Genomic DNA, 55412 nt, shown 5'->3' on the forward strand with positions numbered 1-55412 from the left:
ATCCGCGACCTGGACCTGCTGCGGCCGATCTACGCCCAGACCGCCGCGTACGGCCACTTCGGCCGCGAGCTGCCGGACTTCACCTGGGAGCGCACCGACCGCGTCGAGGCGCTGAAGGCGGCCGTCGCGGGCTGAGCCCACTGCTGCGCTCGGAGCCGCTCGTCGGGGAGTTCCTCCCCGGCGGGCGGCTCCGTCGTGTCGGCGGCGTTGTCGGCGGGTTCCGCTAGGTTGGGGGCGTGAGCAGCGCGGACGGCACCGGGGAGCAGTTGGCGTTCATCCGGGAGACGGTGCGCCGGGCGAAGCCGCGGGCCGCGCGCGGGGTGGTGCTCGCCGAGCGGCTGCCGGTGGCCCGGGTGCTGGTCGACAAGGGCGTGCTGAGCCTCGACCAGTACTTCGACTACGCGGTGCCCGAGGCGATGTCCGAGGAGGCCCAGCCGGGCGTCCGGGTCCGGGTGCGCTTCGGCGGCCGGGTCGGCGCGCACGGACGGCGCGAGGGCGGGGCGCTGCACGACGGGTTCGTGGTCGAGCGGCGCGAGGACTCCGACTACCCGGGGCCGCTGGCGCCGCTGGCCCGCGTCCTGTCGCCCGAGCGGGTGCTGACGCCGAAGCTGCTGCGGCTGTGCCGGGCCGTCGCCGACCGCTACGCCGGGACGCTCGCCGACGTGCTGCAGCTGGCCGTCCCGCCGCGGCACGCCGGGGCGGAGGCCGAGCCCTCGCCGCGCCCGCTGCCGCCGCCGTCGGCCCCGGCGCCGGGCAGCTGGGAGCGGTACGCGTACGGGCCCGAGTTCCTGGCCTCGCTGGCGGGCGGGCACGCGCCGCGCGCGGTGTGGACGGCGCTGCCCGGCCCCGAGTGGCCCGCCGAGGTCGCCCGGGCCGTCGCGGCGACGCTGGCGGGCGGGCGCGGCGCGCTGGTGGTGCTGCCGGACGGGCGGGCCGTCGCCCGGGTCGACGCGGCGCTGCGCGGCCTGCTCGGGGAGGGGCGGCACGCGGTGCTGGCCGCCGACGCGGGCCCGCAGGAGCGCTACCGGCGCTGGCTGTCGGTCAGCCGCGGCTCGGTGCGCGCCGCGGTCGGGACGCGGGCGGCGGTGTTCGCGCCGGTGCGCGACCTCGGGCTGGTGGTCGTCTGGTCGGACGGCGACAGCAGCCACAGCGACCCGAACGCGCCCTACCCGCACGTGCGGGAGGTGGCGCTGCTGCGGGCCGCCGAGGAGGGCACGGCGGTGCTGATCGGCGGCGTCTCGATGACCGTCGAGGCCGCGCAGCTGCTGCGCTCCGGCTGGGCGCGCCCGCTGGCCGCCCCGCGGGAGACGGTCCGTCAGGTCGCGCCCCGGGTGCGCACCGTCCTGGAGACCGACCAGGCGCGGGACGAGGCGGCCCGGGCGGCCCGGCTGCCGTCGGTGGCCTGGGAGACCGCCCGGGAGGCGCTGACCCGGGGGCCGGTGCTGGTGCAGGTCCCGCGGCGGGGCTACGTGCCCCGGCTGGTGTGCGGGCGCTGCCGGGAGGCGGCCCGCTGCCGGGCCTGCGGCGGGCCGCTGGAGTCCCCGGGGGCGGACGCGGCGCCGGTGTGCGCCTGGTGCGGCGCGCAGGAGCAGGACTGGCACTGCGTCGAGTGCGGGTCGTTCCGGCTGCGGGCCGCGGTGGTGGGCGTGCGGCGCACGGCGGAGGAGCTCGGCAAGGCGTTCCCGCGGGTGCCGGTGCGGACCTCCGGGCGGGACGCGGTGCTCGCGACCGTGCCGGGCACGCCCGCGCTGGTGCTGGCCACGCCGGGGGCCGAGCCGGTCGCCGAGGGCCCCGGGTACGCGGCGGCGCTGCTGCTGGACGGCTGGGCCCTGCTCAACCGGCCCGACCTGCGGGCCGGGGAGGAGGCGGTGCGGCGCTGGCTGACGGCCGCGTCGCTGGTCCGCCCGGCGGGCGAGGGCGGGACGGTCGTGGTCGTCGCGGAGGCGGGGGCGCGGGCGGTGCAGGCCCTGGTGCGGTGGGACCCGGCCGGGCACGCGGGGGTCGAGCTCGACGAGCGGGAGGAGCTGCGGTTCCCGCCGGTCTCGCGGATGGCCTCGGTGACGGGGCCGGCGCGGGGGGTGGCGGACCTGTTGGGGCTGCTGCGCCTGCCCGCGGGGGCGGACGTGCTGGGGCCGGTGCCGGTCTTCGGGGGCGCGGGCGGGAGTTCGGCCGGGAGCGGGAGTGGTGCGGGGGGAGCGCGGGAGGAGGGGGTGGAGCGTGCGCTGGTGCGGGTCGCGCCGGGGCAGGGGGCGGCGCTGGCGGCGGCGCTGAAGGCGGCGCAGATCGCGCGGCTGGCGTTGCGGGGGGCGGAGACGGTGCGGATCCGGGTGGACCCGACGGACATCGGGTAGTGCGAGCGGGGTGGTGCAGAGCCGGGGGCGCGAGGAACTGCGCGCCCGGCCACGTGAACGGCAGCAAGATCGCGAAATAGTGCAGGGCGCCGTCCTGCGTCGCGATCTGGCTGTGGGTGTTCGGTCGGCCGCGCAGTTCCTCGCGCCCCTGGTTTCGCCTCGGTGCAGCGGTTCCGTCCGCGCCCCCGGGGTGCAGGTGTCAGCGGGTGCGCTGGGGCATCAGCGGGCTGGCCTGGCGGGCCTGGGGGATCGGGGGGCGGGCGGCCGTGCCGGTGGGGGCGGGGACGGGCGGGGGTTGGGGGGCGGGGGAGTCGGTGTCGCGGGGGGAGGGGAGGAGTTCGCCGGTGGGGCGGCGCATGCCGTAGCGGCGGTGGACGGCCTGCTTGGTGACGCCGAGCGCGGAGCCGACGGAGTCCCAGGAGAAGCCGAGGGCGCGGTCGAACTCGACGGCGGCGGCGACCAGGGTCTCGACGCTCTCGCGCAGTTCCTGGGCGAGGCGGACGGTCGGGGCGGGGGCGCGGCCGTAGACCACGAAGCCGGCGGAGGTGCTGGGGCGGCGGGGGCGGTAGACGTTGCCCAGTTGGGCGGTGAGCGTGCGCAGGGCGTCGACCTGGCGGCGGACCCGCTCGATGTCCCGCACCAGCAGGTGCAGGGACGCCCGGGCCCGGGCGTCGTGGTTGATCTGCTCGGCCATGGCCTCGTTGCCACCTCTCGGTCGGGTCGCGTGCTCGGGGCGCTCGCGCGTCCCGGTCAATTCGCATTGACCAACGCACGTCGGGTCGTTGGGTAACGCGTCGAGCACGACTCGGGATATGCCAGTGGCCGCTCCGAACCGGCGGCGGGGATTGCATAGACTTCCCGGAGGCCGTCGTTTCCGGCGGTCGTGTCGGTGCAGAGGGAGTCGCAGTCTTGGCAGTTCAGCCGATCCGGATCTTCGGCGACCCGGTGCTGCGGGCGACCGCGAAGCCGGTGACCGTCTTCGACAAGGAGCTGCGCAGGCTGGTGAAGGACCTGACCGACACCATGCTGGAGGCTCCCGGTGCGGGGCTGGCGGCGCCGCAACTGGGCGTCTCGCTGCGGGTGTTCACGTACAACGTGGACGGGGTGGTGGGCCACCTGATCAACCCGGACCTGTCGCTCAGCGAGGAGGAGCAGGACGGCCCGGAGGGCTGCCTGTCGCTGCCGGGCCTGCGCTTCGACACCAAGCGGGCGTACGGCGTGGTGGCCAGGGGCGTCGACATGCACGGGGAGCCGGTGACGGTGGAGGGCACCCAGCTGCTGGCGCGGTGCATCCAGCACGAGACGGACCACCTGGACGGGATCATCTTCGTCGACCGGCTGGACCGGGAGGCCCGGAAGGCCGCGATGAAGGCGATCCGGGAGACGGACTGGGGCGGCGGCCCGGCGCCGACGGTGCGGATCTCGCCGCATTCCACGTTCGGGCCGATCCGCTGACCGCAGCGGGCCGGGACGCCGCCCCAGTCCGTCTCCCGGCGTGAATCGGGAGAACCGATGATCGGCCGGGATGCTCGTCCGATGGTCATTTTCCGGCAATCCGATCTTCTGACCTTCTGAATCCAGTGAAAGGCCCCTGCCCGTGCGTCTCGTCTTCGCCGGCACCCCCGAGGTCGCCGTTCCCGCCCTGGACGCCCTGCTGGCCTCCCGGCACGAGGTGGTCGCCGTGGTGACCCGCCCCGACGCGCCCGCCGGGCGCGGGCGCAAGCTGGTGGCCAGCCCGGTCGCGCAGCGCGCCGAGGAGGCGGGCATCGAGGTGCTCAAGCCCGTCCGGCCGAGCGAACCGGAGTTCATGGCCCGGCTCGCCGAGATCGCCCCGGACTGCTGCCCCGTGGTGGCGTACGGCGCGCTGATCCGGCCCGGGGCGCTGGAGATCCCGGTGCACGGCTGGGTGAACCTGCACTTCTCGCTGCTGCCCGCCTGGCGCGGCGCCGCGCCCGTGCAGCACGCGGTGATGGCGGGCGACGAGGTCACCGGCGCGTCGACCTTCCGGATCGAGGAGGGCCTGGACTCCGGGCCGGTGTTCGGCGTCCTCACCGAGACCGTCAAGCCCACCGACACCAGCGGCGACCTGCTCGGCCGGCTCGCGCACGCGGGCGCCGACCTGCTTGTGCGCACCATGGACGCGATCGAGGACGGGCAGGCCCGGCCCGAGCCGCAGCCGCTCTCCGGGGTGTCGCTGGCGCCCAAGCTCACCGTCGAGGACGCCCGGATCGAGTGGACCCACCCCGCGCTGCGGGTCGACCGGGTGGTGCGCGGCTGCGCGCCCGCGCCCGGCGCCTGGACCACCTTCCGCGGCGAACGGCTCAAGGTCACCGGCCCGGTCCGCCTGCTGCCGGGCGAGACCGGCCTGGCGCCGGGCGAGTTGGCGGTCACCAAGAACAGCGTCCGGGTCGGCACCGGCAGCCACGAGGTGGAGCTCGGCGAGGTCCGCCCGCAGGGCAAGAAGGCGATGCCCGCCGCGGACTGGGCGCGCGGCGCCCGGATCGAGTCCGGGGAGCGCTTCGAGGGCTGAGGCCCGGCGGGGGCCCGTACCTGAGGCCCGGCGGGGGCGTGCCTGAGGCCCGGCGGGGGTCGTGCGGAACGGGTGGTGCGGCGGGTTCGGCCTAGACTTGGGGGAGACCCCTCGTCGGGTCGGACCTGATCCGCAGCACCTTTTGTTTCGAGGCACCCGTTTTGAGCACCCCCGCCGGCGCGAAGCGCGCCCCCCGCCCGCACCGCCGCCCCAAGAAGGACCCGGCCCGGATCGTCGCGTTCCGCGCGCTGCGGGCCGTCGACGAGCGCGACGCGTACGCCAACCTGATCCTGCCCTCGCTGCTGCGCGAGGCCGAGCGCAAGGGCATGGAGCGCCGCGACGCCGCGCTCGCCACCGAGCTGGTGTACGGCACGCTGCGCGGCCAGGGCACCTACGACGCGGTCATCGCCGCCTGCGTGGACCGCCCGCTGCGCGAGGTCGACCCGCCGGTGCTGGACGTCCTCTCGTTGGGCGCGCACCAGCTGCTCGGCACCCGCATCCCCAGCCACGCCGCGGTCTCCGCGACCGTCGAACTGGCCCGGGTGGTGCTCGGCGACGGCCGCGCCAAGTTCGTCAACGCCGTGCTGCGCAAGATCAGCGCCCAGGACCTGGACGGCTGGGTCGCCCAGGTCGCCCCGCCGTACGAGGACGACGCCGAGGACCACCTCGCCGTCGTCCACTCCCACCCGCGCTGGGTGGTCTCCTCGCTGTGGGACGCGCTGGGTCGCTGGCAGCCGGACGCGAGCGGGCGGCAGGCGATGGAGCGGCTGCTGGAGGCCGACAACGCCCGCCCCGAGGTGACGCTGGTGGCCCGCCCCGGCCGCTCCTCGGTCGCCGAACTGCGGGAGGCGCTGCCCGAGGTCGAGGACGGCCGCTGGTCGCCGTACGCGCTGCGGCTCACCGACGGCGGCGACCCGGCCGGGGTGGACGCGGTGCGGGAGAACCGGGCCGGGGTGCAGGACGAGGGCAGCCAGCTGGTCGCGCTCGCCCTCGCCCACGCCCCGCTGGAGGGCCCCGACCGGCTCTGGCTGGACGGCTGCGCGGGCCCCGGCGGCAAGGCCGCGCTGCTCGGCGCGGTCGCCGCGGAGCGCGGCGCGGCGCTGGTCGCCTCCGAGAAGCAGCCGCACCGCGCCCGGCTGGTCGCCCGCGCGCTGGACGGCAACCCCGGCCCGTACGCCGTCATCACCGCGGACGGCACGCGCGGCGCCTGGGAGCGCGGGGCGTTCGACCGGGTGCTGGTCGACGTGCCGTGCTCGGGCCTGGGCGCGCTGCGCCGCCGCCCCGAGGCGCGGTGGCGCCGCCGTCCCGAGGACATCGCCGGATTCGGGCCGCTGCAGCGGGAGTTGCTGCGGTCGGCGCTGGATGCGGCGCGGGTCGGCGGCGTGGTCGGCTACGCGACCTGCTCGCCGCACCTGGCGGAGACCCGGGCCGTGGTCGACGACGTGCTGCGCGGCCGGGAGGACGTGGAGTGGGTCGACGCCCGGCCGCTGCTGCCCGGCGTCCCGGACCTCGGCGAGGGGCCGGACGTCCAGCTGTGGCCGCACCTGCACGGGACGGACGCGATGTACCTGGCGCTGCTGCGGCGAACCGCCTGACGCCGCAGGGGGAGGGCCGGGCGGGGGGTGGTGGGGCCCGGCCCGCGCGGTGGTGAACTGACGGTGCGTCAGTTCGGCCGGTGGGCGCCGCGCCTGGCGCCGCCGTGGCGAACTACCCGGCGGTGCAGCGGGGTTGTGGTTGGGGTTCTGGTTGGGGCGGGGCCGGGACGGCGGTGGTGGGGTGCGCCCTGCCCGGCGTCGGTCCGACGGGGCGTCAGTCTGCTTGCAGGAGCGCGGTGATGAGGCGCTGCAGGCCGCGTTCGAAGGCGGCGTCCGGGTCGGGCGGGGCGGTGCCGGTGGCGAGGGTCTCGGCCAGATGGGGGTAGTCGCCGGTGGCGGTGGCGGCCTGCAGGTAGCGGACCAGGTCGGTCAGCCAGCGGGTGCCGGCGTTGCCGGAGCGCTGCTGCCATTCGGTGAACTGGCAGACGTAACCGGTGAGTTGGGAGAAGGCTTCCATCTTCGCGGTGCCGTCGAGCGGAGTGCCGGCCAGGGCGGCGAGGTGGAACTCGGTGACCCGCAGCCCGTTCGGGCCGAGGCCGGGGCGCCGGGTGATCAGCGTGGTGGCCCAGCCGTGCCGGGACAGGATCGCCCGCAACTGGTGCGCGAGCAGGGTGAGATCGGCCCGCGGGTCACCGCTGGGCCCGGCCGGGAGGTCGTACTCGGCGGCCAGCAGGTCGACCAGCAGGTCGAACAGGTGCTCCTTCTTCGGCACGTAGTTGTACAGCGACATCGTCCCGGCGCCGAGTTCGGCGGCGACCTTGCGCATGGTGACCGCGTCCAGCCCCTCGCGGTCGGCGAGCTCCAGGGCGGCCCGCGCGATCGAGGTGCGGCTGTGCGCCGGTCTCGGCCCGCGGCCGGAGTGCTCCGGGCGCAGCCAGATCAGCTCGGGTTCCTCGTCGGACGGCATTTCGCTTGATCACCTCGCGGTCCAGTTTAGGCGCCGTCCGGGGGCGGGCTTTTCTACGTACGGTGTACCCAGTAGGGTGGCAGTACTACGTACGATGTACTCAGAGAGGGCCTGCCATGAGCGACCCGGTCATTGCCGTCCGCGGCCTGTCCAAGCGCTTCGGTGCCACCGCGGCACTCGACGGACTCGAACTCGACGTCCCCGAAGGGGCGGTGTGCGGGCTGCTCGGCCCCAACGGGGCGGGGAAGAGCACCCTGGTGCGGATCCTCGCCACGCTGGTGCGCCCGGACCGGGGGACGGCGCGGGTCTGCGGGCACGACGTGGTGAAGGACGCGGCCGCGGTGCGGCGGCGGATCGGGCTGGCCGGGCAGTACGCCGCCGTGGAGGAGGGCATCACCGGGCGGGAGAACCTCGAACTGCTGGGCAGGCTGCACCACTTGGGCGCGACCGAGGCCCGGGCGCGGGCCGCGGGGCTGCTGGAGCGGTACCGGCTCACCGAGGCCGCCGACCGGCTGGTGCGCGGCTACTCCGGCGGCATGCGCCGCCGGCTCGACCTGGTGGCCAGCCTGATCGCCCGCCCCCGGGCGCTGTTCCTGGACGAGCCGACCACCGGGCTCGACCCCCGCAGCCGACGCGAGATCTGGTCCGCCGTGAAGGAGTTGGCGCAGCAGGGCACCACCGTGCTGCTCACCACCCAGTACCTCGACGAGGCCGACCGGCTGGCCGACCGGATCGTCCTGCTGGACCGGGGCCGGACCGTCGCCGACGACACCCCCGCCCGGCTGAAGGCCGCGATCGGCACCCTGGTCGAGGTCGTCCTCCCCGAGGGCGCCGACCTCGAACGGGCCCGCGCCGTGCTCGCCGCGCTCACCGGCGGCCACCCCGCCGTCGACCCCGGGCAGGGCCGGCTCAGCGCCGTCTCCGACCCGGCCCGGCCGCTCGCCCTGCCGCGCCTGGTGCGGGAGTTGGACGCGGCGGGCGTCACCGCCTCGGACGTCGCGCTGCGCACCCCGTCGCTGGACGACGTCTTCCTGGCGCTGACCGGCGCGGAGCGCGGCCGGTCGGGTGCGGTCGAGGACCTGGGGAGGGTCGCATGAGCGTGCTGACGATGCCCGTGGACGCCGCCGCCTCGGCCCGGCGGATCCTGCTGGTGTACCGGCACTCGCCCGGACTGCTGGCGGCCTCGCTGCTGGTGCCGGTCGCGATGGTCGGCGTGTTCGGGTACGTGTTCGGCAGCGCGATGAGCGTGCCGGGCGGCGGGGGCTACCGGGAGTTCCTGATGCCCGGGCTGTTCGCCCTGGTCGCACTGAACGCGGTGATGCCCGCGATGGTCGGCGGCGCCCGGGACGCCGGACAGGGCGTCACCGACCGGCTGCGGTCGATGTCGGTCTCCCGGCTGGGCCTGCTCACCGGGCAGGCCCTGGCCGACCTGCTGGTCGCCGCCGCCGTCCTGGTGTCGACCGCGCTGGTCGGCCTGGCCGCGGGCTGGCGGGTCCGGCACGGACTGGGCCCGGCGCTCGGCGCGTTCGGCCTGCTGCTGCTGTTCCGGTTCGCCTGCGGCTGGGTCGGCACCGCGCTCGGCCTGCTCCTCGGCAAGGAGGAGACGGCCGGTCAACTCGGCGCCCTGGTCATCCCGTTCGGCATGCTCACCAGCGCCTTCGTGCCCACCGGGGGGATGCCCGGCTGGCTGGCCGCGGTCGCCGAGTGGAACCCGGTCAGCGCCGTCGCGGAGGCCGGACGGCAGCTGTTCGGCAACCCGTCCGCGCCCGGCGGCGCCTGGCCCGCGCAGCACCCGGTGGCCGCCGCGCTCGGCTGGTGCGCCCTGCTGCTCGGGCTGGCCGTGCCGCTCGCGGTCCGGAGCTTCGCCCGCTCCGGGCGGTGAGCCGCTCCGGGGGGTGAGTCGCTCCGGGGGGCGGGCCGTTCTGTGCAGCGGGCCGTTCTGCGCGGTGAGTTGCTCCGGGCGGTGAGTTGCTCCAGGCGGTGGCGGGGGCCGGGCGGACCGGTGGCGCAGGTGGTACTGGACAAGCGGGCCGGGGCGGCAGAGGGTGGGGTCATGGAGTACACCCACCTCGGCCGCACCGGCCTGTCCGTCTCCCGGCTCTGCCTGGGCACCATGAACTTCGGCCCGCACACCGTGGAGGCCGACGCGCACCGGATCATGGACGCCGCGCACGGTCACGGCATCAACTTCTTCGACACGGCCAACGTCTACGGCTGGGGCGAGAACAAGGGCCTCACCGAGACCATCATCGGCAACTGGTTCGCCAAGGGCGGCGGGCGGCGCGAGAAGACCGTGATCGCCACCAAGCTGTACGGCGACATGGGCGAGTGGCCCAACGAGGGCAAGCTCTCCGCGCTCAACATCCGCCGCGCCGTGGACGCCAGCCTGCGCCGCCTGCAGACCGACCACATCGACCTCTACCAGATGCACCACGTCGACCGGGACACCCCCTGGGACGAGATCTGGCAGGCCATGGAGGTGCTCACCCTCCAGGGCAAGATCCTCTACGTGGGCTCCTCCAACTTCGCCGGGTGGCACCTCGCCCAGGCCCAGGAGACCGCGCGGGCCCGCAACTTCCTCGGTCTGACCAGCGAGCAGTCGCTGTACAACCTGATCGAGCGCAGCGTCGAGCTGGAGGTGGCGCCCGCCGCCCAGCACTACGGCCTGGGCCTGATCCCGTGGTCGCCGCTGCACGGCGGCCTGCTCGGCGGCGTCCTGCGCAAGGAGCGCGAGGGCGTCCGCCGCGCCTCCGGCCGCGCGCTGGACACCCTGAACGAGCGCCGCGAGCAGATCCAGGCGTACGAGGACCTGTGCGAGGAGCTCGGCCACGAGCCCGGCGACGTCGCGCTCGCCTGGCTGCGTACCCGTCCGGCCGTCACCGCCCCGATCATCGGCCCCCGCACCGAGGAGCAACTCGCCGCGGCGGTGCGCTCGTTGGACGTCGAGCTGGACGCCAAGACGCTGGAGCGGCTGGACGAGATCTTCCCCGGCTACCGGACCGCGCCGGAGCACTACGCCTGGTGAGACCGGGCCGTCGGCGGGCCGCCCGGGAGGAGCGGCGGCCCGCCGAGGGTCGGAAGCGGGCTAGAAGTAGACGGCGCAGCCGCGTCGTTCGAGGGCGTCGACCAGGGGCGGGGCGGGCGGGTGCGCCGTCCAGCGGAGGTCGAGCTTCTCCAGGGACGGGAGTTCGGCCAGCCAGGGCGGGGCCTCGGCCAACGGGTTGCCGCGCAGGTCGAGTTCGCGCAGCAGGGGGAGGGCGGCCAGGGTACGGGGCACCTGCTCCAGCCGGTTGTCGCGCAGTTCCAGGCAGCGCAGTTCGCGCAGGCCGGGCAGCGAATCGGGCAGCGCGGTCAGGGCGTTGCCGCGCAGCCGCAGTTCGCGCAGCGCGGTCAGGGCGCCGAGCCGGGGCGGTAGGGCGGTCAACCGGCAGTTCTGGGCCCGCAGTTCGAGCAGCCGGGTCAAGTCGCAAAGTTCGGGCGGCAGTTCGGTGAGCGGGTTGTCGCCGACGTTGAGGTAGCGGAGCCGGTGCAGGCGGCCGAGAGCGGGCGGCAGGGCGGTCAGCCGGTTGTCGTGGAGGTAGAGGAAGTCGGACAGTCCGGTCAGGTCGCCGATCCGGGCGGGGACGGCGGTGAGCGCGTTGTGGCCCAGGTCGAGGGTCCGGAGTGCGGTGAACCCGCCGATGGCGTCCGGGATTTCGGTGAGGCGGTTGTCGGCCAGGATCAGCACCTCGGCGTCCGTGCGGGACCACACCCCGTCCGGTACGGTGCTCAGGCCCGCCCGCCACAGGTTCACCACCGGCCCCGTCACAGCGCCTTCTCCAGCCAGTGCGCGGCGTACGGGTTGGTGTTGTACGGCGGGATGTCCGCGTAGCCGGTGGCCGTGTACAGGGCGCGGGCCTCGGCGAGTTCGGCCATGGTGTCCAGCCGCAGCCGGGCGTGCCCGAGGGCGCGGGCGGCGTCCTCGGCGGCGGCCAGCAGGAGTCGGCCCAGGCCGTGGCCGCGGGCGGACGGGCGGACGTACAGGCGCTTCAGCTCGCCGGTGGCGGTGGCGGTGGCGGCGGCGAGGGTGAAGCGGCGGACGCCCGCGCAGCCGACCGGGCGGCCGTCCAGCCGGGCGAGCAGGAACACGCCGTCCGGCGGGGCGAGTTCGAGGTCGGCCGGGGCCTCGGCGGGCAGCGGCTCGGCTGGCGGCGGCCCGCTCCAGCGGCGGCGCACCTCGGCCTGGTACTCCGTCAGCAGCAGCCGGGCGTCCGGGGAGTCGACGGGTTCGGGGCGGACGGTGGCCAAGACTGCTCCGATCACGGGGCGGGGGCGGAGGTGCGGGTTCGAGGACGGACGATACTGCGGAAACCCGTTGGCGGGCGAACGGCGGGGCGGGCGATGATCCACCGCATGGACGACGATCTGGACCTCGCGGTCCGCGCCGCGCTGGCCGGTGCCCGGGTCGGGCTGGAGCACTTCGCGCGGGTCGCGGCCCTGCCCGTCGAGGCGAAGGCGGACGGTTCGCCGGTCACCGAGGCCGACCTCGCCGTCGAACGCACCGTCCGCCGCGCCCTGTCGGCCGAACGCCCGGACGACGCCCACCTCGGCGAGGAGACCGGCGCGCTCGGCACCGGCCCGCGCCGCTGGCTGCTCGACGGCATCGACGGGACGCTGGTGTTCGTGCGCGGCGACGACCGCTGGCAGAGCCTGGTCGCGCTGGAGCAGGACGGCGAGGTGACGGTCGGCGTGGCCGTCGTCCCCGCCCGGCACCGGATCTGGTACGCGGCGAAGGGCCGGGGCGCGTACACCGCCGGGATCGGCCCCGACGGGCTCGCGGACGCCCGCCCGCTGCGGGTGCGCGGGCCGGGCCGGGGCCGCCCCCGGGTCGGTCTGCTGCCGCCCGTCGAGCTGCTGCCGGAGCACCGCCGGGACGAACTGCGGCCGGTCGCCGAGCGGTACGCGGTGGCCGACTGGTCCGTGCACGCCGCCCTGCTGGTGGCCGAGGGCGTCCTCGACGCGGCCGTCCAGCTCGGCGGCGCGCTCTGGGACCACGCCCCGCTCGGACTGATCCTCACCGAGGCGGGCGGCGCGTTCGCCGACCCGCGGGGGAAGGGGCACCCGGTGGTGGGAACGGCGGTGTACGCCAGGGACGAGGCACTGCGGGCGGAGCTGGGCGGGCTGCTGCTCGGGACGGGCCGGGCGGCGGAGGGGCCGGTGGGGGTGCCCGCGGGGCTCCGAGTTCCCGGTGTCGGGGACGGCGCTCCGGGGGATCGGGATGAAAGTACGTCAGGATGACCGGGTGAAGCCGATCAACCACCAGGTGCCCTACTACTCCCAGTGGGAGTCGCCCGAACTGGTGCCCGACATCCTCGACGGCACGCTGCGGGCCGCCGACGACCCGCTGTGGGAGCGTTCCGGTGCGGCCGACGAGGAGGAGTACGAGTACTGGTCGTGGCGGCTGTGCGGGATGGCCTGCCTGCGGATGGCGCTCGACCACTGGTGGGGCGTCGCCCCCGCGGCCGTCCGCCTGGCGGAGGAGTGCCAGCGGGCCGGGGCGTACGTCCGGCACCCCGACGGGCGGCTCGACGGGCTGATCCACGCCCCGTTCGCCGCGTACGTCCGCACCCGCTGGGGGTTGCAGGCGGAGGCCGTCGCCGAGCTGTCCGCCGAGCGGGTCGTCGCCGAACTCGCCGGGGGCGGGCTCCCGATGCTCTCCGTGCACCCCGGCATCCGGACCCTGGAGCCCGAGGTGCCGCGCACCGGCGGCCACCTGGTGCTGGCGGTGGGGGCGGACGACGGGGCGCTGCTGATCCACAACCCGTCCGGCTTCCCCGACGGCTCCCAGCGGGCCGCCCGCGTCCCCTGGGCGGACCTCGACCGGTTCCACTCGGGCCGCGGCATCGTGCTCGGCCCGCCCCCGTACTGACGGCGCATCCGCTTCCCGGGCGGGTGCCGGTCCGGTGGTGGGAGCGTCCGCAGGGACGGGGACGGGGACGGGGACGGGGGACGGGAGGCGGAGGGCGGAAGCGGGGTGGGAGGGGGAGCGCGGGCCGCGGGATCGTGCTCGGCCCGCCCCCGTACCGACGGCGTGCTGGTGGTGGGGACGGGCCGGTGGGTCAGGCCGCGTTGGGGAGGCCGATCGGGGTGGACGGGGGGAGGTCGGCGCGGCAGGCGGCGGAGATCGGGCGCAGGGCGGTGACGAGTTCGTCCAGCTCGGAGCGGTGGAAGTGGGTCCAGACCCGGGAGGCGGCGAGGTCGGTGGCGCCCTCCAGGGCGAGGTGGCGGCGGCGGCCCGCGAGGGTCAGCGTGCCGTCCGGGGCCAGCCACTCGCGCTCGATCAGGCGGGCGGTGGCCTCGTCCCACTCGGTGTCGCTCCAGCCGCGGTGCGGCTGGAGCGTCTCGCGGCGGGTGTCGAGGGCGCAGCGGACCACGAGGGCCTCGCAGCCGTCGAGGCCCTCGGCGACCAGGGCGGCGACGTGGCCGTCGCCCCGGTGCTCGCGCAGCACGGTGGTGGCCTGCCACAGGCGGGCCAGGCGCTCGTCGGGGCGGGGGAGGTCGGCGTTCGCGGCGGCCAGCACGCGCCCACAACAGTCCAGGCCGTCGACGGCGCGCTCCAGCAGTTCCACCGAACGGTCGATCAGGTCCGGCTTCACGTCGACCAGGACGCGCTGCAGCGCGCCCGTCGCCCCCGCGACCCGGGCCTCCAGCGCCTGCTCCGGGCTCGCCAGCGACCAGATCTCCGGCAGCGCCCGCTCGACCATCTGCGGCGCGAAGTTGAAGAACGCGGCCACCACCGGCGCCGCGTCCACGGCGCCCAGCGGGGCCGACCGGCCGCCGAAGTAGCCGCGCCAGTACCCGCGCAGCCCCGCCGCCTCGTACGCGGCCCGGGCCTCCGGGGAGAAGTAGGTGAGTGCGTGGACGGGTTCGAACAGCCACCACAGAGCGCGGGCGGGGTGGACGACCTGGGTCATCGGAACGCCTTTCGGTGAGGGTCGAGCAGCGCGGTTCCGCTTGCTCTGGGAGCCTGCCAGAGCGGGACGACACCGGGAAGGGAAAGTGTTTCGGGCGTGTGAACACTTCCGCCGGACGGGCCGGGGACGGGCTCCGGGGGCTTGCTGAGGGCATGCCAGGTGTGCTGCGCGGGGGAGGTGCGGAGGGGCCGGGGCCCGCGGGGGATGATGGTCACCAGCGGTCGCACCGGCCGCCCGCACCGAGTCGTGAAGGTACCCTCGCCATGGCGCAGATCAACCCCAGCATCCTGTCCGCTGACTTCGCCCGCCTCGCCGACGAGGCCGAGGCCGTGCGCGGCGCGGACTGGCTGCACGTCGACGTGATGGACAACCACTTCGTCCCCAACCTCACGCTGGGCGTCCCGGTCGTCGAGTCGCTGGCCCGCGCCACCGACACCCCCCTCGACTGCCACCTGATGATCGAACAGCCCGACCGCTGGGCCCCGCAGTACGTCGAGGCCGGGGCCGGGTCCGTCACCTTCCACGTCGAGGCCGCCGCCGCCCCCGTCCGCCTCGCCCGGGAGATCCGCGCCAAGGGCGCCCGCGCCGCGATGGCGCTGCGCCCCGCCACCCCGATCGAGCCGTACGAGGACCTGCTGCCCGAGCTCGACATGGTGCTGATCATGACGGTCGAACCCGGCTTCGGCGGTCAGGCGTTCCTCGACATCATGCTCCCCAAGATCCGCCGCACCCGGCAGCTGTTCGACAAGCACGGCCTCGACCTGTGGCTGCAGGTCGACGGCGGCGTCGCCGCCTCCACCATCGAGCTCTGCGCCGAGGCCGGGGCGGACGTGTTCGTGGCGGGCTCCGCGGTGTACGGCGCCGAGGACCCGGCGGAGGCCGTCCGTGCGCTGCGGGCCCGGGCGGAGGAGGCGAGCGCGGGCGCCTGGTGGGCCTGCAAGCACTGAGGACGGGGTGCGGGGCCGTGCCGTACGGACCGGAAACCGCGGCGGGCCGTGCGCCGGAAACCGCGGCGGGCCGTTCCGGCGTCCAGTGAGGGGTCCGGGCGTCCGTCCGGGCGCGAGGGCGGCGGGAGGGAACGAGGGTGCGGGCCGGTACGGGGACTGACGCGGCGTCGGGGGCGGCGGGGACTGCGGCGGAGGCGGCGGAGCGGGACGGGCGGCAGCCCGCGGAGCGGTCCGGCGTCGGGCGGCGGCGCCTGCTCGGCGCGCTGGCGGTGACCGCGCTCGGGGCGGTGGCGGTCGGCGGGGCGGTGGTCGAGGACGTGCTGCCCGGCGGCGTCCGGCTGCGGCGGCTGCTCGGGATGACCGGGCAGGACGGCACGGTGCCGCAGGTCGCGGCCGGTCCGGTCCGCACCGCGACGGTGCGCTCCGCCGCCCGGGGGCGCGACGTCCGCCTGGTGGTGTTCGACCCGCCCGGCGAGCACGGCGACGACCTGCCGGTCTGCCTGGCCCTGCACGGGCGCGACGGCGACGCGGCCACCTTCACCGGGCTCGGCACCGCCCAGTTCCTGGCCGTCGCCGTCGCCGCCGGCACCCCGCCGTTCCGGGTGGTCGCCGTCGACGGCGGCGCCGCCACGTACTGGCACGCCCGCACCCCCGGCGACGACCCGATGGCGATGCTCACCACCGAACTGCCCCGCTGGCTCGCCGAGCGTTCGATGCCCGAACCGACCCGGGCCCTGGGCATCTCGATGGGCGGCTCCGGCGCGCTCCAGTACGCCCGGGCCCGGTCGGGGAGGCTGTCCGCCCTCGCGCTGCTCAGCCCCGCGCTGTTCCGCAGCTGGGCCGACGCCCGCACCGTCGACGCCTACCGCGACGAGGCCGACTGGCGCGAGCACGAACCCCTGCTGCACCTCGACGCCGTCGCCGGGGTCGGCCGCACCGGACTCTGGTGCGGCACCGAGGACCCCTTCTGCCCCGCCGCCCGCCGCCTCGCCGCCGCGCCCGGCGTCCGGTCGTCCTTCCCGCGGGGCGAGCACACCGGCGGGTTCTGGCGGCGCGTCATGCCGGACGCGATGGCGCAGCTCGGCGCGCGGGCGTAGGGCCTCTCGGGAGGGGGCGGCGCGGCGCGCGTGCGGGCGTGGGGCCTCTCGCGGGGGAGGGCCGCAGGGCGGCGTGCGGACGCGGCGGGGGAGGGGCGGCGACGCGCGGGCCGTGGCAACCGGGGGCGGCGGGACGGGCGGCCGATACTGGCGGCCATGAGCAACCTCGACCGGAAACCCGTCCCGGCCGTCTGCGGACGCCAGGCCGCCACCGGCCCCGTCAAGGACCTGCTGACCGGGCGCCGCGTTCCGCTCGGCGAGTCCACCGTGGTCCGGCGGCTGCTGCCCAACCTCGGCCGTCGGATGGTCGGCGCCTGGTGCTTCGTCGACCACTACGGCCCCGACGACATCGCCGACGAACCCGGCATGCAGGTGCCGCCGCACCCCCACATGGGCCTGCAGACCGTCAGCTGGCTGCACGAGGGGAGCGTCCTGCACCGGGACAGCCTCGGCAGCCTGCAGACCGTCCGCCCCCGCGAGCTCGGCCTGATGACCTCCGGCCGGGCCATCGCGCACTCCGAGGAGTCCCCGCGCGAGCACGCGCCCCTGCTGCACGGCGCCCAGCTCTGGGTCGCCCTGCCCGACGCCCACCGGCACACCGCCCCCGCCTTCGAGCACCACCCCGAACTCCCCGCCGTCACCGCCGACGGCCTGCACGCCCACCTCATCCTCGGCACCCTCGACGGCGCCACCTCGCCCGGCACCACCCACACCGCCCTCACCGGCGCCGACCTCACCCTCCGCGAGGGCGCCGCCCACCGCCTGCCCCTGGACGCCGACTTCGAGTACGCCGTCCTCGCCATGAGCGGCGCCGTCGACGTCGACGGCGTCCCCGTCGAACCCGGCTCGCTGCTCTACCTCGGCTGCGGCCGCCGCGAACTGCCGCTCCGCGCCCGCACCGACGCGGCCCTGCTGCTCCTGGGCGGCGAGCCCTTCGAGGAGCGCATCGTCATGTGGTGGAACTTCATCGGCCGCTCGCACGAGGAGATCGCGCAGGCCCGGTCCGACTGGGAGGCGGGAGCCCGCTTCGGCGAGGTGCACGGCTACGACGGGGCCCGGCTGTCCGCCCCGCAGCTGCCCGCCACGCCGCTGAAACCGCGCGGGCGGGTGCGCTGAGCTGTGACGACAGCGGCCTGCCGTTGCTGCGACAGCGACCCCGACCGTTAGGAACCGCGCCGGTGCCGGAAGCCGACCCTCGCCTCCCGTCGCGGCGAGCCCGACGTCATCGACCTCGGCAGGCTCCGCCACGTCGTCGAGCGGACCTTCGCCCCGCTCCACCGGCTCGAACGCCCCGCCGTCCGGTGGGAGGGACGCCTCGGCCTCCGCGACGCCTTCGTCCCGCTCGCCCGCTCGCCCGCTCGCCCGCGCGCTCGTCCGTCGAAGTCGCCTCGACCGACGGGCACGGTGGTCGTGCTGCGGGTTCCACGTACCGTCGCGCAGCAGGATCCGGCCCCGACCGGCAACCCGGTGGACGGCGGTGCTTCTGCGGCCACACACTGTCCACCGGAGTCCCGGCCCCACCGGGCGGCCCGGTCGGGCAGCGGTCCGACTCCGGTCCGGAGCGGGGGGAAACACGGCATTTCCGCAGTGGCTGCGGTCCCGGCACTCCGCCACGCAGGAGGAAGTCACGGCGGCGCTGGAGTCGCTGGACCTGCCCGGCACCGTCCGGTCGATCGCGACGGCGATCGACTCGGCCCGGGGGCCCGAGGAGGTGGACCGCAGCGGTCCGACCTCGGTGCGCAGCGTCCGTAGGGGGCTGCGGTCCCTGGCGGGACGGGCCGTCCGGCTGACCGCCGAGCAGTGGTACGGCAGGGGCGTGCACGTGCGCACGCAGGTCGGCGGTTCCGGTCTGTGGTGGTCGACCGCCGTCTGGGAGCGGGAGCGCGAGCTCCGAAGGTCTCCACGAGTCGCCGGGTGACGCTGGGCGCGAACAGCATCTCCCCCTCCGCGATCATCCCGACGGCGGCGAGCAGCCGTTCGGGCGGGGTGTCCTTGAGCAGGAAGCCGCTGGCGCCGGCCTTCAACGCCGCGAAGACGTAGCTGTCCAGGTCGAAGACGGTCAGCATGACGACCTTGGGCTTGGGCTCGGCGGCCTCGGCGAGGATCCGTTCGAGCGCGGCGATGCCGCTGATGCCGGGCAGCCGGATGTCCATCAGCACCACGTCCGGGCGGTGGCGGGCGGCCAGTTCGACGGCCTCCTCGCCGGTGGCGGCCTCCCCGGCCACCTCCAGTCCCGGCGCGGCCCGCACCAGGGCCGCCAGCCCGGCCCGGATCAGCACCTGGTCGTCCACGATCAGAACGGTCGTCACCTGCGCCGCCTCCCCCGTCGGCGGAGCGGCCCTGCGCCGCCCCTACGCCTCGCCCGCCGGAAGGGGGAGCGAGAACGCCACCGCGAACCCCCCGTGCGGCCGGGGGCCGGCGTCCACCGACCCGCCGTAGAGCTTGACGCGTTCACGGATCCCGATCAAACCGAGCCCCCCGCCGGGCAGCGGGGCCCCCGGGCGGTCCCCCGCACCGTCGTCCCCGACCTCGGCGTCCAGCCGGTCCGCCCCGTAGCGCAGGGCGACGGTGACCCGAGCAGACGCACCGGCGTGCTTGAGCACGTTGGTCAGCGCCTCCTGGACGACCCGGTACGCGCACAGGTCCACGCCCGGCGCGAGCGGGCGCGGCCGTCCGGTGACGGCGACCCGCACGTCCAGCCCGGCGGCGCGGGAGCGGTCGACCAGCTCGTCCAGGCCGTCCAGGCCGGGGGTGGGCAGGTACGGCCCGTCCTCGTCCGCGTCGGGGGCGAGCCGCAGCACCTGGAGCAGGCTCCGCATCTCCTCCAGCGCCTCCCGGCTGGTCGCGCCGATCGAGGCCAGGGCGGCCTTCGCAGCCGGCGGGTCGGAGTCGAACACGTACCCGGCCAGGCCGGCCTGCACGGCCAGCGCGGAGAGGTGGTGGGCGACCACGTCGTGCAACTCGCGGGCGATCCGCACCCGTTCCTCGACGACGGCGTGCCGGGCGCGAAGTTCCTGTTCCTGCCTCAACCGCTCGGTCAGCTCGGCGAGCCGGGCGTTGCGCTCGGACAGGCTGCGCATGCCGGTGGCGAAGTACCACACCGTCCCGACGCAGATCGCCGACTGCGCCAGCGCCAGGAGGGGCTGGATGCCGGCCGCCGTCCCGCTCACCATCCAGATGCCGGTGGTCGCCGCGGCGGCGACGGTCGCTCGGGCCGGGCGGTGCACGATCACGGTGTAGCAGGCCAGCAGGGGTGCCCACGGGTTCACCGACGGCTGGTACCGGGCAGCGGTGTAGGCCAGCAGTCCCGCGCAGGCGACCAGGAACACGACCCACGGCGCACGGCGCCGCAGCACCAGCGGCAGGTGAACCAGCAGGGTCAGTCCGATCGCCCACGCGTCGAACGGGCGCCAGCCCTGCGCGCGGTACTGGGCCCCGTACGTCTGGAGCGCGTAGACGACGGTCACCCCGGCCAAGGTGACCGCGAGAACCGCGTCGACCACCATCGGATCGGCTCGAAGCCGCCGTCCGTCCCCACCCTCGCGCATCCCCGCACCCTAGGGGGCGGCCCGGGCACCGGTCGTCAACCCTGGGGTTGACGAGAGCACGCGTCCTGCCGGGTGGCTCGGGGGCGGCGCGCCGGGCGGTGCGCCGGGGGAGGAGCGCGGCGGGGCTCCTCCCCCGGCGGGTCGGTTCAGCGCTTGAGGCCGCCGCCACCGCCGGGGAGGGAGGCGGTCGACTGCATGACCTTGTCGATGAGGCCGTACTCCATCGCCTCCTGCGCGGTGAACCAGCGGTCGCGGTCGGAGTCCTTGGTGATCTTGTCGACGTCCTGACCGGAGTGCGCGGCGATCAGCTCGGCCATCTCCAGCTTGGTCCTCAGCAGCTGCTGGGCGTAGATGCGGATGTCGCTGGCCGATCCGGCCAGGCCCGCGGAGGGCTGGTGCATGAGGATCTTGGTGTGCGGCAGCGCGAAGCGCTTGCCCGCCGCGCCGGCGGTGAGGAGGAACTGGCCCATCGAGGCGCAGAAGCCCATGGCGATGGTGACCACGTCGTTCCTGATGTACTGCATGGTGTCGTAGACCGCCATGCCGGCCGTGATCGAACCGCCGGGGGAGTTGATGTAGAGGTAGATGTCCTCCTCGGACTCGGCGGCCAGCATCAGCAGTTGGGCCGTGAGCTTGTTCGCGATGTCGTCGTCGACGGCCTGGCCGAGGAAGACGATGCGGTCCCTCAGCAGTCGGCTGAACACCTGGTCGCCGACGCCCCAGGGGGCCGCGCCCGCGTCGGCCCGGGGGCCGTCCGCCGAGAAACGCTCTCCGGCATCCTGATGAACCATTGTTCCCCCAACCGGGTTAACGGGTGCTCGGCGGGCCGCTGGAAGTCCGGCCCGTTGAAATGAACGGCCACGGCGGCCCCCTTTCACCACAAAGACTTTCGGCCGACTGTAGCAGGCGGAATGTCGGGAAGTCGGAGGCCGGATTTCGCCCTTGGCAGACGAAAGGCGGGTTTGGGGTGTTGCGGGAACAGAACGTGCAAAGCTGTGGGTGTGCCGGTCCGCTCCTGGGCGTGCTCGGGGGCCTGTGGCCTGGTGGGCGCTCAGCTGTGGTGGCAGAAGTGCCAGTTGGTGGGGATTGACGGCATGGGAGGGCGTGCGGCGGGAGGAGGTCGTGCCGTCGGTGCCGGACCCGGGATCTCGACGGGAGGAATGTGTCGTACTTGCCGGGATTCCTCGGCGTTGCGCCGTTTTTCGGCCCCGGTGCTCACGGGTGGAATTGCCTCGGCGGTGCCTGCCCGGGAATGCGCGACCGAGTCGGAATTCACTTTCCGCGTCGATGGGAATTCCCCCCCGGCGGGAGGTGATTTCCGCGCGCTGCCCGCCGGAGGGGCGGCAGGGCCGCGGCCGCCGCGGTGCCGTACCCGGGCCGAGGGGGCGGCCCGGCACCCGGTCGGGCGTCAGCTGTCGAAGCCGAGGCCGAGCCGGTCCATGGCCTTGAGCCAGAGGTTGCGGCGGCCGGCGCGGGCGTCGGCGCGGTGCAGGGACCACTGGGTGAGGCCGATGCCGAGGGAGCGGACCGGCTCCGGCGGGAAGGGCAGCGGCTTGCGGCGGACCAGCTCCAGGGCGGTGCGTTCGGTGCGGGCCCCGGCGAGCAGGTCGAGCATCACCTCGGCGCCGAAGCGGGTCGCGCCGACGCCCAGGCCGGTGTAGCCCGCGGCGTAGGCGACCCGGCCGCGGTGGCTGAGGTCGAAGAAGACGGAGAAGCGGGTGCAGGTGTCGATGGCGCCGCCCCAGGCGTGGGTGAAGCGCACGCCCTCCAACTGCGGGAAGGTGCGGGCGAAGTGCCGGGCCAGGGTGGCGAAGGTCTCGGGACGCTGGTCGCGGTCGGCGCTGACCCGGCCGCGGTGGCGGTGGACGACGTCGTAGCCGCCGAACAGGATCCGGTCGTCGGCGGAGATCCGGACGTAGTGGAAGTGGTTGTCGCTGTCCGCCCAGCCCTGGCGGTGCTGCCAGCCGATCGCGGCGAGCCGTTCGGCGCCGAGCGGTTCGGTCATCAGCGCGTAGTCGTACACCGGCACGGTGTACGGGCGGTGGCGGCGCAGCAGGGAGGGGAAGGCGTTGGTGGCGAGGGCGACGCGTCCGGCGGTGATCCGGCCGTAGGGGGTGCGGGCGGTGACGCCGGTGGGGGTGGCGGCGAGGTCGGCGGCGGGGGTGTGCTCGTGGATGCGGACGCCGAGCTCCTCGCAGGCCCGCTTGAGGCCCCAGGCGAGGCGGGCCGGGTTGACCATGGCGACGCCGTGGCGGTCCCACAGGCCGCCGAGGAAGGTGGGGGAGTCGATCTCGGCGCGGACCTCGTCCCGGTCGAGGACGTCGTGGTGGCTGCCGTAGCGGGCGGCGAGGTCGGCGAACTCGCGCAGTTCGCCGACCTGGTGGGGCCGGGTGGCGACGGTGAGGGAGCCGGTGCGCTGCCAGTCGCAGTCGATGCCGTAGCGGTGGACGGCGTCCTGCACCGCGTCGAGGTTGGCGCGGCCGAGCCGTTCGAGTTCGGCGAGTTCGGCGGGCCAGCGCTGGTGGCCGTTGGCGAGACCGTGGGTGAGGCTGGACTCGCAGAAGCCGCCGTTGCGCCCGGAGGCGGCCCAGCCGCACTCGCGGGCCTCGACCAGCAGGACGTCGCGCCCGGGGTCGCGCTCCTTGGCGAGCAGGGCGGTCCACAGGCCGCTGTAGCCGCCGCCGACCACCAGCAGGTCGCAGCGGGTGTCGCCGGTCAGGGCGGGGCGGGCGGCGGGCCGGCCGGGGTCGTCGAGCCAGAAGGGGGTGGGCTGGGCGTCCCGGAGGGCGTGGACGGGATCGGCCATGGCGGGGCTCCTTCGGCGGTGCGCGGGCGTGTCCGGGCCCCGCGCGGAGAGGACGGGGCCCGGAAGCCGCCATGAGACCGTGCGGGCGCGTTCAAGGTCAATGGCGTTGACGTAAGGAGGGGTGCGGACAGGGCACGGGCAGAGGGCGGGGCCGGGGCGGGGCCTGGGCGGGGCGGTCAGGGGCCGGTGTGCGGGGCGCGGGCCGCTGCCGAGCCGTCGCGGACCAGTTCACCGGTCAGGTTGCCGTTGGCGCCCGAGCCGAGGAACACCACCAGCCGGGCGACGTCCTCCGCATCGGAGAGGCGGCGGGTGGGCGTTCCGGCGGCGAGCCGGTCGGTGAGGGCGGCGGGGAGCGGCGGGCGGCTGTCGGTGAGGGTGAACCCGGGGGCCACCACGTTGACCAGGACGCCGTCCCGTCCGGCCTCCCAGGCCAGGCTGCGGGCCAGGCCGTGCAGGCCCGACTTGGCGGTGCCGTAGGGGCCGGGGCCCGGCACGCCCTCCTCCGCGACGCTGGAGGAGACCAGCACGATCCGCCCCCAGCCGCGGGCGCGCATGCCCGGCAGGACGGCGCGGACCTGGGCGACGGCCCCGATCAGGTTCGCGCCGATCATGGCCTGCCACTCCGCCAGCGGCACGTGCTCGAAGCGCACGGACGGGTCCGGCGGTCCGTCCCCGCCCCAGCGGACGGCGTTGGCGACCAGCACGTCCACCCCGCCCCACCGTTCGACCACCGCCCGCACGGCCCGCTCCACGCCGTCCAGGTCCTCCAGGTCGAGCCGGACGGCGCACGCCTGCCCGCCCCCGGCCGCGATCTCGGCGACGACCCTCCCGGCCTTCTCCGGGCTGTGCCGGTAGGTGACCGCCACCCTGGCGCCCTCCCGGCCGTACGCCCGGGCGGTCGCGGCGCCGATGCCGGTCGAGGCGCCGGTGACCAGGACCACGCGGCCCTCCAGTTCGGTGTCCATCGTGCGGAGTCCTTTCCGTTGCTCGCGGGAGCGAGGGGAGGGGGTGGGAAGGGGGTGCGATGGGCGGTTCAGGCGGCGGGCGTGCGGGTGGCCAGGGCCGCGACCCGGGCGAGCGCCTCGGTGCGGGAGGCTTCGTGGGCGTCCCGGAGTTCGGCGAGGAACGGCATCACCGGCGCGTGGGTCAGCTCGGTGTGCACGAACTCCAGGTCGGTCAGGCCGAGCGCGGTGAAGTAGGCGCGCAGGTACGGTTCCTGGAAGTCGAACGGCTCCCGGGGCGTGCCGGGTCCGTACGCGCCGCCGCGGGCGCCGAGGACCACGGCGGACTTGCCCGCGAGCGGGAGCCAGGGCAGCGTGACCCGGTCCAGCCAGACCTTGAGCGCCGCCGGGACGGTGAAGTTGTACATCGGTGCCCCGATGGCCAGGACGTCCGCCCCGAGCAGTTCCACGACCAGTGGCCGGGTGGCGTCCCACGCCCGGGCGAGGTCCGGCGCGGCGGCGGCCACCGCGTCCATGGCGGCGAGGTCCCGTACGCCGTGCAGCGAGGAGAGGGCGGACAGCCGGACGCGCGCCTCGTCGAGCGGCTGCACCGGGTCGGCCACGAGATCGCGGTGGGCGTACGTGCCGTCCGGGTGGGCGGCCCTCCAGTGGGCGGCGAAGGCCGTTCCGAGCTTCCGGGAGAACGAGTCGCTGCGGGCGCTGGCGTCGAGGTGCAGTAACTGCGGCACGTGGTTCCTTCCGGTGGGGTGGGAGTGCGACGCTCTGCGACCGCAATTAGACTAGACCGAGATGATCTGAAGTCAAGACGATCTCGGAACAAGACGATATTGGGTGGGGACGATGCTCGGCTGGGATGATCCGGGTTTTGTTACTCTGCCGCCATGCCCCACCCCACCCCCGCCGATGGCCCGGCGCCGGACAGTCGGCTCCACGACGACCTGCACTGGCTGCTGGCCCGGCTCAAGCAGGGTCTCGCCACCGCGCAGGCTCCGGCCCTCCGGGCGCACGGCCTGTCGCTGTGGGGCTACACGGTGCTGATGGCGGTGGTCGACGCACCGACCAGGAGTCAGTTGGCCCTGGCGCAGGCGGTCTCCGTCGACAAGAGCAAACTCGTCCTGGTCATCGACGAGTTGGAGGCCGCCGGACTGGTGCGCCGCCGACCCGACCCGGCTGACCGGCGGGCCCGCATCGTCGAGGCCACCGACACCGGCCGCCGCGTCCTGGACGCCGCGCGCGAGGACGTCCTGGCGATCGAGGACCACCTGCTGGCCGATCTGGAGCCGCGGGCCCAGCAGTCCCTGCGCGCCCTGCTCGCCGGGCTGGTCGGCGAGCCTGTCGTCCGGGTCGAGAACGGCCGGGAGTACGAGGGGCCCTGCGCCCCTGCGCCGAGCGACACCTGACTCCGCGGTGGGGGGTGCTCCGGCGGGTGGTGGGGTGTCAGGGGCGGCGGGTGGCGAGCAGGGTGGAGAGGTCGGGGGCGAGGCGGACCTCGGTGGTGAGCAGGGCCGGGTGGTCGTACCAGACGGTGCGGCCGGTGTCGGGGGTGCCCCGGTAGGTGGGCGGCCAGGTGGTGAGCGGGGTGAGGTCGTCGACCACCAGGGTGCCGCCGGGGGTGAGCAGCTGCTCCGGGTCGGCGGCCGCGGTCTGCTTGCCGTTGCCGCCGCCGTCCAGCACCAGCAGGTCGAACGGGCCGTGCGGGTGGATCGCGGTCCAGTCGCCGTGCAGCACCTCCAGGTCGGGTACGTCGGCGAACAACTCCCGTACCGCGGCCACGCGTTCGGCCTCCCGCTCGACGCTCACCACCCGTACGCCGGGGCGCCGCCCGGCCAGCAGCCAGCCCAGCCCGACTCCGCAGCCGGTGCCGGTCTCGCCGATCCGCCCGCCCGGGCCCGCGCCCGCGGCGAGGGCCTGCAGCAGCCGTCCGTGCTCCGGGCGACAGGACTGGTCGAAGCCCGTCCTGATCGCCAACTCGACGGCCCGGGCGACCGGTTCGGGCAACCCGGCGGTGTCGGTGGCGGCGTGGGCGGAGGTGCCGAGGACGGACATGCCGTCACCCTAGCGTGGCACAGGGTGACGGCGGGGGCGGACGGCGAAGGTCAGCGCCGACGGCGGCGGGAGAGCGCCAGCGCTCCGGCGCCCAGCGCGCACAGGGCCAGTGCGGTGGCCCCCAGGGCGAGGGTGCTGCCGTCGGCGCCGGTGTCCGGCAGCGGGACGGGGGCCGGGCTGGTGGGCGTGGACGTGGGGGTGGGCATCGGGGTCGGGGTCGGAGTAGGGGTGGGCGTGGGCGTGGGCGTGGGCTCCTCGGTCGGGTGCGGGCTCGGGCTGGGGGAGGGGCTCGGCGACGGGCTGGGGCTGGGGTCGGCGTTCGGGCAGGTGACGTGGACCTCGCCGAGGCGGGCGTCGGTGATCTCGCCGGTGTAGAGCTGTCGGCCCTGCAGGTCGTTGAAGGTGCCCGAGACGTGGACGTCCAGCCAGGCATCCGCGGTGTACTGGCGGCTCTGCACGGCCGGGTCGGCGTGCTGGGTGACGGTGACGTCCAGCGTGGAGGGCCCGATGGTGGCGGGCAGGCCGAGGTCCGCGCCGGTGATCCGGAGCTGGGTGGTGCCGACGCCGACCCGTCGGCCGAGGACGGTCACCTGGTCGCCGTCGGTGTGGTTGTACGCCAGCGCGAACGGGCCGACCGGCGGCGGCACGCACTCCGCGTACGAGTCCAGGGAGGCGACCGAGCCGGCCTCGACCGGGCCGTAGTGGATCAGCTCGGTGGAGTTGAACCACACCACCAGGTCGGTGAGTTGGGCCTGCGCGAAGTACTTGGCGGTGGAGGTCTCGGTCCGGGTGGTGCGGGTGGCGATGCTGATCCGGGACAGCATCCCGTCCGGGTCCGAGGCGAAGTCCGCGGTGTCGCTGTCGGGCACCGTGCTGGAACTCGCGGTGCCGTACGTGCCGTGGTAGGCCGACAGGCCGATCGCCGGGACGTCCCGGGTGGTCAGTTGCACCAGCGTCGCGCTCGCCAGGTCCCCCGGTGCGGCGGACGCGGAACGTGCGGAGGGCAGCAGGGTGACCGCCGCGACGGCGCCGGTGGCGGCGAGGACGGCGGTGGCGGCGCGCAGCCGGGGCGCGTGGTGGAGGAGGGCCATCGACCACACATAACAGGGCGAAAGGGACGCCGCGGTCGGGACGCGCCCGCGGACGCCCCGGTGGTGGAGCGCGGCGGGGCCGGACGGCGCACCGGGTTCGTGTGCGACACTTCTGGGCGTTCCGGACGGACCGCCCCGGCTCCCGGTGGCGGCACCCGGTTCGCGGTGACGGTGACGGGCACGAGCGCGGGAGCGGGAGCGGGAGCAAGGGCGTGGACCAGCAGGACTTCGAGGCTGCGGGGGCCGCGGGCGCGGCGGGCGCGGCGCGGCACGGCGTCCTGGCCGCCCTCGCCGAGCGGCGGCGCACCGCGAGCCGCCCCGGTGCGCGCACCGACGGCCGGCGGATCGCCCTCGCCGTCGAGGGCGGCGGCATGCGCGGCATCATCTCCGGCGGCATGGCGCTCTCCCTCCACGAGGCCGGGCTCACCGGCGCGTTCGACGCCGTCTACGGGGCCTCCGCGGGGGCGCTGACCGGGGCGTGGCTGCTCAGCAGCGACCCCGGGCAGCTCGCGGGCTGGGCCGACGCCGAGTACGCCCGGGCGATGATCCGCCCCGGCAACCCGCTGCGCGGCCGTCCCGTCGTCGACCTGTACAACCTGGTCGAGCACCTCTACGCGCACGTCGCCCGGATGGACTTCGACGCGATCCTGGCCAACCCCACCACCCTGCACCCGCTCGCCACCCACACCGGCACCGGCGTCTCCACCGACCTCCACCCGCTGCTCACCGACCCGGCCCGGCTGCGCCTGGCCCTGCGCGCCAGCGCCGCGCTCCCGCTGCTCGCCGGGCCGCCCGTCGAACTCGACGGCAGCCACTACTACGACGCCGGACTGGCCGAGTCCGTCCCGTTCCGCACCGCGCTCGCCCAGGGCGCCACCCACGTGCTGGTGCTGCGTTCGCGCGGCCCGGTCGCGGCGACGGCGGGCCCGGCAGCGACGGCGGCAGCGGCCCCGGCGGCGGTCGTCCCTTCGCGCGGCTCCCGGATGATCGCCCGGACCGTGCTGCGGCGCTATCCGGCGGCGCTGCGCGACTCCTACCTGGCGCGGGCCGAACGGCTGCTGGCCGACGAGGAGTTGCTCGGCCGTCACGACCTGGCCCCGCCCGCCGACGGCCCGGCGGTGCTCTCGGTCCGCCCCGGTCCGGACGCCCCGAAGGTCGGGCGCCTCGCCCGGGACCCGGCACTGCTGCAGGCCGCGCTGGCGGCCGGGCGGGCGGCCATGGACGACCTGCTCGCGCGCCTGCCCTGAGCTCCCGGGCGGCGCCGGGTCGGGGGGCGCCGGGTCGGGGGCGCCGGGCCGACCGGTCCGAGGGCCGGGCGGGTCCGTCCGGGCGCCACCCACGGGTCGGCGCGGCGCGACTCCTGTCCGGGGCCGGCCGAACGGTTGTTCGTCGACGGGGAGTTGCCCGGCCGCGGCGGCCGTCCCGGGCCGGTCAGCCGGCCCGGCGCAGCAGGACGCCGCGGCTGCCCGGGGCGAGGCCATCCTGCGCGGGGAGCGGGGCGGCCAGGTCGATCTCCTCCACCAGCAGCCAGCCCTGCTGGGTGGAGAGCCACGGGCGCAGTCGTCCGTCGAGCGCGGACGGGGCGAGGGCGACGAACAGCAGGTCGGTGGGGAGGGCGTGCAGCAGTTCCAGGTCCTGGCCCGCGTGCAGGGTGTCGATCAGCAGGACCGCGCCGAAGCGGCGGCGCACGGGGGGCGGGGCGGCGAGGTCGGCCCCGCTCAGCCGCAGCCGGGCCCGGCCGCGCAACCGGCTCCACAGCCGGGCCCGCAGCGCCGGGTCGGGTTCGGCGGCGTGCACGGTGTACCCGGCCCGCAGCAGGCGTCCGGTCAGCGCGCCCTCACCGGCGCCGAGTTCGGCCAGGGCGCCGCTGCCGGGCGGGCGGTGGCGGGTGACCCAGGCGGCGGTGGCGTCCAGCCGCTCGGCCTCGTACTCGGAGGCCAGCAGAGTCTCGGCCACGGTCACGTCCCGTCGCAGGGGTCCAAACGGCCGCGATCGCGAGCCGCTACGACCCTAGCCACCTGGTTCGTTCGTGGTCCATACCAGCACGGCGAAAAATTTACGGTTCACGGTCAATTCACAGAGTGGGGACGTTCGGTGAGGGCGCGGCGGTCCCGGCGGGGCGGGTCACTCCGCGGCTTCGAAGCCGTTGACCCCGTCCATGTCGTCGACGGTGTCGAGGTCGAGCTCGAAGTCGTCGTCGTAGCGGCCGTCGTGTTCGGCGACGGGCTGGCGGTGGGGGGAGACCCGGCCCAGCTGGAGCGCCGGGTACATGGCGGCGGGGTCGTCGGCGATGATGCCGTCGGGGTGGGCGGTGGCGTTCGGGTCCTCGGTGCTGACCCGGGTGCCACTGCCGCGGCGCTGGCCGCCGCGGAGGCCGGAGCCGCCGACCGGGCCGTAGCCGCCGTGGCCCATGGCCATCGCGCCCATCATGCCGGGCGGGACGGAGCGGCCCGCCGAGTTGGTCGTGGTGGAGGGGGAGGAGCCGCCCCCGGAGCCGGAGTTGGCGGTCCCCTCGGCGGAGGTCTGGGTCTCCAGGCGGGTGCTGCTCTTCGCGCTGCCCGACGAGCCGCTGCCCGGGACGGCGAGCCGGGTGGAGAAGCCGACGCCGCCCTGGGCGCCGACACCGCCGTGACCGCCCGCGGAGCCCGAGCCGGAACCGAGGTCCGAGCCGGAGCCCGAGCCCGAGCCCGAACCGTGCGAACCCCCCTTCAGCACCGGCTCCTTGAGGCCGAGGGTGTTGGTGCCACTGCTCCGGCCGCTGCCGCTGCCGGCCCGGGAGCCGGTCGGGCCGAGCTTGGGCATCAGCGCGGCGAACGCGGCGAGCCCGGCGTCGCCGCCGCCGATGCGGGGCGCGTTCAGCTGGGAGTGCGTGCCGCCGATCGTCGCGTTCGGGCTGAGCGGGTTGGCGGCGAGGGAGGTGAGGCTGTTCAGGACGGTGCGGTTGCTGTCCTCGTTCTCGTTGAGGTTCCCCGCCATCCTGTCCATCTTGTCGGCGGTGTCGCGGAACGAGGCGAGGATCCGCTTGAGGACGTCCTCGGCGATGGTCTGCAGCACCTTCTCGGCGGCCTCGATCACCAACTTGCCGAACTTGTCGCCGGATTCGCCCATCTTCAGGCTCTGCACGATCCGCTTGAAGTTGGTGCCGTGCGTCTCGATGTCGTCCGCGTCGCGGCGCAACCCGGCCGCGCACTCGGCGAGTTGGGCGAGGTCGATGGAGAATCCCTGGCCGTTGGAGTTGTTGGCCGGGGTGGGCAGGACCTTCTCCGCGGCCTTCACGATCATGTCCTCGATCGGCCGGGTGATGGTCTCGGCGAGCTTGCCGACCGCCGCCTCCAGCAGCTGGTTCATGATCTCGCGGCCCATCCGCAGCACCGCCGCCGCGCTCCACGGGCCGGTGGACGAGGCGGCGGCCAACTGCGCCTGGATGGAGAAGAGCTGGGCGATGGACTGGGTCTTGGCCAGCTCGACCACCACGGCCGCGGCGCGCAGCACCTTGGCCACCGTGTGGCAGATCTCGGTGATCTTCTTGGAGTACTTGGTGATGGTGCTCCACAGCTCGGAGAGCCGGTCCGCCGAAGCGCCCTGGTAGACCTCGTGCAGCAGGGCCAGCGCCTTGTCCGCCGTCATCTGGGCGCCGTCCAGCGCACCGGCGAACTTCTCCAACTGGTCGGCCAGTTGGTTGAGCTCGTCCTCGTTGGCCCCCGGGAAGCGCACGCCGAGGAGGCCGATGAGGTGGTTGAGCCCCGATGGTAGTTCCACAGCCATTGCCGCCCCCAGCTGCTGCCCGCGGTAAGTCCCTGATCGCGCAGTGCGACGATACACACAGCGGACGACAACGACCACCTGACCGATCCATCTCGGGCACATTGTGGGCGAACCTGCACAACGTTACGGTGTGCGCCATGGCATGGGGATCATGGTGGCGCGGCCGGTCCGGCACCGGCCCGGGCGCGCCCGGCGGGAGTGCGGAACGGCCTTCCGCGCAGGCGGTGTTGGGTGCGGTGGCGGACGAACTGTCCGCGCTGCACGGCGAGCAGTGGCGGGTCGAGGGCGAGGAGGTGCGCGGGCCCGGCGCGTTGGCGGTGCGGCTCGGCGAACCGCGGGAGGACGACCCGGACCGGCTGGAGCTGGTGTTCCTGGCCGACCGGGACCGCCCGGAGACCGCCGTGCCGGACCAACTCGCCGGAGCCGACGGCGGATTCGGCGTCGGCGGATTCGGCGTCGGCGGTGGCACCGGGGGTGGAGGTGCCGGGGGCGGCGACCAGGACCCGCTGCGCCGGGGCGTCGAGGTGTGGGCGTCCACCGCGGGCGCCGCGCTGATCGAACTCGTCGCCCACAACGGCCGGTTCGCCGGTCACCTGGACCCGACCGACCCGGACGGCCTGCCCGGCTGGCACGCCATCCACGGCGGCGTGGTCGGCTGGGGCACCGGCAAGCGCTTCCACGACGTGCAGGACTGGCTGGTCCGCAACCCCGTCCTGCCCGCGCTCGCCCCGGCCCTGGGCGGTGACCTCGGACGGGACCAACTCGTCGGCGTCCAGGTGTGCTTCGGCGGCGGCGCCGGTCGGCGGACGGCCGAGGTCCGGGTGCACGGGGAGGTGCACGCCGCCGCGTCCGCGGCGCTCGCCGCGCTGGACTGGCCGCGGGTCACCGAGGGCGACGCCTACGCCCGGACCTTCGTCCTGCTGGTGCGCCGCGCCGGGGCCCGCCCCCCGGCCGAGGTCGGCCTCCGGGCGGCCGGGCGGAAGTGAGCCGAGGGGGCGTGAGCCCGGGCGGGGTGCCGGGAACCCCCGGCACCTCCGGGCGCCCGGAGCGCGGCTCGGGCATGTCCTGACGGTCCGTCAGGGAGCCGTCAGGGGGCCTGCGGGGGCGTCGGGTAGTGCCAGGTGCCGCCCGGGGCCCGGTAGTTCGGCAGCCAGGCCGACAGGACCTGTGCGGACGGGTAGAACATCGGCTCGGGGAGCGCGTCCACCGCGACGCGCTCCCAACCGGCGCAGGCGTGCGGCTCGGTCACCAGCGCCTCGGCCAGGCTCGGCGGGGCCAGCACCGCCGCCGTCACCCGGGTGCGGCCCAGTTCGTGGTCGAGCAGCACCGCCAGCACCCGCATCTGCTCGGCGGGCAGCACGATGCCGGTCTCCTCGGCCAACTCCCGCGCGGCAGCCGCCTCGAAGGACTCGCCGGGGTGGTCCACCTTGCCGCCGGGCAGGCTCCAGGTCGGCGACTCCCCGGCGGTGGTGCGCCGTCCGATCAGCACCCGCCCGTCCCCGGTCGGCACGATCACGCCCGCGCCGACCAGCGGCGGCAACGGGTGTGCGGTGGCCGGGGGCCGAGCGCCGATGGAGTGGACGTCCGTCACCACTTGCCCTTCTGGTAGTCCTTCAGGAAGCAACCGTACAGGTCCTCGCCCAACTCGCCCCGGACGATCGGGTCGTACACCCGGGCCGCGCCGTCCACCAGGTCGAGCGGGGCGTGGAAGCCCTCCTCGTGCAGGCGCATCTTCTCCGGGTGCGGGCGCTCGTCGGTGATCCAGCCGGTGTCCACCGCGGTCATCAGGATGCCGTCGGTCTCGAACATCTCCTGCGCGCTGGTGCGGGTCAGCATGTTCAGCGCGGCCTTGGCCATGTTGGTGTGCGGGTGACCCGAGCCCTTGTAGCCGCGCTCGAAGACGCCCTCCATCGCGGAGACGTTGACCACGTACTTGCGGCGCGCGGAGGACGCGGCCAGGGCCGGGCGCAGCTGCGAGATCAGGATGAACGGGGCGGTGGAGTTGCACAGTTGCACCTCCAGCAGCTCGATCGGGCCGACCTCGGAGACGGTCTGCACCCAGCTGTTGGTGGGGGCCAGGTCCGGCACCAGGCCGCCGGCGTCGATCGCGGTGCCCGCCGCGATCCGCTCCGGCGAGGCCGAACCCGTCACCAGGGCCAGCGAGGTGACCTCCTCGGCGCTCACCGACGGCCGCTCGCCGCGGTTCTGCCCCGGCAGGGCGGGCACGTCCACCGCGCCCGAGCCGAACCGGCCGATCACCGTGGAGGCGGGCAGCGCGCCCGCGGGCAGCGGCGCGCTCTCGGCCGCCACCAGTTCGCGGTACGCCTCGGGGGAGCGGCGCACGGTCTGCGCCGCGTTGTTGATCAGGATGTCCAGCGGGCCGTCCGCGGCCACCTCGTCCGCCAGCGCCATCACCTGCGCCGGGTCGCGCAGGTCGATGCCGACGATCTTCAGGCGGTGGATCCAGTCGGCGCTGTCCGGCATCGCGGTGAAGCGGCGGATCGCGTCGTTCGGGAAGCGGGTGGTGATGGTGGTGTGCGCGCCGTCGCGCAGCAGGCACAGCGCGATGTACATGCCGATCTTGGCGCGGCCGCCGGTCAGCAGCGCCCGCCGGCCGGTCAGGTCGGTCCGGGCGTGCCGCCGCGAGCGGTTCAGCGCGGCGCAGCTGCGGCACAGCTGGTGGTAGAACGCGTCCACCTCGACGTACCGCTGCTTGCAGGTGTAGCAGGAGCGCGGGCGTTCCAGGATCCCGGCCAGCTCGGTGGTGGTCTCGGTGCTCAGCCCGAACACGCCCGCCGTCTCGTCGTCGATCCGGCCCGGCGCGCCCGTCGCGGTCCTCGCCGTCACCGCGCGGTCGTTCGCGGTCTTGCGGGCCCGGGTCTCCTGGCGGCGGCGCTGCTTCAGGGTGCGGAAGAGGCCGCCGACCGCCATCCGGACCCGGATCGCGTCCGGGTGGTCGACGTGGATCTCGTCCAGCTCGGCGAGCACCTCCAGGCACAGCTCCAGGCGCTCGGGGTCGATGCCCTTGCCGTAGTCGGTGTCGTCCTCGACCGGGGCGCTGCCCGGGCCGCTCTGCTGGTTCGTCACTGCCGATGCTTCCTCGATCGCCCCATCCGTACCGCCGAACTCTACGGGAGCGCCCCCCGCCGGGGCGAAGCCTGTGACCTGCCGCACTCCCCGGCCCGGCCCGGTCAACCGCCGCCCAGTGACCAGGCGATGACCGACAGCGTCAGCATCGACAGCACCGTCGACACCAGCACCGCCGACCGCGCCAGCACCGGCGCCGCCCCGTACAGCCGCGCGTACACGTACACGTTCTGCGCCGTCGGCAGCGCCGACAGCAGCACCGCCGCCCGCAGCTGCGGCCCCGGCAGGTGCAGCAGCAGGGTGCCGACGGCCAGCGCCGCCAGCGGCTGCCCGAACACCTTCACCAGCACCGCGACGGCCAGCTCACCGCGCTCCGGGCGCTGCGCCGCCGCGCCCGGCGGGGTGTGCAGCGACAGGCCCAGGGTCACCAGCGCGGCCGGGACGGCGGCCCCGCCCAGCAGCTCCGCCGAGTGCGCCAGCGGGCCGGGCAGCCGCCACCCGGCCGCCGAGAACAGCGCGCCCAGGCCCGCGCCCAGGATCACCGGGTTGCGCAGCGGCAGCAGCGCCAGGCGCCGCAGCCGCTCGACGGGGGAGGGGCGGGCGGCGCCGGTGGTGGCGTCCAGCACGGCCAGCACCACCGGTGTGACCAGCAGCACCTGGAGCAGCAGCACCGGCGCGACGAACGAGGCGTTGCCGAGCACCTGCGCCGCCACCGGGATGCCGAGGTTGCCGGAGTTCACGTAGCCCGCCGCCATCACCGCCACCGTCCGCTCGGCGGTGGACCGCTTCGAACGCCGTCCGGCCAGCAGGCCCAGCAGCGAGGCCACCGCCGTCCCGGCGGCGAACGCCAGCACCCAGGTGTCGGCGAAGGACGCCAGGTCGGTGCGCGCCACCACGGTGAACAGCGCCGCCGGCATCGACACGTGGAACACGAACCGCCCGAGCACCGCCTCCGCGTCCGCCCCCAGCAGCCCCGTCCGCCCGGCCAGCCAGCCGACCGCGGTCAGCACCCAGATCGGCGCGAACGCCGCGACCAACGCCTCCACCCTGACCTCCCACCGCAGTCAACCAGGTGGGCCCGAACGTCCGGTCGGAGGGGAGGGGAGAGGAGGGGAGGAAGGGTGGGGGACGAAGGGCGGTGGGTCCGAAGGTCCGGGCGGTGGGGGCCCGGGCCGGGGCGGGTTGACGACGCGTGAGCCGGGTCACGGGTGGGGCGTGAGCCGGGTCACGGGCGGGGCGGTTCGGGTGGTCGGGCGGCTGCGGTGCGTGGTCGGGGGGAGAGCGGGGTCACAGGGCGGGACGGTGGCCGGGGTCACACGGGGGTGGTGGGCGGGGAGGGCGGCCGGGGGCGCGGAGGCCTTGGCAGGACTGGGCCCGGGCCCAAGAGCCCCGTGGTGGGGGGAGGTTGGGCGCTCCTGTGGCCTTCTTCACAGGGGGGCCGGAATACGGGGGGTCCGGAGGAGTGAACTCCCTTGCCGTGCAAGGCGATTCGAGTTGTGGAGGAGTTGTGCAGATGCCATTTCCGGATGTTTGCCGCTCCGTTGGGGCTCCGGCAGTCTCGTGGTTGTGCCCCGAGCCGTTCCGAGTGCTCACGGGGCTGACACGGCGCAGCGGACCGCGAGACCAGCGCGGCGCACGCGTCCCCCGGTGAGCACGGAGCCGCCGGGCCGGCCGTCCCGGGCCGAGGAACCCGCACCGAGCGGGGATCCCGCATGTCCACCCGGGCTCGGCGTGACCTGGAACGACTCTCGGAGGTACTCGACATGCGACGCATCAAGCACAACCTCGGCCGACTTCCCCAGGTGCGGATGGGCCACCACCGCATGCCCGACGCCGTCCTCGGCCTCGGACTGCTCGGCGCCATCGCCGTCGGCACCGTGCTGCCCGTCTCGCAGGCGATCGCCGACCCGGCCCCCCACCGCGCCGACGCCGCCGCGGTCGCCACCGCGGACGCCCAGGGCGCCAACCGCGACGGCGACCAGGCCGCCTCCCGCGGCGAGGACCGCCAGCCCGTCCAGCAGGACCAGGCCCAGGCCCAGCCCCAGCCCGACCAGGGGCAGCAGGCCCAGGCCCAGCAGGACCAGCAGGCCGCGGAGCAGCAGGCCCAGCAGGCGAAGGCCGAGCAGGAGAAGCAGGCGGCCGAACAGCAGGCCCAGCAGCAGGCCGCGGAGCAGCAGGCCCAGCAGGCGAAGCAGGCTGCCGAGCAGGCCGCCGCCCCCGCGAAGAAGACCTACGCGAACAACCTGGACGGCTGGATCGAGGAGGCCCGCGACGTGCTGGCCGCCAACGGCAAGCACGTCCCGTCCGCGAAGGCGATGCGGGCCGCCGCGATCGCCGAGTCCTCCGGCAACCCGAACGCCCAGAACAACTGGGACTCGAACGCCAAGATGGGCACCCCGTCGATCGGCCTGACCCAGATGATCATGCCGACCTTCAAGGCGTACGCGCTGCCCGGCCACACGGACATCCGCAACCCCGTCGACAACCTGGTCGCCAGCTCGCGCTACTGCGACGCCCGCTACGGCAACATGGACAACATGGCCGCCGCCCGCGGCTACGGCTCCCACTGGCGCGGCTACTAGGAACCGCCCGCCACGCGGAACCGCCTCTCGGCCCCCTCGGTGCACCCGCGCCGCAGGGGGCCGCGGCGTGCCCGGGGGCGGTGGCGGGGCGGCGGTGTTGATCCGCGCGGGCCCGCCGACCCGCCTCACCCCGCCCGAGTGCCAGGTGCCGGAGGCCGTCGTCGAGGGCCGCACCTCTCGCGCGGCGCCGTCGAGAAGCACCTGAGCGCGCTCTGCGGCAGGCTCGACCCCCCGCGGGCGGGCGGCTACGGCCGCCGGGTGCCGGCGGTGCTGCGGTGCCCGGGGGCCTAGACCTCCTGCGGGGTGCCGGTCGCGGCGGAGCGTTCGACGGCGGCGAGCAGGCGGTGGTGGGCCGCGGCGGTGCGGAAGTCCGGGTGCGGGGGGCGGTTCGCGGCGGCGGCCTCGGCGAACTCCCGGTAGAGGGCCGCGACGTTGGCGACCGGTCCGTCGGCGGGGTGGAAGGGGACGGTGCGGTAGTCGGCGGGCACCTCCAGCGGCTCGCCGTCGAGCCGGATCTCCCAGTCCGTCCAGTGCGGGTAGCTGCCGGGGGTGGCGGGGATGGCGGTCAGGGTGCCCGCGGAGCCGACCAGCCTGAGCAGGAAGCCGTCCGGGGTGCCGCTGCCGCCGTGCACGGTGACGGAGGCGGCGGCGCCGTTCTCCAGGGTGCCGAGCAGCATCAGGTGGGCGGGCACCCCGTTGGGGACGGTCCGTCCGGTGCCGGTGACCTCGACGTGCTCGCGCGCACCGGGCAGCCGGGCGGAGACCTCGACCAGCGGGCCCGCGACCCGGTGCAGGACGGCCAGGAAGTGCCCGGCCATGACCGTCAGCAGCGAGGTGCCCCCGGCGGGGTCGGTGGACCACTCCAGTTCCGGTGCGATCCGGGCGCCGCCCAGCGGGTCGCCCGCGGCGACCAGGACGGCGGCCTCCAGGCGGCCGATCCGGCCCGCGGCGAGCAGGTCGGCGAGGAAGCGGGCGTCCGGCGACCAGTGGCCCTGCAGGTTCACGGCGTGCCGGACGCCCGCCGCCTCCGCGGCCCGGGCGAGGTCCTCGGCCTCCGCGGCGTCCACGCCCAGCGGCCACTCGGACAGCACGTCCTTGCCCGCGGCCAGCGCGGCCCGGACCACCGCCGCGTGCCCGGCCGCCCGGACGGAGACCACCACCAGGTCCACCTCGGGGTGCGCGACGAGCGCGGCGGCGTCGGTGAGGGCGTGCGGGACGCCGTGGGCGGCGGCCACCGCCTCCGCGCTGGCCCGCCGGGTGGTGGCGACGGCGGTCACCGCGTACTCGTCCAGTCCGGCGAGCGCGGGCAGGTGCGAGGCGTTGGCCCAGCCGCTGGCTCCGACGATCCCGACCCTGATCATGTGCCCTCCCGAGGTGCGCGCCCAGTTTCTAACCGATCGGTTAGAAACTAGGTGACGGGGCGGCCCGGGGGCAAGGGGTAACGTACCGACGGCCGGGGGACGGGACGGAGCGAGGAGGCACGGCATGCCAGGCGGTCGCCCGCGCGGGTTCGACCCGCAGACCGCGCTCGACCGGGCGCTGGAGCTGTTCCGGCGGCAGGGCTACGAGGGCACCTCCCTGTCGGACCTGACCGCGGCGATGGGCATCAACCGCAACAGCCTCTACGCCACCTTCGGCAACAAGGAGCAGCTGTTCCGCCGGGTCCTCGACCGCTACGCCGCGGGCCCCGCGGCCTTCGCCGCCGAGGCCCTGGAGGAACCGACGGCCCGGGCCGTCGTCGAACGGACGCTGCTCGGCGCCGTCGAGCTGACCTGCGGCGAGCACGCCCCGTCCGGCTGCCTGAGCGTCAACGCCGTGCACGCCTGCGGCCCGGAGTCGGAGCCGGTCCGCGCCGAGGTGGTCGCCCGGCGGGCGGCCGGGGAGGACGCCCTGCGCCGCCGCTTCGAGCGGGCGCCCGACCTGCCGCCCGGCCACGACCCGGGCACCCTGGCCCGGCTGGTGCACACCCTCACCGACGGCCTCGCCGTGCAGGCGGCGAGCGGGCACGACCGCGAGCAGCTGCGGCAGGTCGCCGAGCTGGCGCTGCGCACGCTGTTCCCGGCGGAGGGGGGAGCGGGGCGGGCCGAGGAGGGTTGACGCGCCAGGGCAGACCCTTTGGAGGTTCCTACAGGCAGGTTCCGGAATCCGGCGGCCCCGGTTGTGTCGATCTTCAGGATTCCGGCGTGAGCTGGCTCGGAACGGGGGATTCAACGAGAATCGAACGTTGGGTGTGCGCGGCTCGGCCGCGGCGCGCCGTAACGTTTCTTCCCAGCCAGAGAGCCCCTTCATGCGCTTCCTGAACGACCTCAAGCCCGCGTACGACCTCACGTACGACGACGTCTTCATGGTCCCCAGCCGCTCCGCAGTGGGCTCCCGGCAGGGCGTCGACCTCTCCTCGAACGACGGCACCGGCACCACCATCCCGCTGGTGGTGGCGAACATGACCGCGATCGCCGGGCGCCGGATGGCCGAGACGGTGGCCCGCCGCGGCGGGCTGGTCGCCATCCCGCAGGACATCCCGATCGAGGTCGTCTCCGAGGTGATCGGCTGGGTCAAGCAGCGCCACCTGGTGCACGACACCGCGCTGACCCTCGCCCCCGGCGACACCGTCGCCGACGCGCTCTCGCTGCTGCCCAAGCGTGCGCACGGCGCGCTGGTCGTGGTCGAGGGGGGCAAGCCGGTCGGCGTGGTCACCGAGGGCGACTGCCAGGGCGTGGACCGGTTCACCAGCCTGTCCGAGGTGATGTCGCGCGACCTGCTGCTGCTGGACGAGGGCATCGACCCGCGCGCCGCCTTCGACCGCCTCAACGAGGCGCACCGCAAGCTCGCCCCGGTGGTCGCCGCCGACGGCACCCTGGTCGGCATCCTGACCCGCAAGAACGCGCTGCGCGCCACCCTCTACACCCCCGCCGTCGACGCGGACGGCCGCCTGCGGATCGCCGCCACCGTCGGCATCAACGGCGACGTGGCCGGGCGCGCCAAGTCGCTGCTGGAGGCCGGGGCGGACGTGCTGGTGGTCGACACCGCGCACGGCCACCAGGAGTCGATGATCAACGCGCTGCGCGCGGTGCGCGGCCTGGACCCGCAGGTGCCGGTCGTCGCGGGCAACGTGGTCTCCGCCGACGGCGTGCGCGACCTGGTCGAGGCGGGCGCGGACATCCTCAAGGTCGGCGTCGGCCCCGGCGCGATGTGCACCACCCGGATGATGACCGGCGTCGGCCGCCCGCAGTTCTCCGCCGTCCTGGAGTGCGCCGCCGAGGCCCGTCGCCTGGGCCGGCACGTCTGGGCCGACGGCGGCGTGCGCCACCCGCGCGACGTGGCGATGGCGCTGGCCGCGGGCGCCTCCAACGTGATGGTCGGCTCCTGGTTCGCGGGCACCCTGGAGTCCCCCGGCGACCTGCAGACCACCGCCGACGGCCGCCAGTACAAGGAGAGCTTCGGCATGGCCTCGGCCCGCGCCGTGCGCAACCGCACCTCCGACGAGTCGGCCTACGACCGGGCCCGCAAGGGCCTGTTCGAGGAGGGCATCTCCACCTCGCGGATGTTCATCGACCCGGCCCGCCCCGGCGTCGAGGACCTGATCGACTCGATCGTCGCGGGCGTCCGCTCCTCCTGCACCTACGCGGGCGCGGCCGACCTGGAGGAGTTCCACCAGAAGGCGATCGTCGGCATCCAGAGCGCGGCGGGCTACGCCGAGGGCAAGCCGCTGCACTCCAGCTGGGCCTGACGGCGGGACGAGAGGGGCCGGAGCACCGCTCCGGCCCCTCTCCTGTGCCCGCCCCGGTGCCGGCGCACCGGGGCGTCCGTCGCCGGGGACGGGGCCGTCAGTTCGGGTTGAGGGGGCCGAGCGGGGTGAGCAGGGCGCGGCTGACCATGCCGACCGAGCCGGAGAGGGCGTCGGTGACCAGGGTGCGGGCGGGCGGGAGGCGGCGCAGTTCCCAGAGGGCGAGGAGGGAGGCCCAGGCGGCGTCGCGGGCGCGGTCGATGCTCCAGACGGAGAGGACGTGCAGCAGCGGGCCGCCGACCGGGACGGGGAGCAGGGCGTCGCGGACCCGGGCCTCGACCTGGGCGAGCAGGGCGTTGACGCGCAGGTAGTCGGCGTGCAGCCGGTCCGGGGAGCGGTCGGTGCGCAGGCAGGTCTCCAGGACGGCGAGCGGGAGGTCGTTCTCGATGTGGGCGTTCATCCCGGCCAGGGCGAACTGCAGCGGGTGGACGCCGGGGGCGGCGCGCAGTTCGAACAGCGGTCGCCAGCAGGCGTCCGGGCGGCGTCCGGCGCGGTCCTCGTCGACGGCGGTCAGGTAGCGGGCGGCGAAGACCGCGTCGAGCTCGGCCATGGTGGCGGGGTCGTCGAAGTACGCGGCGGCGAGGTGGTCGCGGACCAGGCGGGTGACCGTCAGGTACATCGCGTTGAACACCGCGACCCCGTCCCCGGGCGGGAGTTCGGCGGCCAGCCGGGTCATCCAGTCGACCACCTGGTCCACCGTCAGCACGGGTGCGGTCATGCGGAACCTCCAGGACGCGTGGTCGGACAAGCGGATGGTGGGCTGATACTCCGTCACCTTCGCAGGCGGGCCCGCCGCTGCCAAGGCGCACACGTGGGGCGGGCGGGTGGAAAACGGCGGCGGGCAGGGGAGGGTGCCGGTGGGGGCGGGGCGGGAAAAACCAGGTGCGCGGGGCGGGGCCGGTGGGGCAGCATGGGCGGCGGCGGCGCTGTTGGGCGCAGTTCGCGCTCGCGCCGTTCCCCGTCCCCGGAGGCTCGCGTGGTGAAGCGATATTAGAGGCGGTGCACACCGCCCTCCGGCCTGCCCCTCGACCTGTGGGCGGCCGGGCCTCCCGGTCCTTCTCGGACGACCCTGCTGACGTGCTGATGCGTTGACGCGCCCCCGTGCGGGGGTGCCGTCCGTGGTCGCGCGGTCGTCGACACCTGCCGTGAGTCGTGGGCGGCCGTCCCTTCGCGGGTCGGTCGGCAGTCCCTGTCGTCCGGCCTCCTCCGAGCCCCCGCACCCCCGTCCGCGCCGCGCGGCCCTGCCCGGCCGCCGTGCGCCGACACCCTCCGAGAGGATGCCCATGACCGCCACCGCGTTCGACCGCAGCACCGCACGGCTCCGTGAACTGATCGAGGAAGAAGGGGAGTTGCGGGAGGGTCCGGAGCTCGGCCGACTGCTCGAGCTGCTCGCGGAGCGGCGCGGTGCCGACCTGTCCGGTCTCCCGCCCGGGCGGCAGGCCGAACTGCTCGGGGCCCGCGCCGCGGAGGTGCTGCCCGGCACCGGCCGGCTGGCCGAACTGCTGGCCGAGGGGCGGCCGTTGACGGTCAAGTTCGGCATCGACCCGACCGGCGCCGAGGTGCACCTCGGGCACGCCGTGCCGATGATCCTGGCCAGCCGCCTGCAACGGATGGGCCACCGGGTGGTCTTCCTGGTCGGCGACGTCACCGCCCGGATCGGCGACCCGTCCGGCCGCAGCGCCGAGCGCCCGCCGCTCACCGCGGCGGACGTGCGGCGGAACGTGGCCACCTACCGGCAGCAGGTCGGGCCGTTCTTCGACTTCGAACGGGCGGAGTTCCGGTTCAACAGCGAGTGGCTGGAGGCGATGACGCTGCCCCGCTTCCTGGAGGTGCTCTCCCGGCTGCCCGCCTCCGCCGCGCTGCAGCGCGAGGACTTCCGCACCCGGCTCGCCGAGGGCAGCGGGCTGACGCTCGCCGAGCTCGTCTACTCCGTGGTGATGGCGACGGACTCGGTCGAGCTGGCCGTCGACGTCGAGCTCGGCGGCCTCGACCAGCTGCTCAACCTCCAGATGTGCCGCCGGGTGATGGCCGCGGCCGGGCAGCGGCCCGAGGTCGTGCTCGCCACCGGCCTGATCGAGGGCACCGACGGCACCGGCGCCAAGATGAGCAAGTCCGCGAACAACTACGTCGGACTGGGCTTCCCCGCCGAGGAGGTGTTCGGCCGGCTGATGTCCTGCGCGGACCGGCTGCTGCCCGGGTACCTGCGGGCGCTCACCGAACTCCTCGACGAGGAGATCGAGCTGCTGCTCGCCCAGGTCGACGACGGCCGCCGCCACCCGATGGCCGTCAAGACCCTGCTGGCCGCGGCCGTCACCGCCACCGTCCACGGCGAGGCCGCCGCGCTCGCCGCGCGGGACGCCTTCCGGGCGCGGTACTCGGTCCGCCGGTACTCCCAGGCGGGGCCGCTGCCCACCGTCGACCCGAAGGTGCACGGGGCGGCGACGCTCGGCGAGCTGCTGGTCAGGGTCAGCGGCGAACTGCCCGGTCTCAACCAGGTCCGCCGGGTCGCCGGGGCGGGCGGCCTCAGGCTCGTCGTCGAGCACACCGACGGGGCGCAGCGGACGGTTCCGCTGAGCCGCGCGGAGGCGGACGAGCGGCTGCTCGTCGTGCTCGGCGCGCACGGGCTGGCCCGGCCCGGGGCGCACCGGCGGGTGTTCCTGCGCTGCGGGCGGAAGGTGCTGGAGGTGGGCTGAGCGGGCTCCGGCGGGCGGGAGCGGTGGACCGGGGGAGGCCCGGGCCCGCCGGTCCGGGCCCCGGTGCGTTCCGCTACTGGGCGTGGAGGGTGATCGGGTTGGTGAGGGCGGCCATCGGACCCCAGGGGAGGTCGGGGCCCATGGAGTTGCCCCTGCCGGGCGTGCCGTCGGGCTTCGGGTGGCGGACCTCGGCGCGGACGTAGGAGGCCAGGGAGGCGGTGGTGCGCCAGCGGACGGTGGCGGGGCCGGTGGCGGGGAGGGTCTCCTGGTGGAGCTGGCCCTCGTCGGTGAGCAGCCGGGCGGTGCCGCCGGGCACGCCGGAGACGGTCAGTTCGACGTCGACGGGGGCGTCCGCGGGGACGGTCAGGCGTTCGCCGATGCCCGCCCGGCGGCCGTGGCCGGTGGCGGTGAACTCCAGCTGCACGGCGGCGGACCCGGCCAGCCAGCTGCGTCCGGCGCGCAGGCCGTCGAGGACCGCGGCGCGGCTGAGGTCGTCGGCGAGGACGACGTTGTGCGGGCTGCCGATCGGCTGCGGGTCGCTGTGGGCGTCGCTGTTGCCCATCGCGGGGAGCCAGTCGCGGCCCTCGCGCAGCGCGGTGGCGAGCTGGGCGTCCCAGGTGTCGACGGCGGACTCGTCGTCGTACGTCCAGGGGCCGTTCCAGACCTCGACGGCGTCGGCGTCCCGGTGGCCGAACTTCCACTGGCAGCCCACGTACGGGCAGTAGGGGTGGGCGGGGACGACCAGGCCGCCGCTGCGGCGGACCTGGCGGGCGAAGCGCGGGAACTGCCCGTCGCGGGAGCGGTAGCGCCAGTCGACGAACTGGCCGGGGTCGAGGCCGAGGGCCAGCCAGTGGCCGTTGCGGGTGGTGACCTCCTCACCGAGGACGATCAGCAGGTCGTCCCCGGCGAGCGGGCCCCAGACGCCGTGCGAGGAGCTGGTGTTGTGGTCGGTGGAGACGATGAAGTCGAGCCCGGCGGCCCGGGCCCCCGCGGCGACCTCCTCGGGCAGGCGGCGCCCGTCGGAGTGCACGGTGTGCAGGTGGCAGTCGCCCCGGTACCAGGCGCGGCCGCGGCCGCGGGCGCGCTCGGCCGGGTAGTGCGGGGTGAAGGCCGGTCCGGGGGCGCCGGAGCGGAGGGTGACCCGCACCGTGTAGTTCAGCCCCTGCGGGGCCACCTGGTAGGGGCCGAGGACCACGTGCCAGGTGCCGGGGTCGACCGGTCCGGGCAGGTAGCCGGGGGTGGCGGCGGTCGCGGAGACGCTGAAGGAGGTGCGGAACCCGCCGGACCAGCCGCGGAAGCCCCGGCCGCCGAGATCGGTGCCGCGCTGGTCGAAGAGGCCGATGTCGCAGGAGTTGCCGGGGGTGCCGGGCGGGACGGCGGGCCGGTCGTAGTCGTAGGCCACCGCGATCTCCCGCACCCCGGGCGGGACCTCCACCGGGAGCAGGACGAAGTCGGGCGCGCCGGTGGGCAGCCAGCCGGTCAGCGTGACGACCCGGTCGGCCGGGACGGGGGCGGCGGGGGACGAGGGCGGGAGGGCGGGGGCGGCGGCCGCGGCGCCGGTGGCGAGGCCGGTGCGCAGCAGGGCGCGGCGGCCGGGCCGGGCGGACGGGTCGGTGGGCATCGGGGCGGACCTCCGGGGGCGGGTGCGGACGGGTCGTCCGCCTCCCTACCCGGCGGGGTGAACCGGGGGTGTGCCGGGACGCACGGGTGTGCGGAGGAGGCGTGAACGGGGCGTGGGGGAACGTCGGACTAGCACTGTTGACCGGAAGGGGACGGGGATTCGGCGGGAGTGCCGCTCTTCCGGGTGAATCCGGCGCGGGGGGCTACTGCGGGGGCGCGTGGTGCGACAAGCCTATGAGTCGGGCGCCGGGCGGTCGGAACCGCCCCGCGGAGCCCGGTGCGGAGTTCCCCCGCGGAACAACTCTCCTGGGGGAAAAGAATTCTGACGGACCGTCAGGCCCGTGGTGCACCGGCTATGCTGCTTCGCGCCCCGGGCCCCGCCGCACCGCCCGGCCCCGCCCGCCACCCCCGTCCCCACGAGCGTATGAGGATGCTGATGCTTCGAGCCGGATCGTCACCAGGCGGATCGTCCGCGGGAGGACGGCTGCCCGCGGCCGTACTCGTCTGTCTGCTGCCCGCGGCGGTGATCGGCGCGGCCGTCGGCCTCGCCGCCGCGGCGGACCCGGGCGCGGCGACCTCGGGGATCATCTGGTGCGGCCTGGTGGGCGCCGCGGCCGTGGCGGTGGCGGGGTTCGAGGCGGTGCGCCGCGGCCGCGCGCTGGAGCTGGCCCGCGAGGAGGCCGACCGGCGGGAGGCCGAGCAGCGGCACCGGCTGGCCCGGCAGCAGGAGGGCATGCTCGAACTCGCCAGGGAGGAGCTCCCGCGGGCCGTCGCCCGGATGCAGGGCGGCGAGTTCATCACCGACGTGCTCCGCTCCTACGAGCAGCAGCACGTCAACAACGCGGGCGACGAGTTCCACGACTTCCGCTACGCCGTGCTGCGCGCGGTGCTGGACGCGGTCGACAACGAGGAGGCGATGCGCGAGTCCGCGCAGCGCGCCTTCGTCAACATCGCCCGCCGCGTCCAGGCGATCGTCCACCGGCAGGCCATCGACCTGCGCAAGATGGAGGACCGGCACGGCGACGACCCCGCGGTCTTCGACGACCTGCTGGTCATCGACCACGGCAACGCCCTGATCGGCCGCCTCGCCGACTCCATCGCGGTGCTCGGCGGCGCCCGCCCCGGCCGCCAGTGGAACAACCCCGTCCCGCTGTACAGCGTGCTGCGCGGCGGCATGTCCCGGATCCTCGACTTCCGCCGGGTCGAACTGCACCCGGTCTCCGAGGTCGCCGTGGTCGGCCCCGCCGTCGAACCGCTGATCCACGCGCTCGCCGAACTGCTCGACAACGCCACCCGCTACTCGCCGCCGCAGACCACCGTCCACCTCACCGCCGTCGAGGTGCAGACCGGCATCGCGATCGAGATCGAGGACGGCGGCCTCAGCCTCGGCGAGGAGGGCCGCGCCCGGGCCGAGCGGATGCTCGCCGAGGCCGAGTCCGGCATCGACCTCAACGGCCTCGGCGAGGCGCCCCGGCTCGGCCTCGCCGTGGTCGGCCGACTCGCCCGCGCCTACGGCTTCCAGGTCTCGCTGCGCCCGTCCGCGTACGGCGGCGTGCGCGCCGTGCTGATCGTCCCCGACGTCTACATCACCACCGCGCCCGCGCCCAGCCGCGCCCACGGCATCGGCCGGATCGCCACCACCACCCCGCTGGCCTTCCCCTCCCACCCCGGGCAGCCCGACGCCGAGGCGTACCCGGCCGGGAGCGAGCCCGTCGACACCCCGCCGCGCCCCCGCCCCGCGGCCGCGACCCACACCCCCGCCGGGGGCTTCGCGGCCACCGCGGCCTTCCCGTCCCCCGGGACGTTCCCGCAGACCGGGACGTTCCCGCACGCGGTGCCCGCACCGTCCGCGCCGTTCGGCCGGGCCGCGTCGTCCGCCCCCCACGAGGACGACGTCCCGCTGGTGCTGGAGCGCACCGCGAACGGGCTGCCCCAGCGCCGCCGCCACGCCGCCCCGTCCCGCTTCGGTGCGGCCGCCGCCCCCCGCACCCCGCAGCCGGCCCCGAGCCCGGCCGCCCCGGCCCCGGTCGCGCAGCCCGCGCCGGTGCCGCAGACACCTGCCCCCGGGCCGGTCCAACCCGGCCTGTGGCTGGCCGCCTTCACCAACGGCGTCAACGGCACCGCGCCGACCGCCGGACCGGACGGCGGCAGCCGCGCCAGTGACGAAGCAGCAGGGAAAGGCGACAAGTGATTCAGCAACGGACCAACATGGACTGGATGCTCAGGGACCTCGCGGAGACCGTCCCGTGCATCCGGCACGTCATCGTCCTGTCGGCCGACGGCCTGCGACTGGCCCAGCACGGCACCGACCCCGACACCGCGGACCGGCTGGCCGCCGCCTGCGCCGGACTGCAGAGCCTGGCCAACGCGGTCGGCCACGAGTTCCCGCACGGCGACGGGCGGATGCGGCTGGTGGTGATCGAGGTCGGCGGCGGGTTCTTCTACCTGATGGCGGCCGGCTCCCGGGCCTACCTGGCGGTCCTCGCCGACGAGGGCGTGGACGCCGGACTGGTCGGCCAGCGGATGCGCGACCTGGTCGCCCGGATCGGCGAGCACCTGACCACCCCCGTCCGCGGCAGCGAGCAGATCGCGTGACCCGCACCGCCGCCGACCGGGACACCGGCCGCCGGGCCGCGTTACGCACCGTCCGGGCGGCAGCGGCCGTCCGCGCGGCAGCGGCGGCGCCCACCGGGGCGGGAACGACCGGAACACCGCCGACGCGCCGACCGGCCGCCGGCCACACCGAGGTGCGGGGATGAGCAACCAGGACTGGGCGAACGCCAACCCGGAGCGGCTGTACGTGATCAGCGGGGGGCGCGACCGCAAGTCCGCCACCGCCGGGTTCGACCTGGTCACGCTGGTCGTCGCCCGCGCCCGGCCCGAACCCACCATGCAGCCCGAGCACGCCGCGATCCTGCGGATCTGCTCCTCCCCGCTGTCGGTCGCCGAGATCTCCGCCTACCTGCGGCTGCCGAACAGCCTGGTGACCGTCCTGCTCGCCGACCTGCTCGCCGAACGCCGGATCGAGGTCCGCGCCCCCGTCCCGCCGGCCGCCCTTCCCGACCTTTCCCTGCTGGAGGCAGTGATCCATGGACTTCAACGGCTCTGAGCCGCGCGGACCGCGCGAGGCCGAGCTGCTCCCGGCGACCGTGGCCACCGCCGTCAAGATCGTCGTCGTCGGCGGCTTCGGGGTCGGCAAGACCACCCTGGTCGGCGCGGTCAGCGAGATCCGCCCGCTGACCACCGAGGAGACCATGACCGAGGCGGGCGTCGGCATCGACGACCTGGCCGGGGTGGAGCGCAAGAGCTCCACCACCGTCGCGATGGACTTCGGCCGGATCACCATCAGCGACGAACTGGTGCTGTACGTCTTCGGCACGCCCGGCCAGGAGCGCTTCTGGTTCCTGTGGAACGGCCTGTTCGAGGGCGCGCTCGGCGCGGTCGTGCTGGTCGACACCCGCCGCCTGGAGGTGTCCTTCGACGTGCTGGGGCGGCTGGAGGACCGCGGGGTGCCGTTCGTGGTCGCGCTCAACGGCTTCCCCGAGTCGCCCGGCTACCCCGTCGAGGAACTGCGCGCCGCGCTCGACCTGCCGCACCACGTGCCGATCGTCCACTGCGACGCCCGCTCCCGGGAGTCCAGCCGGGACGTGCTGATGGCCCTGATGCGCTACCTGTACGACCTCGCCGCCCAGCCCGCGGGAGCGGCCGCGTCCGCCCAGCCGGTCGGCTGACGAATCGTCAAACCACTTCACCTGCACCGGAGTTGCCCCGTGACGTACGAAGACCACGCGTACCAGGGCGGGCCCGTCCCGCCGCCCGGCTGTCCCGCCCACCGCACCGGCGGCGGGTCGCAGGGCGGCGGACTGCTGCGGCTGTTCGGCCCCGAGGCGGAGGCCGACCCGGCGGGCTTCTACGAGAAGCTGCGCGCCGAGCACGGCGAGGTGGCCCCCGTACTGCTGCACGGCGACCTGCCCGCCTGGCTGGTGCTGGGCTACTCGGCCAACCTGACCGCGATGCGCACCCCGTCCCGGTTCTCCCGGGACTCGCGCCGCTGGACCGAGTTCCGGGAGGGCCGCGTCCCCGCCGACTCGCCGGTGCTGCCGGTGATCGCCTGGCAGCCGACCTGCTCCTTCGTCGACGGCGAGGAGCACCGGCGGCTGCGCACCGCCGTCACCGACGGCCTGAACCGCTTCGACCGGCGCGGCATGCGGCGCTTCGTCACCCGCTTCTCCGATCAGCTGATCGCCGAGTTCGGCGACAGCGGCCGGGTCGACCTGGTCTCCCAGTTCGCCGAGCACCTGCCGATGCTGGTGATGACCCAGCTCCTCGGCATGCCGGAGGAGTACGGCCCGCGGCTGGTCGAGGCCGCCCGCGACCTGGTCAAGGGCACCGAGACGGCCGTCGCCAGCAACGAGTACGTGGTCGAGTCGCTGCGCCGCACCGTGGAGCGCAAGCGCAGCGAGCCCGGGCAGGACCTGGTCACCTGGCTGATCGAGCACCCCTCCGGGCTGAACGAGGAGGAGGTGCTGGAGCACCTGCGCTCGGTGCTGCTCGCCGCCAACGAGACCACCATCAACCTGATCTCCGAGACGCTGAAGATGGTCCTCACCGACAGCCGCTTCCGCGCCCACCTGTCCGGCGGCCAGATGACCCTGCCCGACGCCCTCGACCAGGTCCTGTGGGACTCGCCGCCGTTCATGCTGGTGCCGGGCCGCTGGGCGACCGGTGACACCGAGCTCGGCGGACGCGCGATCAAGGCGGGCGACATGCTGCTGCTCGGCGTGGCCGCGGGCAACGCCGACCCGGCGGTCCGGCCCGACCTGGACACCCCGCTGTTCGGCAACCGCTCGCACCTGGCGTTCGGCAGCGGCCCGCACGAGTGCCCCGGGCAGGAGATCGGCCGGGCGATCGCCGAGTCCGGCATCGACATCCTGCTGACCCGGCTGCCGGACCTGCAGCTCTCGGTCGAGGAGCACGAGCTGGTGTGGCGGGGCAACTGGATGTCGCGCCACCTGACCGAGCTGCCGGCCCGCTTCACGCCGCTCGGCGAGCTCCACCCGCAGCGGCGGGCCGTGGGCGCGGGTGCGGGCGCAAGCGCGGGTACGGGGACGGGCGTCGGGGCGGGTGCGGGTGCGGGTGCGGGTGCCGGTGCGCTGGTGTCGACGCCTTCCGCGGCCCCGAACGCTCCGGTGGCGGCGGCCGTCCCCGCTCCGCGCTCCGCCGTCCGGCCGCCGCTGCCGCCCGCGCCGCCGGTGGTGCCGGTGCCGCCGCAGCGGCGCGGGTGGTGGAGCGCGCTGCTGGCCCGGCTGCGGGGCTGAGCGGGCCGCGGGGCCGAGCGGGCGGGGCCGGTGGGCGGCGGGGTCAGAACGGCCAGGGCAGGCCGCCCACCGCCATCAGGCCGAGCAGGATCAGCGCGATCAGCAGCAGGACGACCAGTTCGCCCCGGAGCAGTCGCCGGTCGTGGCGGCGGTCCGCCGCGGTCAGTTCGGCGGTCGGCCGCCGGTCCGCCCCGGCGGTGGCGGCAACGGTGGCGTCGGCCGTGGCGGCAGCGGCGAGGGCCGCGGCGACCACGGCGGCGTCGGTGTCGCCGCCGCCGGTGCCGACGTCGGTCTCGGTGGCGGTCCCGGTACCGGTCTCCTCGGGGGTCATGACCCGATCGCCACCTTCCCGGTCTTCTCGGTCTTGTCCCAGGCGAGTTCGGCGTGCCGCAGTTCGTGGAACGCGGCGGCGACCAGGCAGGCGGCGAGCAGCGAGCCGTAGCCCGCCAGGTGCAGCAGGGGCGGGGCGAGCCACCGCAGCCGGGTGCCGGTGAGTTCCTTGGCCAGCCAGGCGACCGGCATGCACAGCGCCAGCCAGGCGTACACCACCAGCATGACCAGGTGGACGGTGAGCGTCCCGGTGCCCGCCAGCAGCGGCAGGAACACGCCGGGCAGGGCGGTGACCACCAGGATGGCGGTGGCGACCAGGCCGGGGTAGACCAGGGCCTCGCGCCAGCAGCGGCGGAAGGTGCCGGGGTCGACCAGGGCGGACATCAGGGTGATCAGCAGGTAGCAGACCAGGTTGGTGACCCACAGCCAGTGGAACAGCGTCCAGGCCGCGCCGGTCGGTGCGGTGAGGTAGAGCAGCAGCAGGGCGCCCGAGCAGAGCGTCAGCAGCAGCGGGGTGGCCAGCAGGGTGAACCAGATCAGCCCGAATAGCCAGGAGCCGAGCCGGTGCCGCCCCTCCGCGCTGCGGCCGCGGAACCACACGTGCCGGTAGCGGCGGGTGACCTGCAGGTTGCCGCGGGCCCAGCGCAGCCGCTGCTTCCACAGGCCCGCGAGGTCGCCGGGCTCCTCGGCCAGCACCGTCGCGTAGCCGTCGAACACCACGCGGCGGCCCGCGAGCTGGGTCTCGAAGGTGGTGACGGTGTCCTCGGCGAGGGTGTCGGTGTCGATCCGGCCGCCGAGGTCCTCCAGGTTGGCCCGGCTGTGCAGCTGCGCCCCGCCCGCCAGGCAGGCGACCGCGCCCAGCACGTTCTGCGCCCGGCGGGCGGCGGCCTGTGCGGTGATGTACTCGTAACCGATGTACCTGGTCAGGTAGTTGCCCCGCCTGCCGCTGCCCTCCTTGATGTACGCGGTGACGGCGCCGACCTGCGGGTCGGCGAGGTGGCGGGTCATCCGCCGGAGCGCGTCCCGGTCGAACACCACGTCCGCGTCCATGATCAGGACGGCTTCGGCCCAGTCGTCGGCGAGGACCCGGGCCAGTCCGTGGTTGAGGGTGTGGGCCTTGCCCTGGCCGCCGTGCTCGCGCCGCAGGTGCACCACCCGTCCGGGGTGGCGGCGCACCAACTCGGCCATCACGGAGGGGGTTTCGTCGGTGGAGGCGTCGTCGACCACGTGGACGCGCAGCCGGTCCGGCGGGTACTCCAGGGCGAGCAGGCCCGCCACGGAGCCGGGCAGCACCGCGGCCTCGTTCCAGGCCGGGACGAGCACGGCGACGCGCGGCAGGTACGCCTCGCCGCGGTCCTCGTACAGGTGGCGGAAGCGCTGGAAGCCGATCAGCAGGAACTGCAGCACGGCGACCAGCAGCGGCAGGGCGCCGAGGAGGACCACCAGCACGGCCAGCAGGTGCAGGAGCGCGCTCATCGCCGGGACCCCGCGCGGGCGTCGCGGTGGGCCGCTGCTGCGGCGAGGGCCCCGGCGGCCCAGTCGAACCGGCCGACCTCCGCGGCGCGGTGCGCGTCGCTGCCCGCGGCCAGCCGGACGCCCGCGGCGGCGAGGGCGGCGGCGGTGCGCGGGGAGGGGCAGTGCCACTTCTCGTTGAGTTCGACGGCCACGCCGCGGGCGCGGCAGGCCCGGGCCAGCGGGGCGAGTTCGGCCGGGTCGAGGTCGGCCTCGTCCAGGCCGCACTTGGGCAGCACGCTGAACAGGTGCGCCAGGTGCGCGGTGCGTCCGGCGGGCAGCCGGGTGACGGCGCGGGTGGTGGCGGCCAGCAGCAGGCGGCGGGCCCGGGCCGGGGTGAGGGCGCCGGTGGCGAGCAGGTCGCGGACCTGCTCGGGGTGGGCGGGGCCGTCCGGCAGCGGGAAGCGGTGGTCGGCGAGGGCGACGTGCTCGACGCCGCTCAGGTCCGCGGGCAGGTCGATCCGCCCGGCGGTGTCCAGGACCTTCGCCTCCACCCCGCACACCACCCGCAGGGGTGCGTCGGCCCGCACGGCCCGGACGGCGGCCGTGTACGCGGGCAGGTGGGCGGAGTCGGCGCGGACGTGGTCGGTGACCACGACGGTGCCCAGCCCGGCGGCCCCGGCGGCGGCGACCACCTCGGTCAGCGGGTCGCGGCCGTCGGAGAAGTCGGTGTGGGTGTGCAGGTCGGCCGTGATCGGCGGGAGTCGGCGGCCGGTCATGCCGCCACGGCCCCTGCGGCTGCTGCGGACCCCGGGGCGCCGACCGGGCGGGCCGGGCGGGCCTCCGTGGTGTCGGCGAGGTCGCCGAGCTCGTCGGGGCGCAGCACGACGTCCTCCCAGTGCCGGACGACGGCCACCTCGCGGTGCGCGATCCGCTCGGGCAGTTCGGTGCCCAGCAGTCCGGCGACGGCCCAGCGGGCCATGTCGACGCCCGCGGCCCGGGTGAGTGAGAGGCCGCCCGGCGGGCGGGGGTTGACCTCCAGCAGGGCGGGCGCGCCGTGGCGGTCCTCGCGGACCTGGACGTTCAGCACGCCGCGCAGCCCGAGCGCCCGGACGGTGCCCTCGGCCAGCCGCGCCAGCCCGGGGGCGTCCAGCACCCGTCCGGCGATCACGATGCCCGAGTCGGTCCGGTCCCGGGCCCGCGGCACGGCGGCGACCACCCGGCCGGTGCCGTCGGTCAGCACGTCCACCGAGTACTCGGTGCCGGGCAGCAGTTCCTGCAGCAGGTAGGAGTGGTCGCGGGGCAGTCGGGCGAGTGCGGCCGGGCCGTCCACGAGGTGCACGCCCCGGGAGCCGGAGCCGGTGCGGGGCTTGGCGACCGCGGGGAAGCCGCCGGAGAAGCCGGCGCCGCCCGCGGGGCCGAGCGTCCGGGTCTCGGGCAGGGGCACCGCGCCCGCGCAGGCCCGGGCCAGGCGCCACTTGTCCAGGCAGTCGGCGACGGCCTCGGCGGGCGGCACCAGCACCCGCACCCCGGCCGCGGCGAACCGCGCCGACCCGCTCGCCAGCGGCAGGAGTTCGGCGTCCACGGTGGGCACCAGCACGTCGACGGCGTACCGTCGGCACAGCCGCAGCAGTGCGTCCGCGAAGCCCGGGTCGGAGCCGGGCGGCACCAGCATCCGGTGGGCGCGCGGCACCAGGTACAGGCCGGTGCCGTTCGGGTCGATGTCCGCCGCGTACAGCTCGGCCGCACCGGTCAGGGCGCGCAGGAATCCGACGCCGGACGGGCCGCCCGCGCCCGTGACCAGCACCCGCGGGGGGCGGCCGAGGGCGGCCGCCAGGTCCGGCAGCGGGCCGGGGGCGGGGGCGGGAGCGGGCGGGGTGGTCTCAGTGGGTGTGGACGGGAGCGGCATCGCGGAGCACCTCCAGCGGTTCGGCGTAGCGGCAGCGGGAGTAGCGGCCCCAGTAGCGGGCGGTCGAGCGCAGCAGGTCCTCCTCCAGGTACCAGCGGGTGGCGGCCTGGGAGCCGTGCGCGCGGATCGAGGCGAGCTTGGCCTCGACGTCCTGCTCGCGCAGCGCGACGAAGCGGTTGGGCCGGTAGTCGACGGTCGCGGACGGCGACTGGTAGCAGAACACCCGCGGCACCTGGCGGCAGGCGACCCGGGTGGAGCGGTGCACCGCCCGGTGGTCCTGGTGGGTGTCGTGGTCGGAGTGCACCAGCACGAGGTCCGGGGCGGTCTCGGCGACCGTCCGCTCGATCACCCGCACGGTCGAGCTGTCGTCGCGGATCGAGCCGTCCGGCAGGTCCTCCAGCACCAGCCGGGCGCCCATCGACTCGGCGGCCCGGTGCGCCTCGCGGCGGCGCTCGGCGGGGTCGCCGCCGCCTCCGCCGGGGGAGAGGGTCAGCACGGTGATGTCCCAGCCGTCGTCCGCCCGGCGGTGGATGGTGCCGCCCGCGGCGATCTCCACGTCGTCGGGGTGGGCGCCGACCACCAGCATCCGGACCGGTTCCGGGGCCGGGGCCGCGGCGGTGGCGGCCTGCGGGGCGTACGGGGGGTGGGCGAGGGCGTGCGCGGCGGAGCGCGCCAGGGCGTCCGGGTCGTGCCGGGGCACCAGGTCGGCGGCCCGGCCGCGCAGGGCGGCGACGGCGCGGTCGGCGCTGGGCCGGTCCTCGGTGACGATCACCGGGGCGGCCGGGTGGTGCGCGTGCCAGTCCTCCAGGAACGCGGTCAGTTCCGCACCGGCGAAGGCGCTGTCGCACACCGCGAGGTCCCAGACCCGGTCGGCGTGCTCGGCGGCGCGGAACTCGCGCGGCGAGGCGGCGGTGCGCACGTGCGCGGCGCCGCGGGTGCGCAGGGCCTCGGCGGTGGCCGCCGCGGTGGCGGCGTCCCGGTCTCCGACCAGCAGACGGGCCCCGGCGAGCGGGGCTCCGGCGTCAGGGGCGGAGGGGCGCTGGTCGTCGCCCGTCCCCCTCGAGGATGCTTGGAACATACAACCGATCCTGCTCCGGCCGGGGGTGCGGCGACCACGGTCGGGAGGCCCGGATCACGTGGCTTTGGTCCCGGTTCGCCCGGCGCGGCCCCGGGAAGACCGCAGCTCGCGGGCGGCTCCGGCCCGGCGGGCGGCGGCCTGCACCGCGGCCCGGGCGAAGGCCCGGACGAACGGGTGCGGGCCCTCGTGCTCCGGGGACAGCTCCGGCTGGAACAGCGTCGCCAGCCAGAACGGGTGGGACGGCAGCTCGGCGACCCGGACCTCCCCGTCCAGGTCGTGCCCGGTGAACCGCATCCCGTGCGCCCGCAGCACCTCCAGGTAGCCGGGGGCCAGGGTGTAGCCGCAGTTGTAGCGGGCGGTGGCCCGCTCCGCGCCCAGCAGCCGGGCCGCGGCCGAACCCGGCACCAGCCGGATCCCGCCCTCCTGCCGGTACAGCGAACAGGACAGCGGCACGATCACCAACTCCCCGGCGTCCGGCTGCTGTTCGGCGTGGGCCGCGCCGGTGATCCCGCACCCGTGCCGGGCGAACTCCAGCACCGCGTGCTGGAACCCGCCGCACGTCCCCAGGAACGGCAGCCCCCGCTCCCGGGCCGTCCGGGCCGCCGCCACCGCCCCCGCCTCGCTCCGGTACGGGCTCCCCGGCACCAGCCACACCCCGTCGAACCCGGCCAGCTCCTCGGCGTCCACCTCCTGCGTCCCGATCCAGTACGGCTCGACGTCCGGCCCGCCCTCCGCCGCCAGCGCGGCCAGCATCCGCGGCCCCTGCCGGTGGGCCGGCACGTGCGGCGAACGGTCGCCCACCAGGGCGATGCGGGCGGTGTGCGTGCAGTCTCCGGTCTCCATGGCCGGCCATCCTGACCGCATCCCGCCCGCCCGGTCCAACACGGGTTCCTGCTACCCCATCAGCGCCCCTGATCGGCCCGCCCGGGGCGGCCCGCACACTGGTGGACGTGGACTCGCA

Annotated in this window: 53 protein-coding genes (1 of these 53 running past the window's edge); 26 read left to right on the forward strand and 27 right to left on the reverse strand. The window is 75.6% G+C overall.

Annotation, left to right across the window (positions count from 1 at the left end):
• Both QSK52_RS21540 and QSK52_RS21545 read left to right on the forward strand, forming a co-directional pair.
• Window positions 1-135: methionine adenosyltransferase domain-containing protein (locus QSK52_RS21540; RefSeq protein WP_285737870.1), on the forward strand; the 135-nt coding region annotated here is incomplete at its 5' end.
• A gap of 101 nt (window positions 136-236) precedes the next feature.
• The gene (locus tag QSK52_RS21545; protein WP_285737758.1) at window positions 237-2351 is read left to right on the forward strand and encodes a primosomal protein N'; all 2115 of its coding nucleotides are present in this window, start codon (window positions 237-239) and stop codon (window positions 2349-2351) included.
• Between the two features lie 199 nt (window positions 2352-2550).
• On the opposite strand, the gene QSK52_RS21550 is transcribed toward QSK52_RS21545, so the two are convergent.
• The gene (locus QSK52_RS21550; RefSeq protein WP_285737759.1) at window positions 2551-3045 is read right to left on the reverse strand and encodes a hypothetical protein; all 495 of its coding nucleotides are present in this window, start codon (window positions 3043-3045) and stop codon (window positions 2551-2553) included.
• A 215-nt stretch (window positions 3046-3260) separates the two neighbouring features.
• Between QSK52_RS21550 and def the strand changes: the two genes are divergently transcribed.
• From def to QSK52_RS21565, 3 genes are all read left to right on the forward strand, one after another.
• Complete coding sequence (def, locus tag QSK52_RS21555; protein WP_285737760.1) at window positions 3261-3806, forward strand: peptide deformylase; 546 nt, start codon at window positions 3261-3263, stop codon at window positions 3804-3806.
• Between the two features lie 142 nt (window positions 3807-3948).
• Complete coding sequence (gene fmt, locus QSK52_RS21560; protein ID WP_285737761.1) at window positions 3949-4881, forward strand: methionyl-tRNA formyltransferase; 933 nt, start codon at window positions 3949-3951, stop codon at window positions 4879-4881.
• 161 nt (window positions 4882-5042) lie between these two features.
• Window positions 5043-6476: an RsmB/NOP family class I SAM-dependent RNA methyltransferase gene (locus QSK52_RS21565; protein ID WP_285737762.1), complete on the forward strand. Its 1434-nt coding sequence runs from the start codon at window positions 5043-5045 to the stop codon at window positions 6474-6476.
• Between the two features lie 214 nt (window positions 6477-6690).
• Here QSK52_RS21565 and QSK52_RS21570 read toward each other — a convergent pair whose 3' ends face one another.
• On the reverse strand, window positions 6691-7383 hold the full coding sequence (locus tag QSK52_RS21570) for a TetR/AcrR family transcriptional regulator (RefSeq protein WP_285737763.1): 693 nt from the start codon (window positions 7381-7383) through the stop codon (window positions 6691-6693).
• A 116-nt stretch (window positions 7384-7499) separates the two neighbouring features.
• Between QSK52_RS21570 and QSK52_RS21575 the strand changes: the two genes are divergently transcribed.
• From QSK52_RS21575 to QSK52_RS21585, 3 genes are all read left to right on the forward strand, one after another.
• The gene (locus QSK52_RS21575) at window positions 7500-8480 is read left to right on the forward strand and encodes an ATP-binding cassette domain-containing protein (protein ID WP_285737764.1); all 981 of its coding nucleotides are present in this window, start codon (window positions 7500-7502) and stop codon (window positions 8478-8480) included.
• On the forward strand, window positions 8477-9265 hold the full coding sequence (locus tag QSK52_RS21580) for an ABC transporter permease (protein ID WP_285737765.1): 789 nt from the start codon (window positions 8477-8479) through the stop codon (window positions 9263-9265). Before QSK52_RS21575 ends, QSK52_RS21580 begins: the two co-directional genes overlap by 4 nt.
• A gap of 171 nt (window positions 9266-9436) precedes the next feature.
• Window positions 9437-10408 (forward strand): aldo/keto reductase, encoded by a 972-nt coding sequence (locus QSK52_RS21585; RefSeq protein WP_285737766.1) that lies wholly within the window; start codon window positions 9437-9439, stop codon window positions 10406-10408.
• A 60-nt stretch (window positions 10409-10468) separates the two neighbouring features.
• Here QSK52_RS21585 and QSK52_RS21590 read toward each other — a convergent pair whose 3' ends face one another.
• Entirely contained in the window at window positions 10469-11191 is a 723-nt protein-coding gene (locus tag QSK52_RS21590) for a leucine-rich repeat domain-containing protein (protein WP_435053314.1), read from the reverse strand.
• Window positions 11188-11670, reverse strand: a complete 483-nt coding sequence (locus QSK52_RS21595; RefSeq protein ID WP_285737767.1) for a GNAT family N-acetyltransferase — start codon at window positions 11668-11670, stop codon at window positions 11188-11190. Before QSK52_RS21595 ends, QSK52_RS21590 begins: the two co-directional genes overlap by 4 nt.
• A gap of 105 nt (window positions 11671-11775) precedes the next feature.
• On the opposite strand from QSK52_RS21595, the gene QSK52_RS21600 reads away from it, so the two are divergent.
• Together QSK52_RS21600 and QSK52_RS21605 are read left to right on the forward strand one after the other, a co-directional pair.
• Window positions 11776-12660 (forward strand): inositol monophosphatase family protein, encoded by an 885-nt coding sequence (locus QSK52_RS21600; protein ID WP_285737768.1) that lies wholly within the window; start codon window positions 11776-11778, stop codon window positions 12658-12660.
• Complete coding sequence (locus QSK52_RS21605) at window positions 12641-13291, forward strand: C39 family peptidase (RefSeq protein ID WP_285737769.1); 651 nt, start codon at window positions 12641-12643, stop codon at window positions 13289-13291. Before QSK52_RS21600 ends, QSK52_RS21605 begins: the two co-directional genes overlap by 20 nt.
• Before the next feature lie 190 nt (window positions 13292-13481).
• Here the strand turns inward: QSK52_RS21605 and QSK52_RS21610 are convergent, their stop codons facing one another.
• Window positions 13482-14336 carry an SCO6745 family protein gene (locus QSK52_RS21610; protein WP_285737770.1) on the reverse strand — a complete coding sequence of 285 codons (855 nt, stop codon included), beginning with the start codon at window positions 14334-14336 and terminating at the stop codon, window positions 13482-13484.
• A gap of 263 nt (window positions 14337-14599) precedes the next feature.
• Here QSK52_RS21610 and rpe point away from each other — a divergent pair, with 263 nt between their 5' ends.
• The 3 genes from rpe (at window position 14600) to QSK52_RS21625 (ending at window position 17496) form a co-directional block, all read left to right on the forward strand.
• Entirely contained in the window at window positions 14600-15283 is a 684-nt protein-coding gene (gene rpe / locus QSK52_RS21615) for a ribulose-phosphate 3-epimerase (RefSeq protein WP_285737771.1), read from the forward strand.
• Between the two features lie 137 nt (window positions 15284-15420).
• A complete protein-coding gene (locus QSK52_RS21620) occupies window positions 15421-16380 on the forward strand; it encodes an alpha/beta hydrolase (protein WP_285737772.1) in 960 nt (319 codons plus the stop codon).
• A 156-nt stretch (window positions 16381-16536) separates the two neighbouring features.
• Window positions 16537-17496 carry a pirin family protein gene (locus QSK52_RS21625; protein WP_285737773.1) on the forward strand — a complete coding sequence of 320 codons (960 nt, stop codon included), beginning with the start codon at window positions 16537-16539 and terminating at the stop codon, window positions 17494-17496.
• 509 nt (window positions 17497-18005) lie between these two features.
• Here QSK52_RS21625 and QSK52_RS21630 read toward each other — a convergent pair.
• The 6 genes from QSK52_RS21630 to QSK52_RS21655 form a co-directional block, all read right to left on the reverse strand.
• Window positions 18006-18689: a response regulator gene (locus QSK52_RS21630; RefSeq protein ID WP_285737774.1), complete on the reverse strand. Its 684-nt coding sequence runs from the start codon at window positions 18687-18689 to the stop codon at window positions 18006-18008.
• 42 nt (window positions 18690-18731) lie between these two features.
• A complete protein-coding gene (locus QSK52_RS21635) occupies window positions 18732-19847 on the reverse strand; it encodes a sensor histidine kinase (protein WP_285737775.1) in 1116 nt (371 codons plus the stop codon).
• Window positions 19848-20074: 227 nt separating this feature from the next.
• A complete protein-coding gene (locus QSK52_RS21640) occupies window positions 20075-20719 on the reverse strand; it encodes an ATP-dependent Clp protease proteolytic subunit (protein WP_285737776.1) in 645 nt (214 codons plus the stop codon).
• 617 nt (window positions 20720-21336) lie between these two features.
• Window positions 21337-22734: an NAD(P)/FAD-dependent oxidoreductase gene (locus tag QSK52_RS21645; RefSeq protein WP_285737777.1), complete on the reverse strand. Its 1398-nt coding sequence runs from the start codon at window positions 22732-22734 to the stop codon at window positions 21337-21339.
• A 176-nt stretch (window positions 22735-22910) separates the two neighbouring features.
• A complete protein-coding gene (locus QSK52_RS21650; RefSeq protein WP_285737778.1) occupies window positions 22911-23699 on the reverse strand; it encodes an SDR family NAD(P)-dependent oxidoreductase in 789 nt (262 codons plus the stop codon).
• A 68-nt stretch (window positions 23700-23767) separates the two neighbouring features.
• Window positions 23768-24424, reverse strand: coding sequence for an FMN-dependent NADH-azoreductase (locus tag QSK52_RS21655; RefSeq protein ID WP_285737779.1), 657 nt, complete (start codon window positions 24422-24424; stop codon window positions 23768-23770).
• 153 nt (window positions 24425-24577) lie between these two features.
• Here QSK52_RS21655 and QSK52_RS21660 point away from each other — a divergent pair, with 153 nt between their 5' ends.
• On the forward strand, window positions 24578-25096 hold the full coding sequence (locus tag QSK52_RS21660; RefSeq protein ID WP_285737780.1) for a MarR family winged helix-turn-helix transcriptional regulator: 519 nt from the start codon (window positions 24578-24580) through the stop codon (window positions 25094-25096).
• A gap of 37 nt (window positions 25097-25133) precedes the next feature.
• Here the strand turns inward: QSK52_RS21660 and QSK52_RS21665 are convergent, their stop codons facing one another.
• Both QSK52_RS21665 and QSK52_RS21670 read right to left on the reverse strand, forming a co-directional pair.
• Window positions 25134-25742: an O-methyltransferase gene (locus QSK52_RS21665; protein WP_285737781.1), complete on the reverse strand. Its 609-nt coding sequence runs from the start codon at window positions 25740-25742 to the stop codon at window positions 25134-25136.
• A gap of 50 nt (window positions 25743-25792) precedes the next feature.
• The gene (locus QSK52_RS21670) at window positions 25793-26833 is read right to left on the reverse strand and encodes an LPXTG cell wall anchor domain-containing protein (RefSeq protein ID WP_285737782.1); all 1041 of its coding nucleotides are present in this window, start codon (window positions 26831-26833) and stop codon (window positions 25793-25795) included.
• Window positions 26834-27045: 212 nt separating this feature from the next.
• On the opposite strand from QSK52_RS21670, the gene QSK52_RS21675 reads away from it, so the two are divergent.
• Entirely contained in the window at window positions 27046-28080 is a 1035-nt protein-coding gene (locus tag QSK52_RS21675) for a patatin-like phospholipase family protein (RefSeq protein ID WP_285737783.1), read from the forward strand.
• Between the two features lie 184 nt (window positions 28081-28264).
• Here QSK52_RS21675 and QSK52_RS21680 read toward each other — a convergent pair whose 3' ends face one another.
• Window positions 28265-28789 (reverse strand): hypothetical protein, encoded by a 525-nt coding sequence (locus tag QSK52_RS21680; protein ID WP_285737784.1) that lies wholly within the window; start codon window positions 28787-28789, stop codon window positions 28265-28267.
• Window positions 28790-28957: 168 nt separating this feature from the next.
• Entirely contained in the window at window positions 28958-30592 is a 1635-nt protein-coding gene (locus QSK52_RS21685) for a hypothetical protein (RefSeq protein ID WP_285737785.1), read from the reverse strand.
• Between the two features lie 143 nt (window positions 30593-30735).
• On the opposite strand from QSK52_RS21685, the gene QSK52_RS21690 reads away from it, so the two are divergent.
• A complete protein-coding gene (locus tag QSK52_RS21690) occupies window positions 30736-31584 on the forward strand; it encodes a DUF6348 family protein (RefSeq protein WP_285737786.1) in 849 nt (282 codons plus the stop codon).
• A gap of 101 nt (window positions 31585-31685) precedes the next feature.
• Here QSK52_RS21690 and QSK52_RS21695 read toward each other — a convergent pair whose 3' ends face one another.
• The 3 genes from QSK52_RS21695 to QSK52_RS21705 all read right to left on the reverse strand — a co-directional run bounded on the left by QSK52_RS21695 (window position 31686) and on the right by QSK52_RS21705 (window position 34731).
• Complete coding sequence (locus QSK52_RS21695) at window positions 31686-32189, reverse strand: nucleotide triphosphate diphosphatase NUDT15 (protein ID WP_285737787.1); 504 nt, start codon at window positions 32187-32189, stop codon at window positions 31686-31688.
• Window positions 32186-33685: an SDR family NAD(P)-dependent oxidoreductase gene (locus QSK52_RS21700; protein ID WP_285737788.1), complete on the reverse strand. Its 1500-nt coding sequence runs from the start codon at window positions 33683-33685 to the stop codon at window positions 32186-32188. The genes QSK52_RS21695 and QSK52_RS21700 overlap by 4 nt, the downstream gene beginning before the upstream one ends.
• Before the next feature lie 104 nt (window positions 33686-33789).
• A complete protein-coding gene (locus tag QSK52_RS21705; protein ID WP_285737789.1) occupies window positions 33790-34731 on the reverse strand; it encodes an AEC family transporter in 942 nt (313 codons plus the stop codon).
• Between the two features lie 717 nt (window positions 34732-35448).
• Between QSK52_RS21705 and QSK52_RS21710 the strand changes: the two genes are divergently transcribed.
• Window positions 35449-36267 carry a transglycosylase SLT domain-containing protein gene (locus QSK52_RS21710; protein ID WP_285737790.1) on the forward strand — a complete coding sequence of 273 codons (819 nt, stop codon included), beginning with the start codon at window positions 35449-35451 and terminating at the stop codon, window positions 36265-36267.
• A 287-nt stretch (window positions 36268-36554) separates the two neighbouring features.
• On the opposite strand, the gene QSK52_RS21715 is transcribed toward QSK52_RS21710, so the two are convergent.
• The gene (locus QSK52_RS21715) at window positions 36555-37628 is read right to left on the reverse strand and encodes a Gfo/Idh/MocA family protein (RefSeq protein WP_285737791.1); all 1074 of its coding nucleotides are present in this window, start codon (window positions 37626-37628) and stop codon (window positions 36555-36557) included.
• Between the two features lie 124 nt (window positions 37629-37752).
• Between QSK52_RS21715 and QSK52_RS21720 the strand changes: the two genes are divergently transcribed.
• Together QSK52_RS21720 and QSK52_RS21725 are read left to right on the forward strand one after the other, a co-directional pair.
• Window positions 37753-38364 carry a TetR/AcrR family transcriptional regulator gene (locus QSK52_RS21720; protein ID WP_285737792.1) on the forward strand — a complete coding sequence of 204 codons (612 nt, stop codon included), beginning with the start codon at window positions 37753-37755 and terminating at the stop codon, window positions 38362-38364.
• A gap of 190 nt (window positions 38365-38554) precedes the next feature.
• Entirely contained in the window at window positions 38555-39994 is a 1440-nt protein-coding gene (locus tag QSK52_RS21725; RefSeq protein WP_285737793.1) for a GuaB1 family IMP dehydrogenase-related protein, read from the forward strand.
• Between the two features lie 97 nt (window positions 39995-40091).
• On the opposite strand, the gene QSK52_RS21730 is transcribed toward QSK52_RS21725, so the two are convergent.
• Entirely contained in the window at window positions 40092-40769 is a 678-nt protein-coding gene (locus tag QSK52_RS21730) for a DUF5995 family protein (protein WP_285737794.1), read from the reverse strand.
• A gap of 565 nt (window positions 40770-41334) precedes the next feature.
• On the opposite strand from QSK52_RS21730, the gene tyrS reads away from it, so the two are divergent.
• Window positions 41335-42744 carry a tyrosine--tRNA ligase gene (gene tyrS, locus QSK52_RS21735; protein WP_285737795.1) on the forward strand — a complete coding sequence of 470 codons (1410 nt, stop codon included), beginning with the start codon at window positions 41335-41337 and terminating at the stop codon, window positions 42742-42744.
• Window positions 42745-42817: 73 nt separating this feature from the next.
• On the opposite strand, the gene QSK52_RS21740 is transcribed toward tyrS, so the two are convergent.
• On the reverse strand, window positions 42818-44365 hold the full coding sequence (locus QSK52_RS21740) for a CehA/McbA family metallohydrolase (RefSeq protein ID WP_285737796.1): 1548 nt from the start codon (window positions 44363-44365) through the stop codon (window positions 42818-42820).
• Window positions 44366-44794: 429 nt separating this feature from the next.
• Here QSK52_RS21740 and QSK52_RS21745 point away from each other — a divergent pair, with 429 nt between their 5' ends.
• From QSK52_RS21745 to QSK52_RS21765, 5 genes are all read left to right on the forward strand, one after another.
• A complete protein-coding gene (locus tag QSK52_RS21745) occupies window positions 44795-46555 on the forward strand; it encodes an ATP-binding protein (RefSeq protein ID WP_285737797.1) in 1761 nt (586 codons plus the stop codon).
• Window positions 46552-46959 (forward strand): roadblock/LC7 domain-containing protein, encoded by a 408-nt coding sequence (locus QSK52_RS21750; protein ID WP_081951833.1) that lies wholly within the window; start codon window positions 46552-46554, stop codon window positions 46957-46959. Before QSK52_RS21745 ends, QSK52_RS21750 begins: the two co-directional genes overlap by 4 nt.
• Window positions 46960-47119: 160 nt before the next feature.
• A complete protein-coding gene (locus tag QSK52_RS21755) occupies window positions 47120-47473 on the forward strand; it encodes a DUF742 domain-containing protein (RefSeq protein ID WP_285737798.1) in 354 nt (117 codons plus the stop codon).
• Window positions 47454-48095: a GTP-binding protein gene (locus QSK52_RS21760; protein WP_285737799.1), complete on the forward strand. Its 642-nt coding sequence runs from the start codon at window positions 47454-47456 to the stop codon at window positions 48093-48095. Before QSK52_RS21755 ends, QSK52_RS21760 begins: the two co-directional genes overlap by 20 nt.
• Window positions 48096-48134: 39 nt before the next feature.
• A complete protein-coding gene (locus tag QSK52_RS21765; protein WP_285737800.1) occupies window positions 48135-49682 on the forward strand; it encodes a cytochrome P450 in 1548 nt (515 codons plus the stop codon).
• A gap of 43 nt (window positions 49683-49725) precedes the next feature.
• On the opposite strand, the gene QSK52_RS21770 is transcribed toward QSK52_RS21765, so the two are convergent.
• Genes QSK52_RS21770 through QSK52_RS21795 form a run of 6 tightly spaced genes read right to left on the reverse strand, consistent with a single transcriptional unit; the run spans window position 49726 to window position 55294 of the window.
• Complete coding sequence (locus QSK52_RS21770; protein WP_285737801.1) at window positions 49726-50013, reverse strand: hypothetical protein; 288 nt, start codon at window positions 50011-50013, stop codon at window positions 49726-49728.
• On the reverse strand, window positions 50010-51488 hold the full coding sequence (locus tag QSK52_RS21775) for a glycosyltransferase (RefSeq protein WP_285737802.1): 1479 nt from the start codon (window positions 51486-51488) through the stop codon (window positions 50010-50012). Before QSK52_RS21775 ends, QSK52_RS21770 begins: the two co-directional genes overlap by 4 nt.
• Window positions 51485-52243 (reverse strand): PHP domain-containing protein, encoded by a 759-nt coding sequence (locus QSK52_RS21780; protein WP_285737803.1) that lies wholly within the window; start codon window positions 52241-52243, stop codon window positions 51485-51487. The genes QSK52_RS21775 and QSK52_RS21780 overlap by 4 nt, the downstream gene beginning before the upstream one ends.
• Window positions 52240-53373 (reverse strand): ATP-grasp domain-containing protein, encoded by a 1134-nt coding sequence (locus QSK52_RS21785; RefSeq protein WP_285737804.1) that lies wholly within the window; start codon window positions 53371-53373, stop codon window positions 52240-52242. The genes QSK52_RS21780 and QSK52_RS21785 overlap by 4 nt, the downstream gene beginning before the upstream one ends.
• A complete protein-coding gene (locus QSK52_RS21790) occupies window positions 53348-54451 on the reverse strand; it encodes a PIG-L family deacetylase (RefSeq protein WP_285737805.1) in 1104 nt (367 codons plus the stop codon). The genes QSK52_RS21785 and QSK52_RS21790 overlap by 26 nt, the downstream gene beginning before the upstream one ends.
• Window positions 54452-54505: 54 nt before the next feature.
• Window positions 54506-55294: a CTP synthase C-terminal region-related (seleno)protein gene (locus tag QSK52_RS21795; protein WP_285737806.1), complete on the reverse strand. Its 789-nt coding sequence runs from the start codon at window positions 55292-55294 to the stop codon at window positions 54506-54508.
• A 107-nt stretch (window positions 55295-55401) separates the two neighbouring features.
• On the opposite strand from QSK52_RS21795, the gene QSK52_RS21800 reads away from it, so the two are divergent.
• On the forward strand, window positions 55402-55412 hold the beginning of the coding sequence (locus QSK52_RS21800) for a LysR family transcriptional regulator (protein ID WP_285737807.1). It continues 913 nt past the right edge of the window; 11 of the gene's 924 nt are visible here — the first part of the coding sequence; the start codon lies at window positions 55402-55404; its stop codon lies off the right edge, out of view.

This window comes from Kitasatospora phosalacinea, assembly GCF_030268885.1.
Lineage (GTDB): Bacteria > Actinomycetota > Actinomycetes > Streptomycetales > Streptomycetaceae > Kitasatospora > Kitasatospora phosalacinea_C.

Coding starts and splice junctions, on each gene's coding strand:
- QSK52_RS21665 (WP_285737781.1), bottom strand. CDS start 25,742: ATGTCCGTCCTCGGCACCTCCGCCCACGCCGCCACCGACACCGCCGGG.
- QSK52_RS21720 (WP_285737792.1), top strand. CDS start 37,753: ATGCCAGGCGGTCGCCCGCGCGGGTTCGACCCGCAGACCGCGCTCGAC.
- QSK52_RS21730 (WP_285737794.1), bottom strand. CDS start 40,769: ATGACCGCACCCGTGCTGACGGTGGACCAGGTGGTCGACTGGATGACC.
- tyrS (WP_285737795.1), top strand. CDS start 41,335: ATGACCGCCACCGCGTTCGACCGCAGCACCGCACGGCTCCGTGAACTG.
- QSK52_RS21605 (WP_285737769.1), top strand. CDS start 12,641: ATGAAAGTACGTCAGGATGACCGGGTGAAGCCGATCAACCACCAGGTG.
- QSK52_RS21740 (WP_285737796.1), bottom strand. CDS start 44,365: ATGCCCACCGACCCGTCCGCCCGGCCCGGCCGCCGCGCCCTGCTGCGC.
- QSK52_RS21585 (WP_285737766.1), top strand. CDS start 9,437: ATGGAGTACACCCACCTCGGCCGCACCGGCCTGTCCGTCTCCCGGCTC.
- QSK52_RS21670 (WP_285737782.1), bottom strand. CDS start 26,833: ATGGCCCTCCTCCACCACGCGCCCCGGCTGCGCGCCGCCACCGCCGTC.
- QSK52_RS21715 (WP_285737791.1), bottom strand. CDS start 37,628: ATGATCAGGGTCGGGATCGTCGGAGCCAGCGGCTGGGCCAACGCCTCG.
- rpe (WP_285737771.1), top strand. CDS start 14,600: ATGGCGCAGATCAACCCCAGCATCCTGTCCGCTGACTTCGCCCGCCTC.
- QSK52_RS21610 (WP_285737770.1), bottom strand. CDS start 14,336: ATGACCCAGGTCGTCCACCCCGCCCGCGCTCTGTGGTGGCTGTTCGAA.
- QSK52_RS21710 (WP_285737790.1), top strand. CDS start 35,449: ATGCGACGCATCAAGCACAACCTCGGCCGACTTCCCCAGGTGCGGATG.
- QSK52_RS21640 (WP_285737776.1), bottom strand. CDS start 20,719: ATGGTTCATCAGGATGCCGGAGAGCGTTTCTCGGCGGACGGCCCCCGG.
- QSK52_RS21690 (WP_285737786.1), top strand. CDS start 30,736: ATGGCATGGGGATCATGGTGGCGCGGCCGGTCCGGCACCGGCCCGGGC.
- QSK52_RS21645 (WP_285737777.1), bottom strand. CDS start 22,734: ATGGCCGATCCCGTCCACGCCCTCCGGGACGCCCAGCCCACCCCCTTC.
- QSK52_RS21650 (WP_285737778.1), bottom strand. CDS start 23,699: ATGGACACCGAACTGGAGGGCCGCGTGGTCCTGGTCACCGGCGCCTCG.
- QSK52_RS21625 (WP_285737773.1), top strand. CDS start 16,537: ATGAGCAACCTCGACCGGAAACCCGTCCCGGCCGTCTGCGGACGCCAG.
- QSK52_RS21600 (WP_285737768.1), top strand. CDS start 11,776: ATGGACGACGATCTGGACCTCGCGGTCCGCGCCGCGCTGGCCGGTGCC.
- QSK52_RS21795 (WP_285737806.1), bottom strand. CDS start 55,294: ATGGAGACCGGAGACTGCACGCACACCGCCCGCATCGCCCTGGTGGGC.
- QSK52_RS21775 (WP_285737802.1), bottom strand. CDS start 51,488: ATGAGCGCGCTCCTGCACCTGCTGGCCGTGCTGGTGGTCCTCCTCGGC.
- QSK52_RS21780 (WP_285737803.1), bottom strand. CDS start 52,243: ATGACCGGCCGCCGACTCCCGCCGATCACGGCCGACCTGCACACCCAC.
- QSK52_RS21755 (WP_285737798.1), top strand. CDS start 47,120: ATGAGCAACCAGGACTGGGCGAACGCCAACCCGGAGCGGCTGTACGTG.
- QSK52_RS21760 (WP_285737799.1), top strand. CDS start 47,454: ATGGACTTCAACGGCTCTGAGCCGCGCGGACCGCGCGAGGCCGAGCTG.
- QSK52_RS21580 (WP_285737765.1), top strand. CDS start 8,477: ATGAGCGTGCTGACGATGCCCGTGGACGCCGCCGCCTCGGCCCGGCGG.
- QSK52_RS21550 (WP_285737759.1), bottom strand. CDS start 3,045: ATGGCCGAGCAGATCAACCACGACGCCCGGGCCCGGGCGTCCCTGCAC.
- QSK52_RS21790 (WP_285737805.1), bottom strand. CDS start 54,451: ATGTTCCAAGCATCCTCGAGGGGGACGGGCGACGACCAGCGCCCCTCC.
- QSK52_RS21725 (WP_285737793.1), top strand. CDS start 38,555: ATGCGCTTCCTGAACGACCTCAAGCCCGCGTACGACCTCACGTACGAC.
- QSK52_RS21770 (WP_285737801.1), bottom strand. CDS start 50,013: ATGACCCCCGAGGAGACCGGTACCGGGACCGCCACCGAGACCGACGTC.
- QSK52_RS21785 (WP_285737804.1), bottom strand. CDS start 53,373: ATGCCGCTCCCGTCCACACCCACTGAGACCACCCCGCCCGCTCCCGCC.
- QSK52_RS21660 (WP_285737780.1), top strand. CDS start 24,578: ATGCCCCACCCCACCCCCGCCGATGGCCCGGCGCCGGACAGTCGGCTC.
- QSK52_RS21745 (WP_285737797.1), top strand. CDS start 44,795: ATGCTGATGCTTCGAGCCGGATCGTCACCAGGCGGATCGTCCGCGGGA.
- QSK52_RS21570 (WP_285737763.1), bottom strand. CDS start 7,383: ATGCCGTCCGACGAGGAACCCGAGCTGATCTGGCTGCGCCCGGAGCAC.
- QSK52_RS21575 (WP_285737764.1), top strand. CDS start 7,500: ATGAGCGACCCGGTCATTGCCGTCCGCGGCCTGTCCAAGCGCTTCGGT.